Below are 57,220 nucleotides of genomic sequence, written 5' to 3'. Positions count from 1 at the left end.
CCTCGACAGTATGAATGCCGATGCATTTACCGGAAGAGCAAATGTCAATTACAAACTCCAAAATTATCAAGCCGCCATAGACGATTGTACCTCATCGCTTGGCCTAAACCCAAAAGATTATATTGCATACAATTTAAGAGGTTTGGCGTACAACAAAATCGGCGACAAGAAAAACTCTTGTAAAGATTTTACGACTGCAATCGAATTAGGAAGTCAAAGCGCTTCTAAAAACAGATCAACATTTTGTAAATAGAAATTTTAACGAAATAGAAAGGCTGCATTTCATTTTGCAGCCTTTTTTTTATTTTAACTTAAAATAATATTTTTTTTACAAAATATAAACTTTTTTTATACAAAAAGCAGTTTTTAAACTCGTAAATCGCTAATAATCTATGTTTTTAAGGTTGTTTTAAGGTTGGATTTAAGATTTTATTTTACATTTGTCGATCCAATCCGAAAAAATGATAAACAACATTAAGACCGTCTTCAGCATTAAAGATCTTGAGAACTTATCAGGAATAAAAGCCCATACTATACGAATTTGGGAGAAGAGATACAACATTCTCGAACCTATGCGTACAGACACCAATATTCGCCTTTACAACTTGCAGAACCTGCAAAAACTCTTAAACATAACCTTGCTTCACGAGTATGGTTATAAGATTTCTAAAATCGCAACCTATCCAGAAGAAAAAATTCCGCAACTGGTTCGCGAAATCATTTCTAAGAAAAACTCTCAAAATTACGCCATTACTTCTTTCAAAATGGCGATGATGAATTTTGATCAGGAATTATTCTTTAATACTTTTGACTGGCTTATTTCTGAAAAGACTTTTAAAGAAGTTTTTAAAGAACATTTCCTTCCTCTTCTAAAAGAACTTGGACTTTTATGGCAGTCCGAAACGATTACGCCTGCAAATGAACATTTCATGAGTCATTTGATCAAACAGAAAATTTTGATCTATACAGAAAGTCTTCAGATCAAAAAGCCAACCAAAACAGATCGTATTTTTGTTTTGTCGCTTCCGCTGAATGAAATTCACCAGATTGGCTTATTGTACCTTCAGTATGAAATTTTAGACAAAGGCTACAAAACCATATACTTAGGCGAAAGCATGCCAATAGAAAACCTTCAGGATTTGACCAGACATTTTGAAAACATCACATTTGTTTCCTTTATGACTATCCAGCCTGATCGTAACGTAATCAACCAATACGTAAAATCTATGGGACAGAAATTGTTGCATAAAAACAACGAAATCTGGCTTATGGGCAAAATGACCGAACATATAGACGCAAAAATTCTGTCTGACAGAATCCGTGTTTTTGATTCGATGGAAGAAACTATTAATATGATCTAGTTTTATTTTGTTTAAAGTTTTTCTATATTTGTTAAACAAATGAGAAGAACTATCACAATAATAGGCTCCGGTTTTGCTGCTCTTTCATGTGCATGTTATCTTGCACAGCAAGGACATAGCGTTACCGTGTACGAAAAAAACGAAACCATAGGAGGAAGAGCCCGACAGTTTAAAGCTTCTGGCTTTACATTTGACATGGGACCAAGTTGGTACTGGATGCCCGATGTGTTTGAGAATTTCTTCAAAGACTTCAACAAAAAGACTTCTGATTATTATGAACTTATTAAGCTAAATCCTGCTTACAGAGTTTATTTCGGAGTGAATGATTTTGTCAGCATTTATGATAATTTAGAAGAGATCAAAAAGACTTTTGAAACCATTGAAAAAGGCAGCGCTGCAAAACTGCAAAGCTTTATTTCAGAAGCAAAAAGCAATTACGACATTGCCATCAAAGATTTGGTTTACCGTCCGGGTGTTTCGCCTTTAGAACTCATTACTCCAAAAACAATTTTAAAACTAAATCAGTTTTTTGGATCTGTCAGCCGCGACATTCAAAAAAAATTCAAAAACAAAAAACTGATTCAGATTCTAGAATTTCCAGTTTTGTTTTTGGGCGCCAAGCCATCAAAAACGCCTTCGTTTTACAATTTTATGAATTACGCCGATTTCGGTCTCGGAACCTGGCATCCTAAAACCGGAATGTTTGATGTTGTTCGAGCTATAGAAAAATTAGCCCTGGAACTTGGTGTTACCATCAAAACAAATGCTCCTATAGAAAAAATAGTGATAGAAAATAAAACCGTAGTCGGAGTTATTTCGAACAACCTGTTTGTTCCTTCAGATATTGTGGTCAGCGGTGCCGATTATCAGCACAGCGAAACTTTACTAGAAAAAGAACATCAGACTTACTCTCAAGAATATTGGAAAAACCGTGTATTTGCCCCTTCTTCACTCCTATTCTTTGTAGGATTCAATAAAAAAATAGAAAACATTTCGCATCATGCCTTATTTTTTGACACCGATTTTAACCAGCATGCCGAAGCGATTTACGACAATCCGAAATGGCCTGAGGAGCCACTTTTTTACGCCAATTTCCCATCAAAAACCGATTGGACAGCCGCGCCAGACGGAATGGAATCAGGATTCTTTCTTATACCGCTCGCACCCGGAATTGAAGATTCTGAAGATCTGCGTGAACAATACTTCGACAAAATAATTACCCGTTTTGAAAAGCTCACTAATCAAAGCATTCGTGATGCGATTATCTTCAAAAAATCATTCTGCAAAAATGACTTTGTAACCGATTATAATGCATACAAAGGAAATGCCTACGGAATGGCCAATACGCTATTTCAAACGGCTTTTCTAAGGCCAAAACTAAAAAGCAGAAAAGTTCGTAACTTGTATTTTACAGGACAGCTCACTGTTCCAGGACCGGGAGTTCCACCTGCTTTAATTTCGGGAAAATTAGTGGCAGAATTAATTCAAAAATCTTTAAAAGCTTCATCATGAAATCACTTTTCGACGCCGTTTCTTTCAAATGCAGCAAGCTGATTACCCAAAGCTACAGCACCTCTTTTTCGCTTGCCGTAAAAATGCTTTCACCAAGCATTCGCGAAGGCATTTATAGCATTTATGGCTTTGTGCGCCTTGCAGACGAGATTGTAGATTCTTTTCACGATTATGAAAAAGAATACCTTTTAGACGATTTTGAAACCGAATATTATAAGGCTGTACAATTAGGAATCAGCCTTAATCCTATCCTAAACTCATTTCAGCAAACGGTCAAACAATATAACATTACAGACGATTTGATTCAGGCGTTTCTCAAAAGCATGAAACTCGACCTTATCAAATCAACTTATACGACCAAAAGCGAATACGACGATTATATTTACGGTTCTGCAGATGTGGTCGGATTGATGTGTTTAAAGGTTTTTGTAAAAGGAAATGATCAAAAATACGAGCAGCTAAAACATGAAGCAATGAAATTGGGTTCGGCTTTTCAGAAGGTTAATTTCTTGAGAGATTTAAAAGACGACAACCTCATTTTAAACCGAAATTATTTTCCGGGAATTGACCTTAAGAATTTTGACGAAAATGCCAAAACTGCCATTATCAACGAAATTGAAGACGATTTTAAAATGGCTTTCCAAGGAATTATAAAACTGCCTATTGAGGCCAAATTTGGAGTTTATACAGCTTATATATATTACAAAAAACTCCTTAAAAAATTAAAAAATACGCCTTGTCATGAAATCGGAAATTCGAGAATTCGAGTTTCCAATTATACCAAAGCGGGACTTTTGGCGCAGTCTTTTGTAACTTATAAATTAAAAATGGTTTAAAAGAAACTCAATCTTTTTGAATGAATCTTTTACGTCCAAAAACTGCTTTTTACGATTTTAAATTCTAACTTTAATAAAGTAACAATAATAAAATGTTTTCTTTTTTGATTTTTTTAGGTGTTTTTTTGTTTATGGAATGCGTTACTTGGCTTACGCATAAATACATTATGCATGGTTTTATGTGGTATTTTCACTCCGACCATCATCAGCCGAAATACGAAGATACCTTTGAGCGAAACGACATTTTTTTCGTCATATTCGCCATACCGAGTATTCTGCTTTTTTATTTTGGTGTAAAAGGCGGTTTCAATTACTTATTTTTTATCGCGTGCGGTCTTACGTTTTATGGTACCTGTTATTTCTTAATTCACGATGTCTTGATTCATCAGCGGTTTAAATGGTTCAAAAACACCAAAAACAAATACCTGATAGCACTCCGCAAAGCGCATAAAATTCACCACAAACACCTCGGAAAAGAACACGGAGAATGCTTCGGAATGTTATTTGTTCCTTTTAAATACTATAAAATGTAAAATAATTTGGGCGTTTCCCTTCGGGCCGGGTTTTCCACTCCCGCTTCCCGATGAAAAATCGGGAGAGCTCCGCTACAACCCCTAACGCTCACGTAAAACAAGAACGATCTCGTAATAATTTGAGTTATGAAATTATACAAAATAGAAACCGTACAGCACATCAATACCACTATAGAAGAATGCTGGGATTTTTTCTCGAGTCCAAAAAACCTGCAGACCATTACGCCCGAAAATATGAGTTTTATCATTCAGGATTTTGACGGAAAAAGAATGTATCCAGGTCAAATCATAACTTATACGCTGAAACCGCTTCTTGGAATCAAGATTTCTTGGGTAACCGAAATTACCCATGTAAAAGACAATTCTTATTTTATCGATTCCCAACTTTTTGGTCCCTACAAATTATGGCATCACAAACATTTTTTTGAACCAACAGAAAATGGCGTTAAAATGACCGATATTGTACATTATGCGCTTCCTTTTGGCTATTTAGGACGTCTCATGAATCGCTTAATTGTTCAAGACAAACTCAAAACCATCTTTGGCTACCGTCGCAATAAAGTCGAAGAATTATTCAATTCTAAAGTATAATCTAACAAAGATTTTCGGAGCTAAATCCTTAACCTAAATATGACAAAACAAAAAACCAATTTTTTCTGGTTCAGACGTGATTTGCGTTTAGACGACAATTTCGGATTATTCAATGCGTTGCAGTCCGATTTTCCGATTATTCCGCTCTTTATTTTTGACGAAGACATTCTCGATCATCTTCCAAAAGACGATGCAAGAGTAACTTTTATCTTTGATTCTCTTCAAAAAATAAACGACGAACTCCAAAAAAACGGTTCTTCAATCTTAATCAAAAAAGGAAAACCATTAGAAGTCTGGAAATCCCTTTTAGAAGAATACGATATACAACAAGTCTTTTTCAATAAAGATTACGAACCAGCTGCGATAAAACGTGACCTTGCGGTTTCTGAATTATTAAAACAAAACCATACCGAAATACTTTCCTTTAAAGATCATGTTATTTTTGAGGAACAAGAAGTCGTAAAACAAGACGGACTTCCGTACACTGTTTACACACCATACAAAAACAAATGGCTCGAAAAATATCATTTTCTAGGCGTTGAAGAACACGACACAAAACCGTTTTTGTCAAAATTTGCCCAAAACAAATTTACATTTCCAGAATTGTCAGAAATTGGTTTTGAAAGAAGTTCTATAAAAGTGCAACCGCACAATCTCACACAGATTGCAAATTATAAAGAAACTCGCGATTTTCCGGCACTTGACAGCACTTCTTATCTTTCACCACATCTGCGTTTTGGCACTGTCAGTATTCGTAAATTGGTAAACTGGGCCAATCGAAAAAACCAAACCTTTTTAAGCGAATTAATCTGGCGCGAATTTTTCATCCAGATTCTCTTCAGCTTTCCAAAAGTGGTCAATCATAATTTTAAGTCGAATTACGACGGAATAAATTGGCGTAACAACGAAGAGGATTTTAAACGCTGGTGTACCGGAACCACAGGTTACCCAATGGTTGACGCGGGAATGCGCCAACTCAACGAAACAGGATATATGCACAATCGCGTAAGAATGGTCACGGCGAGTTTTTTATGCAAACATTTATTAATTAGCTGGCAATGGGGAGAAGCTTATTTCGCCGAAAAATTATTGGATTTTGAACTGGCATCCAATGTTGGAAATTGGCAGTGGGCAGCAGGAACGGGTTGTGACGCAGCGCCTTATTTCAGGGTTTTTAATCCCGAAATCCAGCAGAAAAAATTTGACGAAAAAGGAGAATACATCCGCAGATGGATTCCTGAATTTGATTTTGGCTACAATGAACCGATGGTCGATCATGCCTTTGCGAGAGATCGTGCGATTTCGGTTTATAAAGCGGGAATTTTGAAATAGTTTATTTTGTTTCAGGTTTCAAGTTTCAAGTTGTCTCACTCTAAATTTTGTTTCACGCAGATTTAGCAGATCAGCAGATTAAAAAACTTTGAAAAAGCGCTATACGCAAAGCTCTACCAACCTAAAACCTGAAACCTGAAACCTCAAATAAACTCTTAATACTTCAAATAATTATCTACAACGATTTTAGCTTTCAAATCGAACATTAAATTGTACAATCCAAAGAAAGTGCGGTTCATGTAAATAAAGTGTTTTGAACCTCGATTTCCGTTCATTTTTCTAAGATTGGTATCTTCAGAAAAGCGTTTGCCTAATTGCGCGATGGCGTCAAAAAAAGTCTCATCGGCAAAATCAAAAGTTTCGTTTTGGAAAGGCTTTGTAAAAAGTGACAACAACTCATGAAACATTTCGGTGAAATACGCAACTTCGGCAGGAGTGTCGTCAGGACGAAGGATTTCCAATTCTAATAATTTCTCATTAAAACGTTTTTCGTCAGTAATCACATTTTTATTGATCAACTCAAAATAGGGCGTATAAAATTCTTCTGGAATCTGTTTCATACAGCCAAAATCCAATGCAATCAGATTGCTGTTTTCATCCACTAGAAAATTTCCCGGATGTGGATCCGCGTGTACTTTTCGAAGCACATGAATCTGATACATATAAAAATCCCAAAGCGCTTGGCCTAATTTGTCTCCGGCAACTTTGTCATCATTAACTGCGGTAAATTCAGAAAGATGAATACCCGTCATCCAATCCATTGTAATGATTTTCTCTGATGAAAACTCAGGATAATAATTCGGAAAAAGTATGTTTTCTATTTTACTACAAGCCTCAACTACTTCTCTGCTTTGTTTTAATTCAAGAAGATAATTGGTTTCTTCTATCAGTTTGTCTTCGACTTCCTTGAAATATTTATCTGAATCTTTTCCCTGCAAGTTAAACATTCGGATCGCAATCGGTTTTACCAAAGCCAAATCAGATGAAATACTATTAGCAACACCAGGATACTGAACTTTTACAGCGAGTTTTTTTCCGTCTTTCACTGCCAGATGCACCTGTCCGATACTTGCCGCGTTGACCGAATTCGGATTAAATTCGTCAAAAATCTCATACGGCGTTTTTCCGAAATTGCTTTTGAATGTTTTTAAAACCAGCGGAGCAGACAATGGCGGTACCGAAAACTGCGAAAGCGAAAATTTCTCAACATACGCCTGTGGCAGGAAGTTTTTATCCATGCTGAGCATTTGGGCGACTTTTAAAGCGCTTCCCTTTAAGCTTTTTAGTCCGTCGTAAATATCTTCGGCGTTATTCTCGTTGAGTTTATCTCGCGTTAAATCTGGATTTACAACTTTTTCTGCATAATGCTTAATATAATTTACGCCGATTTTTGCGCCAGTCTGAACTAGTTTTCCAGCTCTTTCTATTTTTGAAGTTGGGATATAATCGATTGTTTTCATTGTTTGCTGTACACTTTTTCTTTGAATAAAAATTTTCCAAAATCTATCAAATGATTGATTGGCGCTACATTCATTAATTCGAAAGAAGCATTAACCGACTTCTCTATAAAAATATCCGTTTTTTCGAATGCTGGAGAAGCATCATCAATCCAGAATTTTATTGTCATCATGAGTTGCAACCAAGCCGATTCCTGAATTGCTTTTTCTTGGAATTTCTGGAATCTTTCTTGTTCCAAACGATAATCGTCTGTCAAAATTTCGCTTACATATTCCTTAAAACTATCTCGAAGAGCGGTAAGCTGCGCTAAATTTCGAATCGGATTTCTCTCCAGTTTCAAGGCTTCTAAAACATAACTTCTGTTTGCTGTCAAAACTTCAAAAAAAGTAAAGTAAAAACTCAGCATTTTATTTTTCATATCATACTGCTGATATTCTTCATTCTTATTAAGCAAATCAACGGTATTGCCAAAAAACATTCTGAATATTTCTTTCTCTAGACCTTCTAATGTTCCAAAAAAAGCATAAAATTCGACCTCATCAAAATCATTTTCTTTTGCAAAATGATAAACCGATTTTGGTTTCTGTCCTTTTTCTAAAACATAATCCATGTACAGTGAAACGATATCTTCTTTACTGATAACCTTATTTTTAGCTTCCATTATATTAAATTTAGAATTTGCTTTAAAGGTAAGCAATGTTTAAGTACCTTTACTTATAGTTAAACAGATTGTGCTGTTAAATAAATTATAAACTCTCATGTCCAAAAACGTCTTAATAACTGGAGGAACAGGATTCATTGGTTCTCATTTGACTGATCTGCTTTTAGAAAATGGTTATTCGGTCTCTGTATTAAGCCGCTCTAACCGTCAAAGCAACACTCAAATCACTTATTATCAATGGGATTTGAAGCGAAACTACATCGACGAAGATGCTGTTCTAAATGCCGATTTTATTGTACATCTTGCAGGAGAAGGCATTGTAGAAAAAAGATGGACCAAAAAACGCAAAAAAAGCATACTCGACAGCCGTGTAAAACCAATCGAACTGATTCTCTCTGTTCTGACGAAACACAACAAAACCCTAGACAGTTTTATTTCGGCATCAGGAATCGGAATTTATGGCGCCAAAACGAGCCACAAAATCTGTGACGAGGAAACTTTACCTGCAAATGATTTTCTGGGTGTAACTTGTCAGATATGGGAAAATGCTGTTGATAAAATCGACGCACTAAACATTCGAACTGCTAAAATCAGAACCGGAATTGTTTTGGCCAAAGACCAAGGTTTTATGAAAAAGATCACTCCTACTTTTAAATCTGGTTTTGGAGCTGTTTTAGGAACTGGCAAACAATATATTCCTTGGATTTATGTTGATGATTTATGTCGTATTTATCTAAAAGCAATTGAAGATGAAAAAATCAACGGTCCTTACAATGCCTGTATTACAGATAACACTACAAACACAAGACTCTCAAGATTGCTCGCAGAATTATACGGATACAACATCTGGTTACCCAAAATACCGCCTTTTTTCCTGAAATTGCTTTTAGGCGAAATGAGCGTTGCCGTCTTAAAAGGACAAAGAGTTTCGTCTGACAAAATACAAAAAACAGGTTTTGAATTCCGATTTACCGATTTGGAAAAAACGCTTATAAACTGTGTGAAATAATCTATTTCAACGCAGCATACATCAAATTGCCATTCTGTACAATTCCCGTCAGTTCTGTGTTGGCTGTGGAAGCAATTTTTGATGCAATTGCCATTGGAATCTGAATATCAAAATCTGAAACTAAAATTGGGAAATCAGAAATAATCTGAATTCCTTCGGCAACTTTTTTTATAAATGCATTCACAACAATCTCTTTAGATTTACCACGCAGCATGAGTTTTCCTTTTATCTGATAAGGTTTTGCTATTTCTGTAATGTCTTTCAAATCAAATTTTTGAATTTTACCCTTAAAAACTGCTTTAGGATAACGATTGCTTTCCATATAATTGTCATTGAAATGCTGTTGCATCAAATCTAATTTAAAACTAAAATCTTTGATTAGGACGGTACAGATAAAAGTGCTTGTTTTAGGCTCCAAAACAATGGCAACCTGTCTGTTTACAGCTTTTATTTCTTCAAAAAAAGGAACAGAAGCTTCGAAATTTACGGTTCCGGTATTGGTAAAAAACTTGTCTTGTGCAATAACCGAAAAAGCAGTAAAAAGTAAAATTAATAAAGTAGTTGTTTTCATAATCGTCTGCATTTAAACAATTATGTCATTTTATTTTTGATATAGAAAAGAAAAAATAAAACGGCAGTATTCCGTGAAAATCAGTTCGTTGAACTTCTTACTTAAAGTTACGAATTTTCGACGAAGACAGATTCCGTTTTACCCTTAAATATTTGTGAATTTTTCTAAGTTTTATTTCCCACTAAATAATCTTTTTATTTTTAATTTCTGCCTCTTATCAAAGCTGAGAATACATTAACAAAAAACAGCAACTGAGTAAATCCAACCAAGAAAAATAAAATTGTAATTGCCAGATATATATTGTTGTTATAATCAATTCCGTCTAGAACTTCGAGAAAATCTTTTGGGCTATAATCTTTGATTAAATAATGGAACAATACAATTAAGGCAAACCCTAAAACGCTGCTTATAACGTGTAAAAAAGTCATCCAACTGATTAAGTTGAAACGAAGTTTGATCAGTACAAGATAGAGCAAAGCAAAAAGCCCGAAAATAAAAGAGAAAATCAAACAAAAATCAATTCTTGAAACTATTAGATAAGTATCTTTAATATTAATATTGATACTTTTCTGAGGATTCAAAAATCCTGCAATAAGCAAAATTATCGCGACAACTAAAAATGCAAAATAAGGTTTCCTCTTTATAAAATTCATTCCAATAAAAATTAGGCTTTTACTTCGGTGCAAATCTCAATCAAAAATCCATTGAGGTCTCTTACGTATGCCACAATCTGTCCCCAAGGTTTTTCGTGCGGTTCCGAAACCATTACCGCTCCAAAAGAGGTTGCCTTTTGTAGTGTTTCGGGAACATTTTCGGTTATTAAACCAATTTCTGTAGCAAAAGGTTTATTCTCCAGATTGCTTTCTATAAAACCATCAGGCAGATTTTGCGCCGCCAATTTTTTTGAAGCAAAAGAAAGTGTCGTTTCTCCCGTAAGTAATTCACCATAATCGTTATCTGGCGAAACAAATTTTCTCGAAAAACCAAAAGCATTTTCGTAAAAAGCAATTGATTCTTCGACATCTTCAACGTATAATATTGTATATCCGAACTTAATCATCCTCTGAAATTTTAAAATTTATAATTCTTAAAGGTAGCCATTAATCTGTAATCCTTCTTTTATATTTTAGAACTAAAATTTACATCTTTATAATTAAATTAACTGATTTCAAGAAGTACATTATATTGATTAAGGCTTGCCAGATCTTCGATTGAATTTATATTGGCAACTTTTGCATGATCTTCGATTTCTTTTTTTGCTTCAATCTGTTTAATGCATTTTCTAAAACGGCGTACTTCTTCTAGATTAGATAAAATAAGTCCTGGAACAGCAACACTTTTTCCTTCTTTGTCTTTGGCAACCATTGTAAAATAAGACGAATTGCAATGTTTGACAACTCCTGTCTGAATGTTTTCTGCCTCAACACGAATTCCGACAATCATTGAGCTTCGGCCTACATAATTTACAGACGCTTTCATCGTCACCAATTCGCCGACCTCGATTGGCTTTAGAAAATTTACCGTATCAACAGAAGCGGTAACACAATAATTGCCGCAAAATTTTGAAGCGCTGGCAAAAGCAATCTGATCGAGTAATTGTAAAATATAACCTCCATGAATTTTACCGCTGAAATTGGTATGCGAAGGAAGCATTAATTCTGAAATACTAATTTTTGATGAAGAAACGGGCTTAAAATCTGTAGTCATGTTTTTGTTTTTTGGTATTACTTACTGTTTTTTGTGTTTAAATCTCTGCACTTGGCAGTTCGTTTTCGTCAGAAATTGACGCTCTTGAAATAATGTTTTCTGGAAGCGATTTTTTTGCCTTTGCTCCCATTTTCTTTAATCGCTCGACACTTGTAATCAAGTTTCCTTTTCCATCGACAAGTTTGTTCATAGCATTTTCATATTCCGTTTTGGTATCCTTGATTTTATTCCCAATCCGGACTAAATCAGACACAAAACCTTCAAATTTATCGTATAATGCACCGGCCTGTCTTGCAATCTCAAAAGCGTTTTCTTGCTGTTTTTGGTTGGTCCACATACTGTCAATTGTGCGTAATGTTGCGAGAAGCGTACTCGGCGTGACGATTACGATATTTCGGTCAAATGCTTTGGTGTACAAGGCTGGATCTTCGTTTAAGGCAATTGCAAAAGCAGGTTCCATCGGAATAAACAACAGCACAAAATCTGGACTTTCAATTCGGTAAAGATCATGATAGTTTTTATTTCCCAATTGCTCGACATGTCTCTTTATTGAAATTACATGTTCTTTCAAAAATTCTGTTTTGAGTATTTCGGACTCTTCATTAACCCATTTTTCGTAGGCCGAAAGTGAAACTTTAGAATCGACAATCATTTTTTTTCCGTCAGGAAGATTGATTACTACATCCGGAAGAACACGATTTCCTTCTGTATTCACAAAACTTTGCTGCACTTCGTATTCGCGTCCTTTTTCTAAACCCGATTTTTCCAAAACGCGTTCCAAAACCAATTCGCCCCAGTTTCCTTGCATTTTGCTATCGCCTTTTAATGCTTTGGTCAAATTAAGGGTTTCTTTGCTCATCTGAACATTCATTTCGCTCAAGCCTATAATCTGCTGGCGAAGCGCCGCATGGTAATCGATACTTTCTTTGTGGGTCTGTTCAACTTTTTGTTCAAATCCGTGAATTTTATCTTGTAACGGCAACAGAATATTTTTCATGTTTTCGCTATTCTGTTCCGTAAATTTAGCTGACTTTTCTTCAAGTATTTTATTGGCCAGATTTTCAAATTCTTTTGTGAATTTTTCCTGAAGATCGTTGATTTCGCTTTTTTGTTCTTTATGGCGTTCCCATAAATTTTCGAAATCAACCTCTTTTTTAGAAAGCTGAATGGCAAGACTGTCTTTTTCTGTACGGATATTTTCTTTTTCGGCATTCAACAATTGCAATTGCTTCTGAAAATAGTTTTTTTCGGTTTCAAATTGCTCTTTCTGTTGCTGCATCTGGCTGTTTACTGCCTGAATTCTTTCCTCAAAAACAGCTTTATCCGACTGTGATTTGGTTTGAAACAATAATCTCCCTAAGTATATCCCCAGAAAAAGAGCAACAGCAAAACCTAATAAAAACGGTACATAATTCAACATATCTAAGTTTATTTTACGTAAAAGTACGCAATAATACGTAGCCCCTAATTTTAAAAATAAAAATTTCACGAAATACTGACCAATGCAAACTAAATCAACATTTTTTCAAAAAAAAAAAAAATAAATACAGACGCAACCATTTTGTAATTGCGCCATCTACAAAATATAAACCTATTAAAAAATAATCATGAAAAAATTAATGCTGGGCTTATTTATAGCTTTTGGACTGAGTGCCTGTTCACTTGGTAATGACGACGTTTATAAAGATTGTGGCACTTATAAAGAAGTTGTTTTCAACGGATTCCCGCTTTTGTGCAACTATTCAGTTAAAACTCTAACCGATACTCCGTCGGCAGTTGCAATTGGTACGCAAGAAACAATGGATAAAGTTTTTACGAAACACAGCAACACATGTCCAGTTGCCAGTGATCCAGCCATTGATTTTACAAAAAATGCGCTTATTGGTATTTTTTCTGGCAAGAAACCATCTAGCGGTTACGAAATCAAAATTGCATCGATTGTAGAAAACAGTTGCGAAATCATTGTAAATTATTTTGAAAAAGAACCTGCTACAGGAGAAACTACGACTCCATCGGCGACTTATCCTTCTGATTTTGTGCTTATCCCAAAAACTTCTAAACCGATTTACTTTAATAAAACAGTTGAAAGCGGTGATTATATTGTAATTGGAAGTTTTGGTGCTACTAATACATTTTTCCAACTTAATGAATACAATTACCTGAAGTTTCAAGGTGTAACTACAGATCAGTACGAATTCAGCCAATATAAAAATACAGCAACCATTAAAAGAGGCGAATTTACACTATTCCTTAAAACCGTTCCGACAGAAATTCTAAACTTAAAAGGGCAATCTAAAACGTACGGAGATCCAGATTCTCAAGATCAAGGAGGTGTTTACTTCCAACTTAGACAAGGTAAAGATATTACCAGAATTTCGATTGATAATCTAGACACTAACGATCAGTCTGCAGAGGTAAAAGCATTTAAAAAAGCTATTCAGGATAAAATTACCGCATTAAAATAAAACACAGGTATGAGAAAACTCATTGCATTTTTTATCGTATTCTGCCTTTTTACAACTGCCTATTCTACAGATTCTGCTAAGGCTGATTCGGGCTCAATTGTAAATACCTGGACTTGGGAAAAATCATTAGGAGGGGCAAAAAATCCTTATGTTTCGACCCCGAAAAGCCTAGGTTTTGCAAAAAAAATTGTTTTTACCGAAAACGGAAGAATTATCACTTATAAAAACAATATTGAGATTAGAAACAGCACTTATCAGACATCAAAAGGAATAGGCATTTTTGACCGATCAGAGCACGACCTGATTACGTTTGAAGGCAAAACATACATCATAGAAAACCTTGACAATCAAAACCTAACAATCATAACCAATAACGAAGAAGGTGCTCGCACCATCTTTAAAAGATAGTTTTGTAAGCAATTATAGACTATTTTTGCAAGACCAAATTTGAACCATTTCTTGAAAGACGATTTAGAAAAATACATTAAACTGTGCCTTAAAAATGACAGAGAGGGACAACTGAAAATATATCAGTTGTTCTCTCCTGTTTTATATGGTATCTGCTTGAAGTATATGAAAAATGAAGACGATGCAAAAGACGTTTTTCAGGAAGCTTTCGTGATTGTTTTTCAAAAAATAAACCAATATAAGTTTGAAGGAAGTTTCGAAGGATGGATGAAACGCATCTTTATCAACAAACTCATTGAAACGCTGAATAAAAAGAAAAAAGAGAGTTTTTTTCTGGATGTTTTTGATCCTGATACCGATTTTATTGAGGAAGAAGAACTAGAAGCAATCCCGATAGAACAGGAAAAACTGCTGGAATATATACGGGATCTTCCAGACCAGTACAGGACCGTTTTTAACCTCTATGTTTTTGAGAAAATGAAGCATAAAGAAATTGCAGAATTACTGAAAATCTCTGAGGGAACATCAAAATCAAATTTAAACCGTGCCAAGCATATTTTGCAGAAACGAATTTTGAGCATAAAAAATTTTAAAACAGCATGAAGAAGGAAAAAATAGAGGATATTTTTTCATCATTGGAAGACTTTTCGAGTGTTCCGCCTCCTGAATTGTGGGGACAGATTGAAGAAAAACTAGACAAACCCAAAAAGAAAAAAAGGGTTGTTCTTTGGTGGTCGGCTGCTGCGTGTCTTTTATTAGGCTTGCTGCTTCCTTCTATATTGCATTTTACAGATTTGGAAAATAAAACTCCAAACCAAAACGGTTTTGAAAATAACAATGTAGTTCTTGATGAAAATAAAAACAGTAAAGACATAGAGCGAAATATTCCGCAAAACGAAAATAAAATCATAGAAAACAACTCAGGAAACAGTACCGCAGAAGTTGGCGAAGATGGCGAAAAAATCAAGCAAAATGTGAATGGTAATGAAGACAAAGTAGAAAGCAAATATTTTAACAATTACAAAAATAATGCTGTAGCGCTTGACGAAAACACGATCAATGGCATTCATGAAAATGAAACCAGCAATACTTCTAGTCAAATTTCAAAGACAAACACATTATCAAATAATTCGAAAGAAAACAAAAATCAGAACAACCGTATTGTACATACCAATGCCATAAACGGGCAAAAGAAACAAACGAAAAGCAATTTCTATTCGGAGCCAAATTCGCAAAGAAATTCACCAAATCAATCGGCTTTTGTTTTTGCTTCTTCTGATGAAAAAACAGCTGGAAAAACAACCAAAAAACAATTCGGAAAAAGCAACACTAAAACATTCAATCAGCCTGTTTCTGAACAAAGAATTGCATTTGGAAAAAAACAGCATAGTTTTAATCCAACAGCGAATAAAACATTTTCGAATTCTATTTTCGAAGAGCAGAAAACGGTAAAAAACAGCAATAATCTTGCGTTTAACGATTCTAACAATTCGGGTAAAAATGCTGTAAATTCCGCTTCCGCGAAAGCTAAAAACGAAAACAACCCAAGTGCAAATTCGGGCATCTCTAAAGAAAATCCTAAGTTTACCAATGCTTTAACCAAACAGGATTCTGTGCAATTGGCTGAACTTCAAAATTTAGAAAAAGGAATTCAAACACCAGAAGCTGTAAAAGAAGAAAAAGAGAAAAAAGATAAATCTGTTACCAAAGGCGAACGTTGGGCAGTCGCTCTTTTTGCGGGAGTGGCCAATTCTGAAAATTATAAAAACGAAAAAACACTGGGCAACGTAAACGATTCGAAACAATCCAATTCGTACGGTGTAAGAACAAGATATAGCATTAACAAAAAATGGGCAGTTGGTACTGGACTTAAAATCAACGAACTGGGACAAAGCGTGGAAAACATTTCGTATGCAAGTGCGAGAACTGGAGCTCTTTTTGCCCCTGGAAACGAAAGTTCAAATGCTCCAGCAGCTCAATTTAGCAGCAGTGCTGATTATGTCTTAATTTCTAACTCTACAAAAGAAGCCGTAAACAGCGATAACATAAAAAGCGGTACACTCGACCAGAATCTGCGATATATCGAAATGCCTTTAGAAGTTTCGTATTCTGTTTTTAACAGAAAGAAAGCCAGCATTAATTTGAATACCGGAGGTTTTGTCGGAAAACTGATTTCTAATCATGCCATACTAGACGGGCAATCAATTGGACAGAACGTAAACGCAAACGATTATGTTTATGGGTCAACATTGAGCAGTACGATTCAGTATCAGGTTTATAAAAAAACCAATGTATTTGTTGAGCCAGCAATGAATTATTACATAAATCCGCTCAACAGCCAGTCGTTTAATCAATTTCAATGGGGATTTAATTTTGGTATGAATTTTTCATTTTAAAAAGTTTTGCTGTAATTTTCGGAAAAACTTTTTCATCAAAATGACTTTTACATCGAACTCAAAATCAATGCAGCTCCTTCCGAAATCGCTTAACGAAGCAAAAGACTTGGTTTACGATTGCTGTAATTTGGACTTTTCATCATTTGTAAAAGAAAATGAAAGCGAAGAATACAGCGCTTGCCGATTTGATCTCAATGCAAAAAAAATCTGTTTCAGAGATGCTAAAATAACCCCGACAAAAACAGGGCAGTTTGTGACGTTGTGGAAGCGTAATTCAAATGGAATTATCGAACCTTTTGACGCTTCAGACCTTATCGATTTTGTAATAGTGAATGTTCGAAAAGAGGACAATTGGGGGCAATTTATTTTTCCCAAAAAGATAGTATTAGAAAAAGGCATTTTTTCGACCCAAAACAAAGAAGGAATCAGAGGGACGAGAGTTTATCCTCCGTGGGATGAAACAACGAGCAAACAGGCTCAGAAAACTCAAAAATGGCAACTCGACTATTTCTTTTCTTTTTCTGATGAAAATGAAATCGACTTTAATCGGATTCGAGAAATATTGAATACAAATTAGTTAAAAAAGAAAGGGCAATCTATGTAGACTGCCCTTTTCTGTTGATTATCAAATCGGAATTAGTTTTTGATGATCTTATCTTTAAAAATCACTTTATTGTTTTCTGTTACAACATAAATGTAAACTCCTGCACTTAAATTATTGATTGAAAGTGATGCTGTTTTAATATCCGCTTCGCTTTTGATTCCGATTGGATTTCCTACCGAACGTCCATTCATATCATACAATTTAATTTTTAAGTCTCTGCCTTCAGTCGTTTTAATATCGAAACTTACAATATCTGAAGCCGGGTTAGGATATGCTTTTACAAAATAATTGTTTTTTGCAAAATCTGGTGTCGACAATACATCTTCTTTCAGCTCGAAACGCGCAATTACTGGTCCGTGATCAGAAGTAGTATTAGTATAATTTGTAATATCATTTCGAGGATCGTAAACAGCAATTGAGTTTTGGATATAATCATCCGTTAATTCATTTGAAATCATGATATGATCCAAAAAGCCACCAGAGCTCAAAAAGCTATATGCTCCTGCTCTACTAATATCTAATGTTAATGCATTGTAGCGATTCGTATCTGTAACCATGCTTTCGTAAGAAGAAGGCTGTCCTGGAATTACAGAAGCCTTTACATCATCATTAAAATCTCCCAAAAGAATAAAATTAGCATCTGGATAATGAGCATCTAAGCTGTCTTTTAAAACCTGAGTATCGTATTTACGCATATTGTATCGCGCCATATCCGATCCACTGTTCGCGCGTGCGTGAAGGTCGATTAAATTGATTTCTTTTTTAATGCCGCCAACATTAGCTTCTACAGTTACCATATACGGAAGACGTCCTGAAGAGAAGAAACTGCTTCCACTGTTATTTGGATAATTTTGTAAAACTGTAGTTCCCGCACGTACCTCATCATAAAGATCTTTAAACATTACACGAGTCTTTTTTACTGTAGTAGTCTGTGTATTATAAATCACCACCAGTTTTTGAGGTGGGAAATTTGGATCTGGAGCCTGGAAAGAATAAGACCAAGAAGTTGAAATGGTCTTATCGAAAGTTTTTCCATTAATGTTTAACTTCTGGATCAAAATATCAATTGAAGGATCATCAGAAACCTCTTGAACCACATAAACATCGGCATCTAATTTGTTCATTACTTTCGCAACATTTTCAATTTGCAAAGCATTATCAGTTGGACCAAATTCTACTCCGTCTGTGCCTTTTACAGCAGTACCGAAAAATTCTAAATTATAAGTTACAACATCATATGTATCTGCTTTTGGAATAGAAGAACCTGTAAAAGACCCGATTTGTTTGTTTAATGAAGTTCCAGTAACCGTTAGAGTTCCGTTTATCTTCAATGCTTTTACAGATGGCGTAAATCGAACGTATACCGTCTGATTATTGGCTGCAGCCGATGCATCAACCAAAACACTTGACTGAAATGAAGTATTATTTAAAGATATTTGGTAATCTGCCGGAGCTGTCAGCGTAATATCTCCATAACCTTCTGCCTTTAAGACAAAAGACTGGCTTGTAGAAACTGCATTTACACTCACATCTCCAAAATCTAAAACAGGATCAGCATTTACATAACCCGTTTCGTTTGTAATTGCAACGTCGTCTAATGACCATTCTGCTGCAAAATTGTTTCCTCCAGCAGTTGTTTCATAAACCCAGGCAACATAAGTATTTGGAGATTTGAAACCGCTCAAGTCGATGTATTTTGACTGTACATAAGCTCCTGTAGTCGTTGGAAATTTACCATCAATTTCTGCCCAAGTAGCAGTTTCTGGACTGCTTACTCCGTCATAATCTGTAGAAATCATTAATTTTAAACTTGGGCCTCCATAAAATTTTCGAGAGTAAAATGACAACATTGCAAAATGCGTAAAAGTATCTAAACGTAATTTTGGAGAAATCAGCCAATCTTTACTTGGACCACTTTCAGAATACCCATTTATCAAAACGGCACCACTTCCAGAATTAATATTTCTTGTATCACTTGTAAAAGCCCATTTGTTTACCGTACCAGCGATATTGTGCTGTGTCCAAAGTCCGTTTGATAAAACATTTGGATCGTTAAAACCTTCTATATAAGGATTAAATCCTTTTCCAGTCAACGATATCATTTTGTTCGCTGCACCAACAGATTCGTGTGTAAGTTGCCCTGTAAAATTTCCTGCTTGGTTTGGTGTAAAACGAACATAAACCGTTTGAGAAGCATTCGAAGCAAAATCTGAAACTGAGAAAGTCAACGTTGAACCGAATGTTACATTATCTTTTGAAATTGAAAAGTTTGAAGTTGCACTTACGGTTAAATCCTGGGCTAGATCAGCGCCCTGAATTTGATAATTTAATGACTGCGAATTGAAACTCATTTCCGTCTGCCCTAAGTCCAATGATGCTGCACTTACTCTGATTATAGGCACTGCAACAGCAGTTGTAGTCACATCAGTTTTAGTTACAGCAGTCTGAATATTACCTGAAACATCTTCAGAAACTGAAAACACAGAATATGCTGTATTTAAAGCTAAACCAGTAAAATTTTTAGTATAAGACTTTGTTTTATCTGTAATATCTAAAAATCCCGACTGTAAAGCTGCAGTTCCGTTTGCATCAAGGCCATTTTTTATCTGAGCAGCCGTTGGAGCATTGCTTCCGCCAGCTACTAGTACATAATATGTTTTTCCGATTTCGTTTAATTTATCTGAAAAATCAAAATTATTAGCCGAGATATTTTCTGCTTTTGGATATCCAGTCTCAGAAACTGGCGCATCAGAATCTTTTCCAATCTCAATATTATCGATTGCAAAAGAAGGACGAGAACCCGTACCACCAGAATACATTCTGGCAATCCATCTTATTTCTACAACGCTTTGATTATCGCATTCTGATGGAAGCGTTACCTTAATAGTCTGCGGATTTTGAGGCGTAGTAACTCCCGAACCTGTTTGCAAAACCGTACCACTCAGATAAGCAGAAGCCGTTACGGTTGTAAATGCTCCCGAAGTACCTACACGATACTGAAGTGCCATTTCCATAACACGATTATTGCTTGGTGTTCCGTCATACGGATTACGAATCACCATAGCATCATACTGCACCTCAATACTGGTTTTATTTAAACTGTTAAATGCAAATCCGATAGCTAAATCTAAAGAACCAGTATCTAGAAAACCGATTTTTCCATTGTAATTATGAATATTTCCGCTACTAGTTCCCGCGTGGCTGTTTGCGGTCAAGGTTCTAGTAGCTATAGGAGCAATTGTTGCATAAGAAGTTGTCGTAGCAGCACCTGTAATCTGCCACCCCTGAAATCCGACTGGATAAGTTGTCGAGCTTGCTCCAAGTGCATCAAAGTTTTGCGCATACGGCAAGATTTGTGGTGAAGGATTAATCTGAGAAAATAGATTTTCTGAAATCAAACACAAAAAACATAAAAGAGCCATTAAATGGCGTGAAATGTAAAGTTTTTTCATACGTCTTAGAATAGAGTTTTAGAAATCAAATTTATGTTGTTTAAAGTTAAGCTAATATTATAAAACCATGAACTTAATATTTGCTTTTTTATCAATAAAATTCAACATATACCCGAAAACAGGTATATTAATTAAATAAAAAACAATCTAATTATCATTTCTTAAGTTATTATTCAAAACCTAAAAAACTCCAAAACACCAGTAAAAACAGATGGTTTCTTACAAAAAACACTATTTCAAAAAATAATTCTAAATCTGTTTAAAAACAAAAAAACAGTAAACTTTCATTTACTGTTTCTGTTATTAACTCTATTTGGATAATAATTATACCGCCGTATAGCCCCCGTCTGCAATAATATAACTTCCGGTCGTAAAAGACGATTTATCTGAATTTAAGAAAACAACCAGTTCTGCAATCTCTTCAGCAGTCCCCAGACGATTCATTGCCGATTTGGCTGCTACGGCATCCATCATATCTTTATTCAAATTGTCTTTTAAAAGTGCTGTTTCGATATAACCAGGACCAACGGCATTACAGCGAATGTTTTTCTGAGCATACTCCACTGCAATATTTTTAGTCAAACCTACAACTCCATGTTTACTGGCTGTGTAAGCAATGCTATTAGGTGCGGCAACTTGTCCATGAATAGAAGCGATATTCACGATACTTCCACCTCCGTTTTTCTCCATTTGCTCCAACTGATAGCGGCATGCATAAAAAACGCCACTTAAATTCAATGCAATAACTTTGTCCCAAGCCTCTGGTTCGTATTCTCCTGTAGGTTTTGCAGGGCCTCCCATTCCGGCGTTGTTGCAGGCAATATCAAGTCGGCCGTATTTTGAGACCGTCACTTCAACCATATGTTTATTGTCGCTGGCACTAGATGAATCGCCTTTTACAAAAAAAGCTTCTCCACCCTTTTTCTTTATAATATTAACGGTTTCTTCACCGTGTTCAACGTTAATGTCTGAAACTACTACTTTTGCTCCTTCTCGAGCATATGCTTCTGCAACTGCGCGTCCGATTCCCGAACCGCCTCCAGATACAAAAGCAACTTTATTTTCTAAAAGTGCCATTTTCTTTGGATTTAAAATTTGTTCTACTAATTTACAAAGATATCAGCAGTCGAACCCCTTAAATTACTGGCTTTATCATAACATTAACGTTAACTGCCAATCAAATGTTATTTGATACTGAAATGACTTTGTTTATCTATTTTTTTTTGTATTGTAAACTACTCTTCTTCGTCCAATTTCATATTGCCACGGTCTTCTTCATTATCAGGATGTGTGTTCGGATAACGATTTGGAGTTATATCTGAATTCCGATCTTTGTTCTCGATCGTTTTTTTTGCTTCCCCATCTGTAGCAACACCTCGATTTGCATTTGGGTTTTCTTTCGAAATTCCACTTGGTTTGTTTTTGATGTCTTCATTCTCATTACGAGCTCTTTCTACTATTTTTTTATTGCCGTCTGCATCTGTAACAAACTCGCGTTTTAAGTTGGCGTCATCGGCCTTTCCGTCGTGCGAAATGTTTTTTCCTTTAGACTCGTCTATATTTTTCTGTGTTCCGTTGATTTTCTTTGTCCCTAAATTATTCTTTTCCATGGCTTCATTTTTTTAGTTTCTATAATAATATTACGAATTTCAGCTCTGAAAACTTAGGAGTTTAACATTGATTTTAGTTTTTGACAAAAAAATTTTCATATTTTCACATCATTGCTTATACTATTTCAATGTTTACTAAATTTCAAAACCATGAATTTCTTCACTATCAAAACCAGCTGGTCTAATGCCGAATTTATTCTCATCAAACTTTGTATGGCATCGGCCTATATTTTAATCGGAAGTTGTTTTCATGATTTTTTCGAAAATCACTACTCTGTTTTAATTGGCGTTTTTATTATTACCGCGATTTGGTTTGTTTATCAGTGGCTGAAAAAGATGAAATCACATTCAGACATCCCTTATTAAATGTCGTTTTTTATTTTATGAAAGAACTATCTTTGCAAAAAATTAAAAATGCACCGACACTTCATTCTTTTTAAACCTTACGGCTATTTGAGCCAATTTATTTATGAATTAAAAAGAAAGAAAAAACTTTTGGGCGAATTGCACGATTTTCCACAAGGAACAATGGCAATTGGAAGATTAGATGAAGATTCTGAAGGTTTGCTTCTTCTAACGACCGACGGGAATATGAGCGAACTCGTGCGAAGCAAAAAAGTCGACAAAGAATATTACGTTCAGGTTGACGGATTAATTACGCTTGAAGCAATAGAACAATTGCAAAAAGGTGTCGAAATTGGTCTTGATGGCGGCAAATACAAAACCAAACCTTGCAAAGCTTTTATCGCTAACGAAATCCCTGATTTTGGCGCTAGAGCAAAAAAAATCAGAGACGAACGTCACGGCCCGACTTCTTGGGCTTCAATAACTGTCAGAGAAGGGAAATTTCGTCAGGTCAGAAAAATGACTGCAGCAGTTGGTTTTCCAACCTTGCGTTTGGTTCGCGTACGAATAGGAAATGTATATTTGCAAAACTTAAAAGCGGGAGAAGTTCTTGAAGTTTCCGATTTTCAATTAGATAATTAGAAAATGGGACTATTAGATAATTTTTGCGAACTCATAACTTTTAACCCTTAACTCATAACTTTAAAAAGAAAATGCTAAACGTTGTTCTTGTAGAACCAGAAATACCAAACAATACCGGAAATATCGGACGCTTGTGTGTAGGCACAGAAAGTCGTTTACATCTCATACATCCGTTCGGATTTGTAATTAATGATAAAAATCTAAAACGCTCGGGTTTGGACTACTGGGTGCATCTTAATGTTAACGAATATCAGAATGCAGACGAATGGATACAGCAGATTCCGGATAAATCACGAGTATTTTTAATGAGTTCACATTCTGAAAAATCCTATTTGGAAAATGAATTTCAAGATGGCGATTGGCTCGTTTTTGGAAAAGAAAGCGTTGGTTTAAGCAAAGAATTTATGGCAAAGTTCGAAAACCATTTAACGATTCCGATGTCACCGCTTATCCGTAGCTTTAATATTGCCAATTCTGTAGCTTTTGTAGTCGGCGAAGCAAAAAGACAAATTGCATTAAAAAAATAATATGGGAAAATCTGTGACCGTTAAAGAAGCCTTACGAAGAGGCAGAATCAAATTGTTTTATCTGCCAATGACAGCTCTTTTTGGCACTATTATTTTAGCAACCGTTTTGAGCAGCTTGCAACTTATCCCTGCTTGGACGATACCGGTTTCTATTGTTGTAGGTTTTATCGCCAGCTGGCTCACTTGGAGCTATTTTGTAAATCAGTGGAAAGTATGGGCTTTTGAAAACGTTCGTAATATACATGAATTGCAACGAAAAGCAATAGACCAGCGATTGATTTGGAAAAGCGGCAGCTGGTTTGAAAAAACAGAATTCCAAAGCCCAGAACAAAAGCAAAAACTAAAGTCTCTAGAGGAAAAATTCTTAGAAGACGACATCTATAACGACGATTTGAGAGTGCCTAAAGAAACCGCTATCTTTTATTCTAAATCAAAACTGTTTTGGTCGTTTATAGCTGTTATTGCTTTTATTTGTGGTGGCATATACCTTATTACATCAAATGAATACTGGGGATATTTTTTAGCGGGCCTCGGAGTTATCCTAGGTTATTTTGAGATTACAAAAACTAAAAAGCTGAACGAACCACAAATCATAATCAGCGATAAGGGAATTAAAATAGAAAACAAACATTTTGTTCCTTGGAATGTGATACGCAACGATCATGTCTATACGAAACACGGAAGCAATTCATCTACAACTTATCTCGTTTTTAATAATGAAAATATTGTTGTGGACGAATTAGATACAAATGCCGACAAACTAGAACATTTGCTTCGAGTATATCGCGTGCGTTTTGAAAATAAAAATTCTTAGTCTAATGAGGCCTCTTATCGACACCAATAACCTAAGTCATTCTCAGGAGTTTTTAATTTATTACTCAAGAAGCAACATTGTCATGAGAGCAGCTCTTTTAATCGGAACTGCTATTGCCGTGATTTATTTTTATATCGAAAACAAACCTTGGATAGTTCTTTTGTTATTAGGCCTTTTTATATTTCAGATTCCTTACCTCATCAGATTTATAAAAAGTATTGACGATATACAGTTTAGGATTAATGCTGAAGGAATTCAGTATCAAAATAACATGCTGGTTTCTTGGGATAAAATCGAAAACGAAAGAGTCGAAACGGAATATGACAAAGAAAATGAAGGAACCGATTATTTTATCTATTTTATTAAAGATACTGGTCAGGTCATGAAATTTAGTCTCGAAGATTTAAGTACCAGCAGAGGTGAATTACAGATTGTGCTGACTGTAAACCGCAATAGATTTAACAAAGAAAGCATTGCTTAAAGAAAACTAACTTTGTTTCGAAAGGTTCTTATGAAAACGAATGCCCTAGCCCCGATAGAAGCGGCATCCTTTTGTTTTTTTCTTTAAAAAACAAAAGATACAGCGGATAGCGGGAAACAGCTTCTAATAAAAAACAAGAAATGATATTCGAATTAAAACTTCTGATTACTGACTTATTTTTTGCTTTCAGCATTTTTACAATACTGTTCTTGATTTTGTCAATTTTTATAAAAAATGATTTTTTAAGAAAACTAGATCAAGAAACCACTTATTTTATTTCGTTTATCGGGCTTGTTTATTTACTCCTTTTGTTTATTGGTAAACTGATTGAATTTAATACTGCCAACGACGGCAATAGACTTTTTGTTGAGGAAGAGCTTTTTGGAAAATACTGGTATATATTTTGGTTCGAACCTTTAATATGGGTTTTGATGACACAGTTGCTGTGGATAAAAAAAGTGAGAAAAAATGTTTTTATACGATTATTTTTCAGCGCATTATTTATTGTAACAATTGAGCATATTATTGATATTGCCGTTTTTTTTACGAATGATTACCTGCCAAGTTCATGGCGTATAAAATCATCTACTTTTATTTATCCTTCCAATTTATTTTTGGAGATTTTAGTAAAGGTTGTTCTTTTGCTCTTTTTTGTCGGAATTTATTTTCTGATAAATCGATTGATAAAAAAATCGAAAGCAGCCGTTTAGGTCACAATAAACTTTCCTTTTTCGGCATCAAAAATGATATTTTCGTCTTTGAATAGAGTAGTAAAACTCCCTTTTTCGATTAAATTACAAGGCGTATCCTGAATGACGAATTCTGGTGTCATGATAATCATTTCGTCGCTTAGTTGTATGGCCAAATCGATATCGTGGGTTGAAAACAAGATGCATTTCTGCGTTTCCTGTGTTAGTTTTTTTAATAATTTGAACAAAGAAACTTTGTGAAGTAAATCGAGATGCGTTGTTGGTTCGTCTAAAATAATAAGTGCTGTGTCTTGCGCCAGGGCTCGTGCGATTAAAACTTTCTGCAATTGTCCGTCGCTGATTTCAAAATGCTTTTTTGAGGCCAAATGTTCGATTTGTGTCAATGCTATTGCCTCGTTTACTTTTTCGATATCAGCTGGAGATAATGAATCGACCCAATTAGTGTACGGCTGGCGACCTAAAGCTACAAGTTCAAAAACGGAAAGATTGCTTGGAGGCAGTTTTTCTGTTAATACTACACTTAAATTCTGCGCCAAATCTAACGGATTATAAGACTGAATTTCTTTATCATTCAAAAAGACATTTCCAGCTAATGGAGGTTGAATTTTGGTAATCGTACGCAGCAAAGTCGATTTACCGATTCCGTTTGCTCCTATTAAAGTAATCAGTTTACCAGAATCTAGATTTAAGTTCAAATCTTTAGCAATGGTCACAACATCTTTCTTGGATTTATATCCGATATTTAAATTTGATGTATTTAAGATACTTCTAATCATTGCGGTTATTTTTTAAACACATAGAAACATAGGTTTTTTCATTTTCTTATAGTTGATTTGAAAATTTACTTGTAAATTAACACATAGTTTTGAGCTTAGATTTTTGGGAGTGATTTGTAATATTCATTTACGAATGTTTTTTGACCTTCTTTGAAAATATTAAAACAGTTAAAGTTAATTAATATACCTTTTGGTGCTTTTAAGAGTTTCATATAAGTCATTAACTGTGCTTCACAAATAGGATTTAATTCTAATATTGCTTTTAATTCTACAACTAAACAATTTTCAATAAATAAATCGCATTTTAAATTAGCATTTAACTCTTTATCCCTATAAATCAAAGGCACATTCATTTCTGTAAAAAAATTTATTTTGCGATAATTTAATTCTTCTTTTAAACATTCATGATAAACACTTTCCAGTAATCCTCTTCCAATAGTTTTGTGTACTTGTATGCACGCGCCTATGACATGGAAACTTAATTCGTCTAAATATTTCTGAGTAATCATCATCTTAATTTTTAAAGCGCAAAGCCTATGTTTATTTCTGTCAAGTGAAACGCCTTTAATCGGCTTATAAAACTATGTTTCTATGTGTTTAAAAAACTAAGATATTAAAATTTTGTAATCTTTTACTTAAAAAACCCTCTTCCTTACTAAAAGCCAAATTACCACAGGAGCACCAATGATAGACGTTATGGCATTTATTGGCAGTGTAACCTCAAATCCTGGCATTTGCGAAACAATATCGCAAAACAGCATGATGATGGCGCCAAAAAACAAAGTACTCCAAAACAAAACCGAATGGTTGCTGGTCTGAAAAGTGAGTTTTGCAATATGCGGTACCGCAAGGCCAATAAAAGCAATCGGGCCTGCAAATGCCGTGATGCTTCCTGCCAAAATACTGGTTGCAAATATGATGATCAAACGTGCTTTTTTAAAATTCAACCCCATGCTTTTGGCGTAGTTTTCACCTAAAAGCAATGCGTTTAGCGGTTTTATGCTTCCGATACTTAAGAGAAGGCCCAATGCAACACAAATTGCCAAAATCAAAATTGTTGACCACGAGAGATTTCCTAAATTTCCCATAGACCAAAAAGTAAATTTTTGAAGCTGTTCTGCCGTACTAAAATAAGTTAAAACCGATACAATAGCCGTTGTAAAACTTCCAAACATAAGACCGACAATCAAAATCGCCATGGTATCTCTGAGCCTCTGCGAAACAATCAAAACCAAAAACAAAACCAAAGAACTGCCAAAGGTAGAAGCAAGTACAATTCCGTAAGACGAAAGCGCAATAACACTTAAAAACGACGGCAAAAATCCTGCTCCCAAAATTACAAAAGCCACACCAAGACTGGCTCCAGAACTCAATCCCAAAACATAAGGTCCTGCCAGCGGATTCCTGAAAAGCGTCTGCATCAAAAGCCCGCTTATAGACAATCCTGTACCTGCTAAAACCGCAGTAATTGCTTTTGGAAGCCTGTAATTGATGATAATATATTCCCAACTCGATTTACTAGCATGTCCTCCACAAAGACTTGTAAAAACTTCTTTTAACGGAATGGTAACCGACCCCAGACTAATGCTCGCAAAAAACATAAAAACAAGTCCAAGCCCAAGCAAGCTGAATAAAATTGTATTTCTTTTTTGATCTGTCAATTTAGTTCAGTTTAGTCGCAAAAGTAAATTCATAGCTCGACAACAAATCAGGATGAAAGATTTTAATATAGTCTTTCAGCACTAAATCTGGTCGGCTTGGCGACAATTCGTAATAAATGGTTCCGCCTGTCGCTCCAAGCTTGTATTCAAAAGAGTACACACTTTTATTTTTAAAAGCATCAAATTCGCCATAATGCGGATTGCTTTTCCCAAATTCATCTAAAGTTTTTGCAGAGCCTGTTGCAATCCAAACATTTGCTGTTTTTGCTTTATCCAAAACTTTTTCAAACGAAAGACCTTCGCTTCCGGTTCCTTCCAAATCTGCCCACAAATAATTTGATTTTGCATCTTTCATAAACTGCGCCACCCAGCTGCTTCCTTTCGCTACATACCATACATCCTCATACATAGAACCATACAAAACTTTTGTAGTCGCTGGCTTATCTGCCACCAGTTTTTTTGCCTGATTATAGCTTTCTACAATTTTATCAAAAAGTTCTTTTGCTTTGGCTTCTTTTCCAAACAAAGAACCATAAAGCTTGACCCACTCTGCTTTTCCGAGCGGAGATTGCTCCATCCAATCGCCTTGAATCAAAACATTCAAACCGCTTTTTTTCAAATTATCTAGCATCGGATTGTTATTGTCTATTCCGAAAGTCACAATCAAATCTGGCGACAAATCGATAAGCTGCTCGATATTCAGTTTTTCATTTTGTCCAACGTTTTTTACAGAACCTTTGTCAATTAAAATCCTTGTTTTTTCAGAAGAAATATAATCTGTGTGCGGAAAACCTACCAGTTTGTTCTCCACTTCAAGCATTTCCAAAAAAGGAATATTGGTTGTAGAAGTGACCACAACGGTTTCTAACGGAACTTTTATCGTGGTATATTTTTGCAGACTGTCGGGAACAACAGCGTCATTTTCTTTTAAAATGTAAGTAAATTTTTTATCTGCATTCGGCCACGGATTAATCACATTTACAACAGAATAACCTTCATATTTTACGATTGAAAGTCCAGAGGCATATTCGATGCTGTTTTTTGCATCAATGGCGATTTCGCTGGTTTTTTCTTCATTTTTTTTGCATCCAAAAACAATAAAAAGCGAAAAAACAACGGGCAATTTAGATAAAAAATTTTTCATACTTTGCATTTTGTATTGCAACAAAGGTAAAGCAATTTCTATTTTTTTTGTTTACCTTTATTCTTACAAATTTAAACAAATAATATTTTCATTTAATGAATGGAGTCAAAACAAAAATATGTTCCAGTTGTGAAGCTTATTTTAAATGTGGTGACATTTCTACCGAAAACAAATGCTGGTACAATGATTTCCCTCCTATATTTAGTCTCTCTGAAGGCAGTGACTGTCTTTGTCCCAATTGCTTTAAAGAAGCATGCGAAGATAAAATCGATGCTTATCTCGAAACTATGACTGCTCAAAAAGCCATTAACAATAAAGCGCAATTTTTACCCAAAACAAACCTTTTGATAGAAGGAATTGACTATTATCTCGAAAATGGGAATTATGTTTTTAAAGCTTGGTTTCATTTAAAAAGAGGAAAATGCTGCAACAACAATTGCCGTCATTGTCCTTATAGGGGATAGTTAGGAATGATGTGTTATGTGTTATGCGTTGATATAATCTTTTTTTACATAGTTTCGCTACAACAGAAGTTTTTAATAAATTCCAGAATTTACCTTGCACTTAACCCTTAACTTCAAATAAAAAAAATGATTTACCTTATAACCGGCGGCGAGCGTTCTGGGAAAAGCAATTACGCACAAAATCTGGCTTTACAGCTTTCTACCAATCCTTTTTATGTTGCAACAGCAAGAAAATGGGATGCCGATTTCCAAAACAGAATAGACCGCCATCAGCAAGAACGAGACGAACGCTGGATAAATATCGAAAAAGAAAAAAACCTCAGCGAAATTGATTTTTCTGGAAAAACGGCCTTAATTGATTGTGTAACCCTTTGGCTGACCAACTTTTTTATAGACAACAAAAATGACGTTGACTTAAGTTTGCAACAAGCAAAAAAGGAATTTGAAGCTATTGCAAAACAAAAAAACACAAATCTCATTATTGTGACCAACGAAATCGGAATGGGTGTTCACGCAGAAACACCTATCGGACGAAAATTTGTAGAACTTCAAGGCTGGATGAATCAGTTTTTAGCAACCAATGCCGATGAAGTGATTCTTATGGTTTCTGGAATTCCGGTTAAGATCAAAGGTTAAATTCCAGAATTAAAATCCCAAATTCCAAAGCTATACTTTATCTTTACTAATAACATTCATAATTCAAATTAAATTGGAATTTGAAATTTGGACTCGAGCGATAGCGAACAAGCGAAGCAATTTAGAAATTGGAATTTATGACTAATCTAGACGATATATTAAAATCAAGACGCGATACCAGACATTTTACAGATGAAAAAGTTCCAGACGAAGTGATTGAGAAAGCACTTCAGGCGGGACATTGGGCGCCTTCTGTAGGCTTAACAGATGCCACAAAATATTTTCTGATAAAATCTCCAGAAATTAAAACGGCTATAAAAGAACTATTTTCAGAATATAATAAAAAAGCGGCCGACGCAACAGACAATCTAGAACAAAAGGAGTTATACAATTCGTTAAAGCTTGAAGCAATTGAAGAAGCTCCAATCGGACTCATTATCGCTTATGATCGTTCGGTTTTAAATCAGTTTACAATTGGAACAATCGGAAGTAATGAAGCGGTAAAATTCAGTTCGGTTTGTGCGGCACAGAACATTTGGCTCTCGCTGACCGACCAAGGTTATGGTATGGGTTGGGTTTCTATTTTGAATTACCATCAGTTTAAAAAAATCCTAGATTTACCCGAAAACATAGAACCTCTTGGTTATTTCTGCATCGGAAAACCGGCTACCAATTACAACAATCAACCCATGTTGCAACAATTGAATTGGAAACTAAAATCAGAGAAAGCAGATTGTAGAGAAATAAAATCAGTTCATTTAAAAAACACTTCTACCCCCCTTTCTACATTCACCACGGAAAATAAAAAAAATAACAATTTTGAAATTCTTCTAAAAGAAAAAATTGATTCTAAAACAAAACCAGTTGGTTCTTTGGGAATTTTAGAAACATTGGCTTTCCAGATGGCTTCCGTTTTTGAGAGTTTAGAACCTAAGATTATAAATCCGAACATCGTAGTTTTTGCAGCTGACCACGGAATTGCAAATCATGGCGTCAGCGCTTATCCGCAGGATGTTACTAGACAAATGGTTACTAATTTTCTGAATGGCGGTGCGGCAATAAATGTATTCTGCAAGCAGCATAACATCAATTTATCGATTGTAGACGCTGGTGTGAATTATGATTTCCCAACAAATACAGAATTGATCGATGCTAAGATCAGCAACGGAACCCAATCGTTTCTTCATGCACCTGCCATGAGCGAAAGCGAATTAGAATTGTGTTTTGAAAAAGGAAAAGCGATTGTAAATGATATTGCCAAAACAGGATCTAATTGTATTGGTTTTGGCGAAATGGGAATTGGAAACACTTCTACAGCTTCTGTATTAATGAGCCTTTTGACTGGTTTTTCGATTGAAGACTGTATTGGAAAAGGCACTGGAATTGAGGAAGAAAAATTGATTCAAAAACAAAATATCCTTAAAAAATCGCTCGAAAACTATTCCGGTCAAGCCGAATTGTACCAGCAATTGTCCTATTTTGGAGGTTTTGAAATTATCCAGATGGCAGGCGGTATTTTGAGTGCTTTCGAAAATAAAATGCTGATTCTGATTGATGGTTTTATTTGTACAACCGCCCTTTTGATTGCTTTTAAAATCAATCCGAAAATTAAGCAAAATGCTGTTTTCTGTCATTGTTCAGCTGAAAAGGCACATCAAAAATTATTAGATTATTTGGATGCCAAACCAATTTTGAATTTAGATTTGCGCTTGGGTGAAGGAACAGGATGTGCTATTGCTTTCCCAATTCTAAAATCGGCTGAAGCATTTTTGAATGAAATGGCAAGTTTTGAGAGCGTAGGAATAAGTAGGAAATAACTTTCTTTTAGTCGTTAATAGTTTTAAATTTGAATTCTTTTAAAACTATTCATAATATGCCATTTACTAAGATTTATGTTCATTGCGTTTGGAGTACCAAAAACAGATTTCCATTTTTAAATTCAGTTGGTTTACGTGAAGAAGTTTGGAATCATATAAAAGAAAATGCCTTAAAAAAGGATATTTATCTAGATTTTATTAGTGGATACTCAGACCATTGTCATTGCCTAATTTCTCTAGGAAACAATCAGACCATTCAAAAAACAATACAATTATTAAAAGGAGAATCCTCGTATTGGATTAATAAAAACCGGTTAACAGATAATAAATTTGAATGGCAAGACGAATATTTTGCAGTTTCTGTTTCACAATCAATTGTAGATAAAGTTCGAGATTATATCAAAAATCAGGAAGAACATCATAAAAAGAAAACATTTCAAGAAGAATATGATGAATTTATGATCAAGTTTGGCTTTAGACATACTTAAAAAAGTTTGGCTAAAGCCTTCATCTTTATCTTTAAACAAACCAACATCTAAAGATGTTGGCAACTCAAATTATATAATTATCTATTTGTTTTAAAAAAAATCTTTGAATGCATCCAGATTTATCTTGAGGATGTAAATTTGAAATCTAAAAATAGTTGTAGTCCAATCATTAAATTTCAAACAACACATCAATTACCGACATCTTTAAAATATTAAAACATCAACCTTGTAAAGAGGTTCTAGTGAAACAACTTAAGAAGTTAGGCTGAAGCCTTCATCTTTCTCTATAAAATAAACCAACATCTAAAGATGTTGGCAACTCAAATTATAAAGTTGTCTATTTTTTACAATTTTTCTTCTTTGAATTGCCTCCAGATTCATCTGGAGGATATAAATTTGTTTGCATGAAAAGGCTTTAGCCAAACAACCATAAACTAAATGAAAAAAGAACTCCATATTTTCTTTACTTGTTTAATGTTTTATACTCGGATTCCGTGCCTGAAAAACATCACACATAATCCCGATTATTTGAACAAAGCCACACGCTATTTCCCCTTTATCGGTTGGATTGTTGGCAGTATTTCTTTTTTCGCATTTTATATTTCATCATTATTTCTTTCAACCGAAACAGCTGTAATTCTGGCAATTATTGCATCTGTTCTAACTACAGGTGCTTTTCACGAAGACGGTTTTGCCGATGTCTGTGACGGCTTTGGCGGTGGCTGGACAAAGGAAAAAATCCTTATGATTATGAAAGACAGTGCAATTGGAGCCTATGGAGCTATTGGTCTTGTGCTTCTTTTTTTATTGAAATTCAAACTACTTGGCGAATCGGTTTTAGTTTTCGAAAGAAATGATTTGCTTCAGTTATTTCTATTGTTTGTCACAGCGCATTCTTTAAGTCGTTTGGCGGCAATCAGTATTATTTTCACACATGAATATTCTAGACAAGATGCATCGAGCAAAAGCAAACCTATTGCTAAACAATTTACTTGGAAAGAAGTTTTTGGAGCTTTTTTCTTTGGCTTGCTCCCATTATTGTTTTTTGGTTATTTCAACATTTTACTGCTTTGGCTAATCGTTCCGATTTTTATCACCCGATATTTTCTGGCTCGTTATTTCCAAAAATGGATTGACGGTTACACTGGTGACTGCCTGGGCGCAACACAGCAAGTATGTGAAGCGGTTTTTTATTTATCCTTTTTAGTTTTATGGAAATTTATCTAGTTCGTCATACCGAAACTGTGTGTGAAAAAGGAATTTGCTACGGACAAACCGATGTTAATCTGGCCGAGCCTTTTGATGCTGTTTTTGAAAAAATTCTTTCGAAACTGCCTTCAGAAGCGATATTGTTTTCAAGTCCGTTAAAACGTTGTGTAATTTTAGCAAAGCACATTCAGAAAAACATAAAAATCGTCTCCTACGAAGAAGACGAAAGATTAAAGGAAATGAATTTTGGTGATTGGGAAATGAGAAAATGGGACGATATTCCGCCCGAACAACTCAATCCCTGGATGGAAGATTTTGTGACAATACCCGTTTCTAATGGAGAATCTTTTACTGTTTTACATCAAAGAGTGATTCATTTTTTATCCGATAAACTCTCAGAATCCGAAATACCCGTTATAATAGTCGCTCATGCTGGAGTGATTAGAAGTATTTTGTGTCATCATACATCGACTGCCTTAAAAGACGCTTTTAATAGCAAGGTAGATTTTGGGGAAGTTATCAGAATAAAATTATAAATTCTCGTTTAGAATCAATATTTAATTGCATTTGAAGCCTAAATTTGAATAATCAATATTTTTAACTTTATCTTTGCAGCAAATTAAGGTTGTGTTTTAGTAAACACATTAAAAGGGAATCAAGTAAAAACTTGAGCTGTACCCGCAACTGTAAGCTTAATTCTGAAAAAGAATGCTTGTTGTAACTGCAAAACCACTGCTCGCTCCAAGTGAATGGGAAGGTAAACAACAAGACGCAAGCCAGGAGACCTGCCTTTGTAACAAAAATATCGAGCTCTCGGGAAAAAGAGTTTAGAAATTATGATTTTTAAAATACGTTTTACTTTTTTTCTTTTATTGCTGTGCCAATTTATATCGGCGCAAAGCGATTCTATTACCAAATTGAAAGAAGTCATAATTTCAGACAGTAATCTTAAAAAGTTTTCTTCTTCCCAGTCAATTCAAACCATAAGCGATTCTATTATCAATACCAATCAGCCGTCGCTGACTTCTCTTTTAAATTATAATACTGTAATTTATTTTAAAGAAAATGGTCTCGGAATGACTTCTGGTCCTTCTTTTAGAGGAACAACAAGCGCTCAGACCGCTGTTATTTGGAACGGAATCAATATCAATTCACAATTTTTAGGTCAGTCCGATTTTAATACAATCGGTACAAGAGATTTTAATTCGATTACGGTAAAAGCTGGAGGAGGCAGTATTTTGTACGGAAGTGGCGCAATAGGTGGTAGCATTCACCTTAATAATGACTTGAACTTTAAGAAAGGTTTTTCTAATCATTTGTTTTTAAGCGCGGGCAGTTTCAATACTTACAGCACCAATTATCGTGCATCGATTTCTTCAGATAAATTGAGTCTTCAAATCAGCATTTCTAGAAACAGTTCTGACAATGATTTTAAATATCCTGGAAATTCGAATCTAAGAAACATTAATGGTGAATACTATAACACAAGTATGAATACCGCTTTTGGTTATAAAATTAATTCTAAAAATACTTTAAAACTTTACAGCCAATTTTATGATTCTGAGCGTCATTTTTCATTGACGACTCCTACTGCTTCCAAAACAAAATACGACGATTTTAATACGCGAAACCTTTTAGAATGGGAAAGCAGACTGGGGCGATTTACTTCAAAATTAAGAGTGGCGCATATTGGCGAATCTTACAAATATTATCCAAGCATTACTTCCGATTTTTTCACATTCGGAAAAGTAGAAACCGCTATCGTCAAATATGATTTGGCTTTTGATGTAAATGACAAAATCAAACTTAATTCTATTGTAGATTACAGCAGCAACAAAGGTCACGGTTCGAGCATCAATGATGTTAGAAGAGAAATTGGTTCGGGAAGTTTGTTATTAAGCCATTTGGTAAGTGAAAAATGGGATTACTCTGTGAGTATTCGTCAGGAAATAACAGACAATTACGGAAATCCGTTTCTCTTTTCTTTTGGAACACGATACTTGTTGACTGATTTTTATCGAATAAAACTAAATGCTTCTAAAAATTACCGAATGCCGACTTATAACGACTTGTTTTGGGAAGGAAGCGGTAATCCAAATTTGAAGCCTGAAACTTCTTATCAGGGTGAAATTGGAAATGAGTTTTTCCTCAAAAATTTTTCTGTATCATTAACCGGCTATTACAACGACATTCAGGACTTATTGCGCTGGGTTCCTTCAGAAAGCAACAGCAATATATGGAGACCAGAAAATACCGACCATGTAAAAACGTATGGTGCTGAAGTTCTTTTAGAATGGAAAACAAAAATAAGCAATCACAATTTTACCGTAAACGGAACTTATGCTTATACGGTCTCAAAAAGCAAACAATTAATTGGCGGTGAATCGGTTTACAAACAGCTTATCTATGTGCCGTATCACAAACTGACAGGATCGGCATCGTACAATTGGACAAAACTTTCCTCTTACTTTCAATACCTATACAATGGTGAAGTTTACAGCACGCCGTTTAATAGCAAAGCTGGAATTGTAAAAGCCTACAGTGTTGCCAATATCGGCGCTGATTATGACTTTGGAAGAAAAAACAGTTTTAAGCTTGGTGCTCAAGTTTCTAATTTATTCAACAAAGATTATCAGCCGGTTATCAGTCGACAAATGCCCGGAAGAAATTATACTATATACATTAATCTAAATTTTTAAATACCATGAAAAGATTTAATAAGCTTTTTTTAACTGTCATTTTTGCTTCGGCTTTTTTTGCGTCTTGTAGCAGTGATGACGACAATACTCCAGAGCCACGTGGCAGTTATGATGGAGGAATATTTGTTGTAAATGAAGGAAACAATGGTACTCCAAACGGAACTATTGCTTACATCTCAGACGATCTTAAAGTTGAAAATGATGTTTTTAAATTGGTTAATACTGAAAAAGCAACTGGAGATACGCCACAAAGTATTGGCTTTAATGGAGATTTAGCTTATATCGTTACAAATGGTTCTAATAAAATTGAACTTGTTAACCGTTACACTTTTAAAAGTATTGCAACAATTACTACAGGTTTAAAAAACCCGAGATTTATTGCCTTTGCTAACGGAAAAGGATATGTTACCAACTGGGGAGATCCTGGTAGCTCAACTGATGATTATGTGGCCGTACTTGATCTTTCTTCAAATACTATAACTTCTACAATTCCTGTTGTGGAAGGTCCTGAAAAAATCATCGAAAATGACGGTAAATTGTACGTCGCGCATAAAGGTGGTTGGAATCAAGGTAATTCTTTAACTGTAATTAATACATCAACAAATACTGTAGCGACAAATTTTGTGGTTGGAGACGTACCAAGCTCATTAGTTAAAAACAACGGAACTTTATACATTTTATGTGATGGAAAACCATTTTATGCTGATGTAGAAACTGCTGGTAAAATTGTTAAACTAAGCTTAAGCAGCAATACCATTTCTTCTACAATTAATTTTCCTGAAAAAACACACCCTGGTTTCTTAGACATTGAAAACAACAAAATGTATTACACAGTAGGAAAAGAGATTTACTCTGCTGACCTAACTGCTTCTAGCTTACCGGCAACTTCACTATTTACAGCATCAAAAGTTACTAACTTATATGGTTTTGCTGTAAAAAATAATCAAATCTATCTTGCAGATGCTGTAAACTATTCAGACGCAGGAAATATTTATATTCATTCTTTATCAGGAGTATTATCAACTACGCTTACTGTGGGAATCACTCCAAATGGTTTTTACTTTAATAATTAATTATACCAATTTAGAATTCGTTTTTGTTTTTGAAAAAAAAGGCTTTCATTTCTGAAAGCCTTTTTTCTTTATTTTAAGTTTAAGAATTCTTTTGGAGTAGTAGTCAGATACATTCCATGACGAAATCCGTTTAAGATTTTTGAGTCTGTAAGGTATGGTGAGATGGGTTCATCTGAAACATCAGGCACTCTTTTAGCTGGAGAACCTGTAATTTTAGAAATTGCAAGGCTTAACAATGGTTCTTTTGGGTCACCTAAAACGCCATAAGTACTCACCGTTTCCAACTGTTTGTAAGTTGGCTCCAAACCATTCTGATAATCACCAAAACCTTGAGCATTTGCTATTTTAAAAACCAATGGTTGCATTGCATATTTATGATTTCTATTGATTCCCTCTTTAGTAATATAAGTATCTGAGTCATAAACTGTAAACGAACCAACATTCTTACCAGTCGTAGTTTCTCCAATCTGAACTACATTCATATATGGCTTTAGACCGTTTATGATTAATTCACTAGCCGAAGCTGTACTTGCTGTAGTAATTATATATATTGTTCCAAAATTTAGGCTGTTTACTGCTTTTCCGTCAATATCGGCAACAAATCTCTCGTTTAAAGATTCCGGATTAAAAAGCGACATAAGTTTAGCATTATATTGTCTTTTCGAGAATACCTGATTTGGAAAATTTGATGTAATCATGGTAGCCAATCGTGTAGAAGTTCGAACAGAACCTCCTCCATTATAACGCAAATCTAAAATAAAGTCAGTTGCTCCTTTTGCTTTAAGTTCGCCAAAAGCATTATTTAGTCTTTCATCGTAATCAGCATAAAATCCGTTATACATCAAATAACCGATTTTATGAGTTCCGGATTCAATAATCTTATTGATAAAAATCGGATTTTCTTCTAAAATAGTTTTTGTCAGCGAAACCGACTTTCCGTTTAACACATAATTATTACCGCTCTTATCTGCCATATTCAAAGTATAACTATCCTGATTAATCAACAACTGCTGATAATTAGCAACAGTCAGTTTGGTTCCGTTTACGCTTGTAAACAAATCACCACGTTTTATGGCTTTGGTCGAAGCATCAGAATTCGGAATAATATAACGTACATAACCTACAACATCATCCGAACTAGAAGAAATACGGCCTAATCTAAAATCAACACCATTATTTTTGGAGATTCCACCCAATTCTTGTTCCAATACCGTATAGTCAGAAACAATCCAACTGAAACGGTCAACCGCTCCCGTAGGAAATTTGCTTTCTGGTCTGTACAACAAGTCTTCAAACAAATCTTCGGGTTTAGCATAACCTCTTAAAAAGCTATTCAGATCATTTTGAGATGTAAAACGGTTGTCAGCCAAATTGGGAACATCTTGTTGCCATAAATAAACTTCGTTTAATCCTTTCCAAATAAAATCATTAATTTGTACGTCTGCTGGTGCAGCATTATCATTTTTGTCTTCGCAAGACTGCAAAGAAAAAACAAGTATAAAAAGAAACAGAAAGCTCTTTAATGGTGTTTTCATAATATATTGGTTATAATATCATATAAACGTAAAAGTACTATCTTTAGTTTTATCTTTAATCTCCTTGCAGTTTTTTTAATAGAAAAAAAAAATTTTTTTTTCCTTGTAACAAAAATAATAGTACCTCGTCTTGACTATATAAGCTAACGAATAACCATCGTATTAATGAACCAAAATGTATTTATAGAATTAATAAATCCGTTTAAAGACAAAGTTTTTCGTCTGGCAAAACGATTGCTCACCAGTACCGAAGAGGCAGAAGATGCAACGCAGGAAGTAATGGTAAAATTATGGAACAAGAAAGAAAATCTTGAAGATTACAACAGCGTTGAAGCACTTGCCATGACGATGACCAAAAATTATTGTCTGGATCAGTTAAAATCGAAACGAGCTGGAAATCTAAAAATCGTTCATAATAATTTTACAGACAACCAACCAAGATTAGACAAAAAACTGGAAGATGCCGATAGTTTAGAATGGGTAGAAAAAATAATAAATCAGCTGCCGGAACAAATGCAATTGCTGATACAGCTTCGGGATGTAGAACAATATGAATTTGATGAAATAGCAAAAATTGTCAACATGAACGAAACCGCAATACGAGTGGCGCTTTCGAGAGCTAGAAAAAAAATTAGAGAATCAATGATTAATACACACCTTTATGGAACTAAATAATATAGAAAATCTATTAGAAAAATACTTTCAGGGAGAAACAAGCACTGCCGAAGAAAAAATTTTAAAAGAATACTTTTCTTCACCAGATGTTGCGCAGCATTTAGAGCAGTACAAACCTTTGTTTGCTTATTTCTCTCAAGCAGGAGAACCGAAGTTTACAAGTGAAATCACATTGGCAAATTCGCACAATCAAAAGCGAAAAACAGCGTGGTTGTCAATTGCTGCTGCAGCTGTCCTCTTTCTCGGAATTGGAACCTTTTTTTATGTGAGCGAAGATAATACCTCAACTGCAGTGGCTTCGCAAAAAGAACTGGGAACTTATGATGATCCTGAAGAAGCTCTCAAGGCAACTCAGAAAGCTTTGGCATTATTATCAAACAATGTTAATGTAGGTATTGAAAGTGTACAGTACATTAACGAATACGAAAAATCAAAAAATAAAATTTTTAAACAGTAAAAATCAATCAAAAATGAAATCAATAGTCTTAGAAAACAGAAAAAATAATGCAAACAGTATGAACAAAACATTCTTATTAACCTTAATTTTTGTCTTCATCACACAATTCTTTTATGCACAAAATGCTTTTGACAAATTTGACGGTCAGGATGAAGTGACTTCTGTAATTGTAAACAAAAAAATGTTCGATTTAATGAGCAAAGTTAAAGTTGATGCTTCTGATAAAGAAACACAACAGTACATCAATCTCATCAAGAAATTGGATTACTTAAAAGTGTTTACTACCAAGAATCCTAAAATCGAAGCAGACATGAAAGCTACCGCAGAGAAATACATTAAAACTGCAGGTTTAGAAGAATTAATGCGTATTAACGACAGTGGTAAAAATGTCAAAATAATGGTAAAATCTGGAGCAACCGATACCCAGATCAAAGAATTGCTGATGTATGTTGAAGGTGCAAAAAATGATGATACTGTTTTATTGTCTCTAACGGGTAATTTTGACCTTAATGAAATTTCTGTACTAACAGACAAAATGCAATTACCAGGCGGTTCTGACCTTAAAAAAGCCTCTAAAGGCAAAAAATAAATGAAAGCCACTCTTTTCACCTCAGCACTATTCTTCTTACTGACAATGGTAAGCTGTAATTCTGAACCTTCTCTTCAAAAGTATTTTGTGGAGAATTCGGAGAAAAAAGATTTTATAGCACTGGATATTTCTCCAGATATTCTAAACGTCGAAAAAACGAAACTATCTGCAGAGCAAAGCGAGGCGTTGAATTCTTTTGATAAAATGAATATTTTGGCTTTTAAAGCCGATCAAAATAATCAGGCTCAATTTGAAACAGAACGAGCAAAGGTAAAAGCTATATTAAAAGATCCAAAATACCAGGAATTGATGAAGTTTGGATCAGGTAAAGACGGAGCCTCTGTAAGTTATATCGGCAGCGATGACAACATAAAGGAATTTGTCATTTTTGCCAACAAAAAAGAAAACGGATTTGCAGTAGTACGCGTTTTAGGGAACAATATGAATCCAAACAACATCATGACTTTGATGTCGGTATTACAGCAGTCAAAAATAGACATGGAACAGCTCAAGCCTTTACAACAGCTGATAAAACAATAAATCTTACTTTATTCAAAGGAGTCTTGCACAGTAAGACTCCTTTTTTATTTATATTTGGTTAGCATCCTAAAAAAAACCTTAACCAAATGAAAAACAAAACCTTACTCCTTATCTTTCTGGTTTTCTCTATATCTTTTTACTGCCAGAGCCAAAAAAAACTAAGCCGTCCAGAAAAAGATTTTGAAACATTCTGGACAACTTTTAGAGATAATTATGCTTTTTTTGAATTAAAAAAGGTCAATTGGGACGAAAGCTATAAAAAATTCCGTCCAATGATAACTGAAAAAACGACCGAAAAACAATTGCTGCAAACATTTGAAGAAATGGTTGCTCCTCTAAAAGACGGACATATCACAATTCTAAAAGGTGAAGAAGTAATTTACAAATTCAAAAAGCAATCGCCTTTTGCAGATGAATTTAAAGGAATCCAAAAACAATTGTGGGAAACAAGTTTGTTGACTTTAGAGAACAACGGGTTTGTTAAAATGAAAGGAAGCGGCCCTTTATTTAAAGACATTTACTTGTACAATTCTTCAAGAAATAATGATTTTGGATTTATTCGGATTTCGAGATGTTTTGGAAATCCAGAAAGTCTTTTTGATGATAAAAAAGAAAAAGAAGACATCAAGCTAATGCTTACTGTTTTTGACAGCATTTTAAAATCATTCGCCGATACCAAAGGAATTATTATCGATTTGAGGTCTAATGGTGGCGGTCATGCCGGCGAATTACTTGCTAGACGATTTGCTTCAGAGAAAAGAATAACACATTATAAATCGATTAAGGAAAAAGGCGGTTACGAGAATTTCTCAGAAATGAAACCAATTTACATTGAACCCAATAAAGGAGTACAATATTTAAAACCAATCGTAATTCTGACCAATGACAGAACAGCAAGTTCAGCCGAAGATTTTACCATTTCATTATACCAACAACCAAATGTCACCACAATTGGCACCAATACTTCGGGAATGATGTCTGATATGTTTGGAACTGATTTGTCAAACAAAGTCTATTTTACCCTTTCAAATCAGCGTTATTATTCTACAAGTAGTGAATTACTGGAAGATATTGGTGTTCCCGTAAAAATTGAAATTAAAAACACCAAAAATGATATCGAAAACAAATCCGACCCTCTAATTTTAAAAGCAATAGAAGTTTTAAAACAGTAATATTTTGTGATGTGGCTTAGTGTTCATTTAAAAGATTAAACTTACTATTTATAATGTAATTACTTATATTTACAATCGAAAAAATAAACTTAACATGATACAAAAAACTTCGACCGCATATATTGTGGCGTCTTGGGTGGCATTAGCCGCAGGAACAGTGGGATTTATAGTAGGACTTGCAAGAGCAGAAATGCAATTAAATGAAAAGGGATATTATTTTACAGTCCTGATGTTTGGCCTTTTTGGTGTGGTTTCCTTACAAAAAAGCGTTAGAGACAAACTTGAAAACCTTCCTGTAACAAATATCTATTATGGAATTTGCTGGTTCGGAACAATTTTATCCGTCGCTCTATTAGTTATTGGATTAATAAATGCAACAATTTTACCAAGCGAAAAAGGCTTCTATGCATTTGCTTTTTTATTAGCGCTATTTGGTGCAATATCTGTTCAAAAAAACACTAGAGATAATATGGCATTCAACAAAAATGAATAACCTAAAAATAGAAAAAGTTCCAAATTGGAGCTTTTTTTTTTATGTCTATAATTAATCATAATTTTCTCAAAAATCAAAAATTATATTAACAAATATTCATTTACATTTGCCCCATAACCAAAAAACAAATCCCTAAATGAAAACAACAAAAATTTTATTTCTTTTCTTAATTTTAATTCTAAACAGTTGCTCAAGCGATGATAACAACGCCGATACACCAGATGACAATCCTGTGTCAAAATTTGCAATGACTGCAAAAATTGACGGAACCTTATGGGAAATGAAAAATCCATTTTCATCTGATTATGCAACCAAGCCATTATTTAATTACTACCCAGAAACACATTATATTCAGCTTCAAGGAAGAAAAACTTTAATTGATGAAATTAGGATTTTCATTAAAAGAACTGACCTTAAAGTTGGAACATATGCAATTACAGCTGCTACATACGACGCTTCTAAAACTCAAATAGAAATGTCTTACAACAGCAAAGGAACCAATATCCAATATCCGATTGAAGGCAGTTTAGTGATAACAGCTGTCGATACCAATGCAAAAACAGTAAAAGGAACATTCTGGTTTAATTGTGTCGAAGATTACTCAAAACCTGTCAGCACATCCAATCCTGTTACTACAAAAGTAACCGATGGAGCTTTCAGTTACAGATATGATGTTGCTTATTAAATAAACACGCAACTTTAAAACAATAAAGCTCCAATTTTCATTGGAGCTTTTCTTTTATAATAGAATCTGAGATTATTTACTCAAATACATTTTTCTTCTAGGATATAATTCGTAGAATTAATCTTCTTTTAAGTCATCAATAAACATCCTAAAAATTGATGTTTGTAATAGGTATTTTTTACCTTTCTGAGAATGATTATAAACATCTTTACATTATTTCAGGTTGTAATGGAGCAGGAAAAACAACTGCTTCTTTTACCATTTTACCTAAAATTTTAGATTGTAAAGAATTTGTAAATGCCGATGAAATTGCAAAAGGACTATCCCCTTTTCAACCTGAAAAAGTATCCTTTGAGGCTGGAAGAATAATGCTTAATCGGATTAATGAGCTTTTAGATACCAAAAAAACTTTTGCTTTTGAAACTACATTATCAACTAAAAGTTATAAATCAAAAATTATTGAGGCTAAAAAAGAAAAATACAATGTTACTCTTTTGTTTTTCTAGGTTAGAAACAGTTGATTTAGCAATCGAAAGAGTCAGAACAAGAGTAATGGAAGGTGGGCACAATATCGATACAGAAGTTATAAAACGCAAGTACCCAAACGGAATTAAAAACCTTTTCGAAATTTATCTTGAAATTGTAGACGAAGTACTTATTTTTGACAATTCATTTGGAATACCAGAATTAATAGCTGAAAAGTCTTTTGAAACGGAAATAAAAATCTTAGACGAAACTAAATTCAATAATTTAAAAAAATATTGGAATGAAAGAATATAAAAGATCTGTAAATCAACAAAAAATTGTTGATGGAATGAATAAAGTTTACGAAAAGTTAATCGAATTCAAAAAGAAATCAAATAGTGAATTAGTTATCATTAAAGATAATAAAATAGTCAAAATCAAACCTTAAAAAAAAGCTCCAATTTTCATTGGAGCTTTTCTTTTATAATAGAATCCGAGATTATTTACTCAAATACATTTTTCTTCTAGAATACAATTCGTAAAATTGATCGTCTTTTAAGTCATCAATAAACAAGATGCTTTCTCCTGTTGATTTCATTTCTGGCCCTAACGCTTTGTTTACGTTCGGGAATTTGCTGAAAGAGAAAACAGGCTGTTTGATTGCAAAACCATTTAATTGCGGATTGAAATCAAAGTCGGTTACTTTATTGTGTCCCAACATTACTTTTGTAGCGTAGTTTACATAAGGCTCTCCGTAAGCTTTTGCAATAAACGGAACCGTTCTTGAAGCTCTTGGGTTTGCCTCGATGATGTAAACTGTATCGTCTTTAATCGCAAACTGAATATTGATTAATCCAACCGTTTTTAAAGCTCTCGCAATTTTATGCGTGTGATCTTTAATTTGCTGCATTACAAATTCTCCTAAGTTAAAAGGAGGCAATGTTGCATTACTATCTCCAGAGTGAACCCCACAAGGCTCAATGTGCTCCATAATTCCGATGATGTAAACATTTCCATCAGCATCACAAATTGCATCAGCTTCAGCTTCGATTGCTCCAGCTAAATAGTGATCCAGAAGTAATTTGTTTCCTGGAATTGCTTTCAACAAATCAATAACGTGCTCTTCAAGCTCTTTTTTATTGATTACAATTTTCATTCCCTGACCTCCTAATACATAAGAAGGACGAATTAAAAGCGGGAAATCTAAAGTATCCGCTAATTTTGAAGCTTCATCAGCCGTTTCAGCGATTCCGAATCTTGGGAAAGGAATATGCAATTCCGTCAACAAGTCAGAGAAACGTCCTCTATCTTCTGCTAAATCAAGTGCATCAAAACTAGTTCCGATGATTTTCACACCATATTTAGATAATTTGTCTGCTAATTTAAGTGCTGTCTGACCTCCCAACTGAACGATTACACCTTCTGGCTTTTCGTGTTGGATAATATCATAAATATGTTCCCAGAATACTGGTTCGAAGTATAATTTATCAGCTGTATCAAAGTCAGTAGAAACCGTTTCAGGATTACAGTTGATCATAATCGTTTCGTAACCGCATTCTTTAGCTGCCAAAACTCCGTGCACACAAGAGTAATCAAACTCGATTCCTTGCCCAATTCTGTTTGGCCCAGAACCTAAAACGATCACTTTCTTTTTCTCTGTTACGATACTTTCGTTGTCAACAAAACGCTCTCCGTTTTCTTTCTCGATTTCAGCTTCAAAAGTTGAGTAGTAATATGGAGTCAGCGCTTTAAATTCAGCCGCACAAGTATCTACTAATTTAAACACACGGTTTATTTTTTGCTCCATACGTAAAGTGTGAACTTCACTTTCCAAGCAATTCATCATGTGCGCTAATTGTCTGTCTGCAAAACCTTTTTGTTTCGCTTCAAGCAACAATTCTTTAGGAAGATTAGAAACTTTGTAGTTTGAAATTTCTTTCTCTAAAGTATAAAGTTCTTCGTATTGTTTTAAGAACCACATATCGATTCTTGTAATTTCGTGAATTGTGCTCAACGGAATTCCCATTGCAATTGCATCATAAATTACGAAAACACGATCCCAGCTTGCATGAGTCAATTTATCGATAATTAACTCGTAATCTTTGTATCCTTTTCCGTCAGCTCCTAAACCATTTCTCTTAATTTCTAGAGATTGAGTTGCTTTGTGAAGCGCCTCCTGGAAAGAACGTCCGATTCCCATAACCTCCCCTACAGATTTCATCTGAAGTCCTAAAGTTCTGTCTGAACCTTCAAATTTATCGAAGTTCCAACGTGGTATTTTTACGATTACGTAATCTAAAGTTGGTTCAAAAAGAGCCGAAGTAGATTTTGTAATTTGGTTTTGCAACTCATCTAAGTTGTATCCTAAAGCTAGTTTAGAAGCAATTTTTGCAATTGGATATCCAGTTGCTTTTGATGCCAAAGCAGAAGAACGAGATACACGAGGATTAATCTCGATTGCTACGATATCTTCTTTTTCGTCTGGCGAAACTGCGAATTGCACGTTACATCCTCCAGCAAAATTTCCGATACTTCTCATCATTAAGATAGCGTAGTCACGTAATTTTTGGAAAGTTGTATCAGATAATGTCATCGCTGGTGCCACAGTAATCGAATCTCCAGTATGGATTCCCATTGGATCCATATTTTCGATAGAACAGATAATTACAACGTTGTCATTTTTATCTCTTAAAAGTTCTAACTCGTATTCTTTCCATCCCATTAAAGCTTTGTCAATCAAAACTTCGTGAATAGGAGAAGCTTCAAGTCCGCGAGTTAAAAGCTCATCAAAATCTTCTTTTTTGTAAACCACAGCTGCTCCAGTTCCTCCAAGCGTAAACGAAGGACGAATTACAAGTGGGAAACCAAATTCCTGTGCGATTTCTTTTCCTTCTAAGTAAGAAGTCGCTGTTTTTGCAGGTGCAGTCGGTACATTAATTCTTTCTAAAAGCTGTTTAAACTGCTCTCTGTCTTCAGTAATATTAATTGCATTTACATCAACACCGATTAATCTTACTCCGAAATCCTGCCAGATTCCTTTTTCCTCAGCCTCCAAACACAAGTTTAAGGCTGTTTGTCCTCCCATTGTTGGCAAAACAGCATCAATTTGTGGATGTTCCTTAAGAATTTCAATAATCGATTTTGTAGTTAAAGGTTTCAAATAAATATGATCGGCCATAGATGGGTCGGTCATAATCGTCGCCGGATTTGAGTTAATTAAGATAACTTCAATTCCTTCTTCACGAATAGAACGTGCAGATTGTGAACCTGCATAGTCGAATTCGCAAGCTTGACCAATAACAATAGGTCCCGAACCTATTATTAAAACGGATTTAATTGATGTGTCTTTAGGCATTTTTTATGTATTGTGTAGTTATAAAAGTTTATCAAAAAACATTCATAGTGCGCTATAAACTAGAATGTTGAGAAATTTTTTACCGACAAGGTATAAAAAAAGGCGATACTAAGAAAGTAATCGCCTTATGTATGTTTATAAAAACATTATTTTTTGTGTCTAGGCTCGCTAGAAACAGTTAATTTATGTCTTCCTTTTGCTCTTCTACGCGCTAGAACTTTTCTTCCATTCGCAGAAGCCATTCTGTCCATAAATCCGTGCTTATTTCTTCTTTTTCTTTTCGATGGTTGAAATGTTCTTTTGCTCATTGCTTTGTATCTTTAAAAATGGTATCTATTAACTCTTTCTTTTGGTTTTGGATATCGTTGTTCAAAAACCGAGTGCAAATATACAAAGACTTTTTTTTCTGGCAAGCAGTTTTATAAAAATATTTTTAATTCCTTTTACTATCTTTGCAACCACAAATATACATCTATTATGTTTAACAAAATTATCAAACTTATTTTGGCCGGACTTCTTGTAGTTGCTGGCATTTGGCAATTTACAGAAAGTAATATCGGAAATGGCATATTCCTTTTTTTACTTACTGCAGTTCCAATTTTTCTTTATTTTAAAAACGAATTTATCCTTTTAGCCTTCTTCAAATTAAGAAAACAAGATTTTGAAGGTGCAAAAAAATGGTTAGCATACATCAAAAATCCTGAAACTGCTCTGGTAAGAAAACAACAAGGATACTTTAACTATTTACACGGTATTATGTTGTCTCAAACCAACATTAACCAAGCAGAGAAACATTTCAAAAAAGCAATCGAACTTGGATTATCTATGGATATGGATTTAGCTGTAGCTAAATTAAACCTTGCAGGAGTTGCTATGTCTCGCCGTAGAAAATTGGAAGCTACTAATTTATTGAATGAAGCAAAAAAATTAGACAAGCAAGGCATGCTGAAAGATCAGATTTCTATGATGAAAGAACAAATGAAGAAAATCTAAATTTTCTTTAAACTCCAAATATTAAAATCCCAAATTCCAAAAGGAGTTTGGGATTTTTTTATCTCAAAAGCACACCGTTTTGCGCTAAAATCCTCAACGAATGGGAATTTGGAGTTTTTAAAATTGGAATTTAATCAAGTATAATCGAAGGCAGATTCTCGTTCAGCCATTTGTATTTATTGAGAATCATAATGTGTGTACCTCCTTTTACGACGATACAGCTGTTGATATATTTTATAGGAAAAACGTGGTCGTTATCTCCATGAATATGAATTACTTTTTCATCAACCTGACTTCTATCCCATTTAATAACGGTTTCTACTGCCCATTGCAAATAATAAATATCGCGAACAGAAAGAAATTTTTCGTACAACTGAATGCGTTTGTTGATTTTTTCACCAAAAGAAAACTTGGCTAGTTTTTCTACATTCAATAAAATCTGCATCGGAATTAATTTGTAGGCTTTCGTTCTTTTTCCAATTTTCATTCGTCTTGGAAACTCAGCATTGCTTCTAACACTTGATATAATGATTACTTTTCGGGCTTGAATATGTCTTGAAATTTCCTGAACCAAAATTCCGCCAAACGAAACCCCAATTAAAACAGGATTTTCATGTTTTATATTTTTACTGATTCGAATTGCATAATCAGATAGAGATTCTTTCGGATTAGGAATTTCCCACTCTAAAAAGCAAACCTCAAAAATAGTTTCATCTAATTGAATTCTTTCAAAAATAGACGGACTTGCTGCCAGACCCGGCATAAAATAAACTGGAATTTTACTCATAGCACCAAATAAAGATTACAATTGTTATTTTAAAATAAAATTACTTTTTTTTAATGCAATCTTAATCAAAATTCAGACCGTATTTATGTAATCGATTCCAAAAAAAACAAACTTCATGCATACGTTCTCAAAAAAATTATTTAATATTGAAAATCAAATGATTACCTTTGTATTCGAAATAAATTATGAGGTCAAAATCTTATAAAGAAATTTCTTTCATAATCATTTCATGTCCCAAATTCACTATTTTAATATAACCTAACAACACAACTATTATGGAAACTATTGAAAAAACTATGGAAATCAAAGACAACACGTTTGCGCGCCAATTTGAAACCACAGTACCCGAAGGAATGCTGACAGTTGAATATTCATTTCAGGAAAAAAAGATTTTCTTAACCAAAATCAACACTCCCGACTCGTTCCAAAACGAAGAGAAAATCAATACTTTACTTAAAAATGTTTTAGATTTAAGTTCTGAAAAAAATTACAGAGTAGTCCCTATTCATCCAAAAATTGTTTTGTTTTTCAAAAAGAATCCTAAATACAAAGAATTGCTTCCTCCTGGAATCAGAATTTAAAAATCACCGATAATTCGGAGCCATAAACCTCCAATTATCATGTAAATAAGGAGCATAACCAAACCAGTTATAAGTCCTTTTATCCACCAACTTTTAAGGTCTACGTAGCCGCTCCCAAAAAAAACGGGAGCTGGTCCGTGGCCATAATGTGTCAATGTTCCGTAGATTGAACCAATAAAACCAAGCATAAAAGCCAGCAAAAGCCCTGGAATGCCAAGCGAAATTCCTACACCAAGCAAAGCCGCATACATCGCCGCCACATGTGCTGTTGCACTTGCAAAGAGATAATGGCTGAAAAAATAAACCAAAACAATAATTGGAAAAGCCATCTGCCAGGTTAAACCTCCTATTTCTGCTTTTACTAAATCGCTGAACCAAGCAATAAAACCAAGTTCATTAAGCGAACTTGCCATCATGACCAAAACAGAAAACCAGACAATGGTATCCCAAGCTCCTTTTTCGGCTTTGACATCATCCCAAGTCAAAACTGAGGTCAGCAGCAAAACCACCAAACCAATAAATGCAGTTGTGGTGGCATCTATAGAAAACAAATCTCCTGTCATCCATAAAAAAAGCAATATAAAAAACGTTAGGAGCATCATCCACTCATTTCTTGTAATTGCTCCCATTTCTTTGAGTTTCTGTGCAGCAATTTGTGGCGCATCACCTGTTTTTTTCAATTCAGGAGGATAAATTTTATACAATAAAAACGGAATCAGAAAAAAAGCACACAATCCGGGAACTATCGCCGCGGCGGCCCACGACATCCAAGTAATTTTTATCCCTAAGTTTAATGCAAACTTCTGACACATTGGGTTACTTGCCGTTCCGGTTAAAAACATTGATGAGGCAATCAAATTCATATTATAACTATTCAGCGTTAAATATGCCCCCAGCTTTCTATGTGTTTCAGGTTGATCGGGCATTGAACCGAAACTCATCGACATTGATTTCATAATCGGATAAATAATACCGCCACCTCTAGCTGTGTTACTCGGAACCGCAGGCGCCAAGACCAAATCTGCCAGTCCCAAACCATACGCCAGCCCCAACGAACTTTTTCCGAATATCCTGATGAATAAAAAAGCAATCCTATTTCCTAAACCCGTTTTAATGAAGCCTCTTGCGATGAAAAATGAAATTCCGATCAACCAGATTACTTTGTCCCCAAAACCTTTTAATGCCAAAGTAATCGATTTACCCGGATCTCCGGGCGCCAGAACTTGAGACAACGCTGTTAATGCAATTGCAATCATACACATGGTTCCCATCGGAGCTGCTTTTAAAATAATCCCTAAAATTGTAGCCGCAAAAATGGCAAACAAATGCCAAGCTTCTACTTTAACACCATCTGGAGCAGGAATAAACCAAATCGCAATACCAACACCAAGCGTAATAAGAGTTTGAGTAATTTTCACTTCTTTCATAAAAATTAAATTTTAAGTTGATTAAAGTCTAAGCTGAAGCTGAATAAGAAACAATTCATCGTTATAAGATGACGAATTTGGAACATTTTGATCAAAACGGTCAATTTCAAATCCCATTTCAATGCGTCCGGTATAAGCTTTTCCGAACTCTAAGCTAATCATAGGCGTATAAGTCTGCCTCACATTTGAATTGACTTTGTAACTTGGGTCAAAAGTTTCGTAACGGCACGACAATTCTAAAGCTGTCAATTTTTTATAATTTACCACATATCTTAAATTCGGAAGAAAATAAACGCCCCGCATTTGATAATCGGAGACATCTCCTATTCTCTGATCTGCAGGAAGCGAGAAATACAGATTATGATTGGTTCCTTGTTTGTATTCGATTTGAAGATCAAAAGAAAATTTATCTGTCAATTTAAAATCGCTTGTAATATCTGCTCCGACAGCAAAAACATCTTCCTTAAAAACTTTTCCGAAACCGCCGTTAAGCCCTAAATTTATTTTGTGCTCTTTAGACAAGCCAAAGACCCAGCGGGTTGAATATTGTTTTCCGTTATCCTTATCCATTTCCGCATTTTTGCCGTTTCCGTTTAATACTGAAATGGCATAACTTACAGGAATTTTTCGTACGTCGAAGGATCCGGTAGCAGAAGCTCCAATTTGAAAGCTCGTCCATCCGTTTTTACCAAATTCATAATATTGATTGGAAAAGTCAAAAGATTTAATAATGTCGACCGGAACAAGTTCTTCAATACCAAAAGCTGGACGAAACTGACCTCCAGTAAGCGCTATGTATTTATTGAAAGTATATTTTCCGTAGGCATTTTCAAGAACTTTGCCTTTGGTATCCGATTTAAAATCGGCTAGATTAACCAAAATAACTATTTCTGTAGCTTCGCTGAGTTTGGTATTAAGCCCAACCCGCATTCTTTTTATATCAAAAGAGCTCTGCGTTACGTCGCCTGTAGCATGATGAACTCCCAAAACATCGACATTATCCCCAAAACTTTCGAGATAACGAGCCTGCAAAAGCCCTTTTATCTGATATTGAGGATATTTTACTGCAGGTTCTGCATCATCACCGCCTTGATTTACATCGCCTTGCGCCTTCACAAAAAAGGGCATTATTAGAAAAATAAAAACAATTCTTATTAGTGGTTTGCTTACAAATTCCATAAATAAAAAATTAAATTTTTACTACTGATGCAAATCAGCCTAAGTTTTTAGAGAAACATAACTCATTAATACACAAGCTAAAATAACAAAAATAATGATGCAATGTAAAAAATAACGCACAAAAAAAGCGCAGGAACATACTGCGCTTCATAAACTATATTACTATTTCTTACTTTTCGATTTCTCTCATAGAATCCATTTTCTTGTGAGCAAGGAAACCTGCAACATCTTCAAAATGCTCTTTTACACGTTTATTTCCAAACTCAAACACTTTAGTTGCTAATCCGTCAAGGAAATCACGATCGTGTGAAACAAGAATCAAAGTTCCGTCAAAATCTCTCAAAGCATCTTTAATGATATCTTTAGTTTTCATATCCAAGTGATTCGAAGGCTCATCCAGAATCAATAAATTTACCGGCTCCAACAATAATTTGATCATTGCCAAACGTGTTTTTTCTCCTCCAGAAAGCACTTTTACCTTTTTGGTAATATCATCTCCCTGAAACATGAAGGCGCCTAAAATATTTTTAATCTGCGTTCTGATGTCTCCAACCGCAATACCGTCTATTGTCTCAAATATGGTTGCATTTTCGTCTAATAAAGCAGCTTGATTTTGAGCAAAATACCCAATTTGAGCATTGTGTCCGATTTCAACACTTCCTGAATCAACGCCGATTTCTTTCATGATCGCTTTGATCATAGTCGATTTTCCTTCTCCATTTTTTCCGACAAAAGCCACTTTCTGTCCTCTCTCGATTACAATGTTTGCATCTTTAAAAACCACATGATCCCCATAAGATTTAGACATTTCTTTTACAATAACAGGATATTGACCAGAACGTGCCGCTGGCGGGAATTTCAGACGTAAAGCAGAAGTATCTACTTCATCTACCTGAACAATTTCTAGTTTCTCCAACATTTTTACACGAGACTGAACCGCATCTGTTTTAGAGAAAGTTCCTTTAAAACGATCAATAAAAGCACGATTCTCGGCAATCATTTTCTGCTGTTCATCATAAGCTTTCTGCTGATGAATACGACGATCTTTTCTTAATTCTAGGTAATGAGAATATTTAGCTTTATAATCATAAATTCTTCCCATTGTAACTTCGATAGTACGATTGGTGATATTATCTACAAACGCTCTGTCGTGCGAGATTACCACAACCGCTTTTGCCTGATTTAGAAGAAAATCTTCCAACCATTGAATACTTTCGATATCCATGTGGTTGGTTGGCTCATCAAGCAGAATTAAATCTGGTTTTTGCAAAAGGATTTTGGCCAATTCGATACGCATTCTCCATCCACCTGAAAACTCAGAAGTCTGACGTGTAAAATCTTCACGCTCAAAACCAAGACCAACCAAGATTTTCTCAACTTCTGCTTCATAATTCACCTCTTCAATAGCATAAAATTTCTCGCTTAAGTCCGAAACTCTTTCAATCAATTTCATGTATTCGTTACTTTCATAATCAGTACGAACGGTCAATTGTTCGTTGATTTCATCAATTTCAGCTTTCATTTTAAAAACCTCACTAAAAGCTTTTGATGCTTCTTCCATTACAGTCGCTCCGTCTTGAGTCAGCAAATGCTGAGGCAGATATGCAATAACCGCTTCTTTTGGAGCTGAAATATTTCCTGTTGAAGGTTTATTAGCTCCTGCAATAATTTTTAAAAGTGTCGATTTTCCTGCACCATTCTTACCCATAAGGGCAATTTTATCATTCTCGTTTATCGCGAAAGAAACATCGCTGAAAAGTGTAGTTCCTCCAAACTGAACCGAAATATCGTTAACTGTAATCATTTAGATTTTAGATTTTTAAAATGCATTGTTTTTTGAAGCTGCAAAGATAGTCTAATTAGATAATTAGTCAATTAGAAAATGTGACAATTTGATAATTAGATAATTTGCCAATTAGATGATTCTTTAATTATATAATTAAAGAAAAATTAGCCCGTAAAAAACAAACCCGACAGGTTTTATAAACCTATCGGGTTGCATAAATTATCGCATAGGAAAAATTGGCACATTGCCTAATTGACACATTTTCTAATTTTCAAATTGACAAATTATCTAATTAATCTTTTCTCCATTTTTTCGTTTCTTCAAAAACGTGTTCTAAGATTGCTTGTTCTGTTTCATCAAATTCTATATTTCTCCTTGACAAAACCAAACGCGCAGTTTCAAAAGCTTTTTTGGTTACGTAAGTGGTAAAACCTGCTGCGCCGCCCCAAGAAAAACTTGGAACAAAATTACGCGGAAAACCAGAACCGAAAATATTCGAGCTCACTCCTACAACTGTTCCGGTATTAAACATGGTATTAATACCGCATTTGCTATGATCCCCCATCATTAAGCCGCAAAATTGAAGCCCGGTTTTAGCAAATCCTTCTGTTTCGTAGCTCCATAACTTAACTTCTTCGTAATTATTTTTCAGATTCGAATTATTAGAATCAGCGCCGATATTGCACCATTCACCTAAAACAGAATCACCTAAAAACCCTTCGTGGCCTTTATTCGAATTAGCAAAAAGAACTGAGTTCTTAACCTCCCCTCCTATCCTAGAGCCAGGTCCGACAGTTGTTGCTCCATACACCTTTGCCGACATTTTCACCATTGCATTTTCGCATAAAGCGAATGGCCCTCGAATTACGGTTCCTTCCATAATTTCGGCATTCTTACCGATATATATTGGTCCTGTCGAAGCGTTTAAAGTTACAAACTCTAATTTTGCTCCTTCTTCTATAAAAATATTTTCTGGCGCTATTACGTTTACGCTTTTCGGAATTGGCTGCGATTTTCTGTCTGCTGTCAAATAATCAAAATCGGCACGTATAGCAGCATCATTTTTAGAAAAAATATCCCAAGTATGTTCGATTGTAAGGCATTCTCCTTCATAAGAAAGAATTTCATAAGAATCAAAATCGACTTCTTCCTGATTTTCACCAGCAAAAAAAGCAATTACATCTTCTCCTTTAAAAATAGCCTGGTTTTCCTTTAATTCAGAAATCATCTCTACAAGTGTATCATTTGGCAGATACGCCGCGTTGATCATCACATTTTCTTCCATTTCTACCATCGGATATTTTTCAGACAGATATTCTTCGGTTATAGTTGTGATGGTAGACCCCAGCCGCATTTCCCATTTTTGGCGAATAGTCTTAATTCCGACTAAAATATCTGCCACCGGCCTTGTAAAAGTAAATGGCAATAAAGCATTCCGAACGGGACCGTCGAAAAGAATGTAGTTCATAAATAATTGAGTGTTTGTTAAAATTTGATTTGGTTACCTGAGTTCAAAGTTACAAATATTTTATTTGCAGCTTTTACATGATTACAATAATGACTAATAATCGTACATTTTATTAACAAACAAAAATCGGAGCTAATTGCTGTTTTTTTCTACATGCGGTTTAAAGTATTTAACTAATTCCAAAGAATAAATCACACTTGTAATCTTCCATTTGCCCTCTTTTTTAATAAGGTTTAAATATTTAGAGCCCCAGTTTGTCATTTTATGATCTGCCCAAAAACTGTAGTTCATCGTAACAGAAGCCACCGTTCCGTCTTCGATAATCTTAATCGAATCAAATTTGTCTTCGGTTTCTTTATACCGAAACAAACCTCTTAAAAACTTTTTGTATGAACCAGAAAAGTAATTATTATTTGAAGCTTTCTCTCCTTTTGCCTCTACTTCTTTTGCCTGAGTTCTATCTTTATAAGCAGCGCACCAAGTTACATCATCATCATTAAACAAACTGTAAAATGAAATTGAATCCCGTTCTATTACACTTTTAGAATACAAATTAATAATATTCTGTATCTCTGCCTTATTATCTTTTTTTTGCTGTCCGTAAAACTGTACAGCAAAAAATAGCAAAACCAATATCATTTTCACTTTTCCCATTTCCATTTAGGCTTTTGAAATTTTATTATTAATGATTTTGTACTCTATCGTTAGGCCTTCATAACCATAAGCATCGGCCTTCATTTCTTCGATTGCTGTGTAACTTACTGGATGAAGATTCCCCAATATAGAAGCAAGTGAAAGATGAAGCCTTTCTATAAACTTTGCTTTATCATCTTTAAGATTGGTTGAGTCTGAAATTTTAATAGTAAGAAAGAAACTGTTCTGATTTAATTCTGCCAAAGATTGCGAATTCACAAACCAGAGATAATTGGGTATAAAAGAGACGGTTACCACTGTGATTTCAGATTTTTTATTCAAAACTTCTTTAGTAAGAATACTAATAGTTTTTACTAATTCTTGTGCTAAAGCGGGATTTTCTTCACC

General features: G+C 34.6%; 61 protein-coding genes, 1 pseudogene and 1 riboswitch (2 of these 63 running past the window's edge). Of the genes and pseudogenes, 38 read left to right on the top strand and 24 right to left on the bottom strand.

From position 1 onward, the window contains the following. The 7 genes from ACFFLS_RS03535 to ACFFLS_RS03505 form a co-directional block, all read left to right on the top strand. Nucleotides 1–253, top strand: partial view of a tetratricopeptide repeat protein gene (locus ACFFLS_RS03535; RefSeq protein ID WP_379683187.1) — the 3' portion only. 248 nt of this gene lie to the left of the window's left edge; the window shows 253 of its 501 coding nt (coding positions 249–501); its start codon lies beyond the left edge, outside the window; it ends in the stop codon at nt 251–253. 208 nt (nt 254–461) lie between these two features. After that, nucleotides 462–1,361: a MerR family transcriptional regulator gene (locus ACFFLS_RS03530; RefSeq protein ID WP_379683188.1), complete on the top strand. Its 900-nt coding sequence runs from the start codon at nt 462–464 to the stop codon at nt 1,359–1,361. A 39-nt stretch (nt 1,362–1,400) separates the two neighbouring features. After that, nucleotides 1,401–2,873: a bifunctional phytoene desaturase/3,4-desaturase gene (gene crtID, locus ACFFLS_RS03525; protein WP_379683189.1), complete on the top strand. Its 1,473-nt coding sequence runs from the start codon at nt 1,401–1,403 to the stop codon at nt 2,871–2,873. Then, nucleotides 2,870–3,709, top strand: coding sequence for a phytoene/squalene synthase family protein (locus ACFFLS_RS03520; protein ID WP_379683190.1), 840 nt, complete (start codon nt 2,870–2,872; stop codon nt 3,707–3,709). Before crtID ends, ACFFLS_RS03520 begins: the two co-directional genes overlap by 4 nt. Nucleotides 3,710–3,801: 92 nt before the next feature. Further along, the gene (locus tag ACFFLS_RS03515) at nt 3,802–4,242 is read left to right on the top strand and encodes a sterol desaturase family protein (RefSeq protein ID WP_379683191.1); all 441 of its coding nucleotides are present in this window, start codon (nt 3,802–3,804) and stop codon (nt 4,240–4,242) included. A 126-nt stretch (nt 4,243–4,368) separates the two neighbouring features. Next, nucleotides 4,369–4,833, top strand: coding sequence for an SRPBCC family protein (locus ACFFLS_RS03510; RefSeq protein ID WP_379683192.1), 465 nt, complete (start codon nt 4,369–4,371; stop codon nt 4,831–4,833). 39 nt (nt 4,834–4,872) lie between these two features. Next, nucleotides 4,873–6,165, top strand: a complete 1,293-nt coding sequence (locus ACFFLS_RS03505; protein ID WP_379683193.1) for a cryptochrome/photolyase family protein — start codon at nt 4,873–4,875, stop codon at nt 6,163–6,165. 155 nt (nt 6,166–6,320) lie between these two features. Here the strand turns inward: ACFFLS_RS03505 and ACFFLS_RS03500 are convergent, their stop codons facing one another. After that, nucleotides 6,321–7,625, bottom strand: coding sequence for an ABC1 kinase family protein (locus ACFFLS_RS03500; RefSeq protein WP_379683194.1), 1,305 nt, complete (start codon nt 7,623–7,625; stop codon nt 6,321–6,323). Then, a complete protein-coding gene (locus tag ACFFLS_RS03495; RefSeq protein ID WP_379683195.1) occupies nt 7,622–8,284 on the bottom strand; it encodes a TetR family transcriptional regulator C-terminal domain-containing protein in 663 nt (220 codons plus the stop codon). Before ACFFLS_RS03495 ends, ACFFLS_RS03500 begins: the two co-directional genes overlap by 4 nt. 97 nt (nt 8,285–8,381) lie before the next feature. Here ACFFLS_RS03495 and ACFFLS_RS03490 point away from each other — a divergent pair, with 97 nt between their 5' ends. Further along, nucleotides 8,382–9,293 carry a TIGR01777 family oxidoreductase gene (locus ACFFLS_RS03490; protein ID WP_379689169.1) on the top strand — a complete coding sequence of 304 codons (912 nt, stop codon included), beginning with the start codon at nt 8,382–8,384 and terminating at the stop codon, nt 9,291–9,293. Nucleotide 9,294: 1 nt separating this feature from the next. Here the strand turns inward: ACFFLS_RS03490 and ACFFLS_RS03485 are convergent, their stop codons facing one another. The 5 genes from ACFFLS_RS03485 to ACFFLS_RS03465 form a co-directional block, all read right to left on the bottom strand. Beyond that, the gene (locus ACFFLS_RS03485) at nt 9,295–9,864 is read right to left on the bottom strand and encodes a YceI family protein (protein WP_379689167.1); all 570 of its coding nucleotides are present in this window, start codon (nt 9,862–9,864) and stop codon (nt 9,295–9,297) included. A 200-nt stretch (nt 9,865–10,064) separates the two neighbouring features. Continuing rightward, nucleotides 10,065–10,517, bottom strand: a complete 453-nt coding sequence (locus ACFFLS_RS03480) for a hypothetical protein (RefSeq protein ID WP_379683197.1) — start codon at nt 10,515–10,517, stop codon at nt 10,065–10,067. Nucleotides 10,518–10,528: 11 nt separating this feature from the next. Then, nucleotides 10,529–10,924, bottom strand: a complete 396-nt coding sequence (locus tag ACFFLS_RS03475; RefSeq protein WP_379683198.1) for a VOC family protein — start codon at nt 10,922–10,924, stop codon at nt 10,529–10,531. A gap of 98 nt (nt 10,925–11,022) precedes the next feature. After that, the gene (locus ACFFLS_RS03470; RefSeq protein WP_379683199.1) at nt 11,023–11,571 is read right to left on the bottom strand and encodes an acyl-CoA thioesterase; all 549 of its coding nucleotides are present in this window, start codon (nt 11,569–11,571) and stop codon (nt 11,023–11,025) included. A gap of 37 nt (nt 11,572–11,608) precedes the next feature. After that, nucleotides 11,609–12,991, bottom strand: a complete 1,383-nt coding sequence (locus ACFFLS_RS03465) for a DNA recombination protein RmuC (protein WP_379683200.1) — start codon at nt 12,989–12,991, stop codon at nt 11,609–11,611. Between the two features lie 187 nt (nt 12,992–13,178). Here ACFFLS_RS03465 and ACFFLS_RS03460 point away from each other — a divergent pair, with 187 nt between their 5' ends. The 5 genes from ACFFLS_RS03460 to ACFFLS_RS03440 are packed head-to-tail and all read left to right on the top strand — an operon-like array spanning nt 13,179 to nt 17,417. Beyond that, nucleotides 13,179–14,036, top strand: a complete 858-nt coding sequence (locus ACFFLS_RS03460; protein ID WP_379683201.1) for a protease complex subunit PrcB family protein — start codon at nt 13,179–13,181, stop codon at nt 14,034–14,036. Nucleotides 14,037–14,045: 9 nt separating this feature from the next. Then, the gene (locus tag ACFFLS_RS03455) at nt 14,046–14,444 is read left to right on the top strand and encodes a hypothetical protein (RefSeq protein WP_379683202.1); all 399 of its coding nucleotides are present in this window, start codon (nt 14,046–14,048) and stop codon (nt 14,442–14,444) included. A 51-nt stretch (nt 14,445–14,495) separates the two neighbouring features. Further along, the gene (locus ACFFLS_RS03450; protein WP_135222552.1) at nt 14,496–15,047 is read left to right on the top strand and encodes an RNA polymerase sigma factor; all 552 of its coding nucleotides are present in this window, start codon (nt 14,496–14,498) and stop codon (nt 15,045–15,047) included. Continuing rightward, on the top strand, nt 15,044–16,840 hold the full coding sequence (locus ACFFLS_RS03445) for a hypothetical protein (RefSeq protein WP_379683203.1): 1,797 nt from the start codon (nt 15,044–15,046) through the stop codon (nt 16,838–16,840). Before ACFFLS_RS03450 ends, ACFFLS_RS03445 begins: the two co-directional genes overlap by 4 nt. A 40-nt stretch (nt 16,841–16,880) precedes the next feature. Continuing rightward, nucleotides 16,881–17,417, top strand: a complete 537-nt coding sequence (locus tag ACFFLS_RS03440) for a MepB family protein (RefSeq protein ID WP_379689164.1) — start codon at nt 16,881–16,883, stop codon at nt 17,415–17,417. Between the two features lie 59 nt (nt 17,418–17,476). Here the strand turns inward: ACFFLS_RS03440 and ACFFLS_RS03435 are convergent, their stop codons facing one another. The 3 genes from ACFFLS_RS03435 to ACFFLS_RS03425 form a co-directional block, all read right to left on the bottom strand. Then, nucleotides 17,477–20,896: a choice-of-anchor J domain-containing protein gene (locus ACFFLS_RS03435; protein WP_379683205.1), complete on the bottom strand. Its 3,420-nt coding sequence runs from the start codon at nt 20,894–20,896 to the stop codon at nt 17,477–17,479. Between the two features lie 324 nt (nt 20,897–21,220). Beyond that, nucleotides 21,221–21,973: an SDR family NAD(P)-dependent oxidoreductase gene (locus ACFFLS_RS03430; RefSeq protein ID WP_379683206.1), complete on the bottom strand. Its 753-nt coding sequence runs from the start codon at nt 21,971–21,973 to the stop codon at nt 21,221–21,223. Between the two features lie 158 nt (nt 21,974–22,131). Further along, nucleotides 22,132–22,506, bottom strand: a complete 375-nt coding sequence (locus ACFFLS_RS03425) for a hypothetical protein (RefSeq protein ID WP_379683207.1) — start codon at nt 22,504–22,506, stop codon at nt 22,132–22,134. A 150-nt stretch (nt 22,507–22,656) separates the two neighbouring features. Here ACFFLS_RS03425 and ACFFLS_RS03420 point away from each other — a divergent pair, with 150 nt between their 5' ends. The 6 genes from ACFFLS_RS03420 to ACFFLS_RS03395 all read left to right on the top strand — a co-directional run bounded on the left by ACFFLS_RS03420 (nt 22,657) and on the right by ACFFLS_RS03395 (nt 26,025). Continuing rightward, nucleotides 22,657–22,872 (top strand): hypothetical protein, encoded by a 216-nt coding sequence (locus ACFFLS_RS03420; protein WP_379683208.1) that lies wholly within the window; start codon nt 22,657–22,659, stop codon nt 22,870–22,872. 48 nt (nt 22,873–22,920) lie between these two features. Next, a complete protein-coding gene (locus tag ACFFLS_RS03415; protein ID WP_379683209.1) occupies nt 22,921–23,493 on the top strand; it encodes a pseudouridine synthase in 573 nt (190 codons plus the stop codon). A gap of 71 nt (nt 23,494–23,564) precedes the next feature. Then, on the top strand, nt 23,565–24,020 hold the full coding sequence (locus ACFFLS_RS03410) for a tRNA (cytidine(34)-2'-O)-methyltransferase (protein WP_379683210.1): 456 nt from the start codon (nt 23,565–23,567) through the stop codon (nt 24,018–24,020). Between the two features lies 1 nt (nt 24,021). Further along, nucleotides 24,022–24,834, top strand: coding sequence for a hypothetical protein (locus tag ACFFLS_RS03405; RefSeq protein ID WP_379683211.1), 813 nt, complete (start codon nt 24,022–24,024; stop codon nt 24,832–24,834). A gap of 4 nt (nt 24,835–24,838) precedes the next feature. Further along, a complete protein-coding gene (locus ACFFLS_RS03400) occupies nt 24,839–25,315 on the top strand; it encodes a hypothetical protein (protein WP_379683212.1) in 477 nt (158 codons plus the stop codon). Between the two features lie 140 nt (nt 25,316–25,455). Beyond that, the gene (locus tag ACFFLS_RS03395) at nt 25,456–26,025 is read left to right on the top strand and encodes a hypothetical protein (RefSeq protein WP_379683213.1); all 570 of its coding nucleotides are present in this window, start codon (nt 25,456–25,458) and stop codon (nt 26,023–26,025) included. Here the strand turns inward: ACFFLS_RS03395 and ACFFLS_RS03390 are convergent. The 4 genes from ACFFLS_RS03390 to ACFFLS_RS03375 form a co-directional block, all read right to left on the bottom strand. Next, on the bottom strand, nt 26,022–26,798 hold the full coding sequence (locus tag ACFFLS_RS03390) for an ABC transporter ATP-binding protein (protein WP_379683394.1): 777 nt from the start codon (nt 26,796–26,798) through the stop codon (nt 26,022–26,024). The two genes, ACFFLS_RS03395 and ACFFLS_RS03390, sit on opposite strands and share 4 nt — an antisense overlap. 98 nt (nt 26,799–26,896) lie before the next feature. Beyond that, on the bottom strand, nt 26,897–27,313 hold the full coding sequence (locus ACFFLS_RS03385; protein WP_379683214.1) for a GxxExxY protein: 417 nt from the start codon (nt 27,311–27,313) through the stop codon (nt 26,897–26,899). 123 nt (nt 27,314–27,436) lie between these two features. Beyond that, nucleotides 27,437–28,462 carry a FecCD family ABC transporter permease gene (locus ACFFLS_RS03380; protein ID WP_379683215.1) on the bottom strand — a complete coding sequence of 342 codons (1,026 nt, stop codon included), beginning with the start codon at nt 28,460–28,462 and terminating at the stop codon, nt 27,437–27,439. A gap of 1 nt (nt 28,463) precedes the next feature. Next, entirely contained in the window at nt 28,464–29,606 is a 1,143-nt protein-coding gene (locus ACFFLS_RS03375; protein ID WP_379683216.1) for an ABC transporter substrate-binding protein, read from the bottom strand. Nucleotides 29,607–29,701: 95 nt separating this feature from the next. On the opposite strand from ACFFLS_RS03375, the gene ACFFLS_RS03370 reads away from it, so the two are divergent. The 8 genes from ACFFLS_RS03370 (at nt 29,702) to ACFFLS_RS03335 (ending at nt 37,992) form a co-directional block, all read left to right on the top strand. Further along, nucleotides 29,702–30,070: a C1orf53 family protein gene (locus ACFFLS_RS03370; RefSeq protein WP_379683217.1), complete on the top strand. Its 369-nt coding sequence runs from the start codon at nt 29,702–29,704 to the stop codon at nt 30,068–30,070. Between the two features lie 126 nt (nt 30,071–30,196). Then, a complete protein-coding gene (gene cobU / locus ACFFLS_RS03365; protein WP_379683218.1) occupies nt 30,197–30,706 on the top strand; it encodes a bifunctional adenosylcobinamide kinase/adenosylcobinamide-phosphate guanylyltransferase in 510 nt (169 codons plus the stop codon). Nucleotides 30,707–30,843: 137 nt separating this feature from the next. After that, complete coding sequence (gene cobT, locus ACFFLS_RS03360) at nt 30,844–32,523, top strand: nicotinate-nucleotide--dimethylbenzimidazole phosphoribosyltransferase (RefSeq protein WP_379683219.1); 1,680 nt, start codon at nt 30,844–30,846, stop codon at nt 32,521–32,523. A 56-nt stretch (nt 32,524–32,579) separates the two neighbouring features. Beyond that, nucleotides 32,580–33,011, top strand: a complete 432-nt coding sequence (gene tnpA, locus ACFFLS_RS03355; protein WP_379683220.1) for an IS200/IS605 family transposase — start codon at nt 32,580–32,582, stop codon at nt 33,009–33,011. 438 nt (nt 33,012–33,449) lie between these two features. Then, on the top strand, nt 33,450–34,238 hold the full coding sequence (locus ACFFLS_RS03350; RefSeq protein WP_379683221.1) for an adenosylcobinamide-GDP ribazoletransferase: 789 nt from the start codon (nt 33,450–33,452) through the stop codon (nt 34,236–34,238). Beyond that, complete coding sequence (cobC, locus tag ACFFLS_RS03345) at nt 34,223–34,756, top strand: alpha-ribazole phosphatase (RefSeq protein WP_379683222.1); 534 nt, start codon at nt 34,223–34,225, stop codon at nt 34,754–34,756. The genes ACFFLS_RS03350 and cobC overlap by 16 nt, the downstream gene beginning before the upstream one ends. 69 nt (nt 34,757–34,825) lie before the next feature. Beyond that, a riboswitch (cobalamin riboswitch) is annotated at nt 34,826–35,027 on the top strand. 29 nt (nt 35,028–35,056) lie between these two features. Further along, nucleotides 35,057–36,919 (top strand): TonB-dependent receptor plug domain-containing protein, encoded by a 1,863-nt coding sequence (locus ACFFLS_RS03340; RefSeq protein ID WP_379683223.1) that lies wholly within the window; start codon nt 35,057–35,059, stop codon nt 36,917–36,919. Between the two features lie 5 nt (nt 36,920–36,924). Beyond that, a complete protein-coding gene (locus ACFFLS_RS03335) occupies nt 36,925–37,992 on the top strand; it encodes a YncE family protein (protein ID WP_379683224.1) in 1,068 nt (355 codons plus the stop codon). Nucleotides 37,993–38,060: 68 nt separating this feature from the next. Here the strand turns inward: ACFFLS_RS03335 and ACFFLS_RS03330 are convergent, their stop codons facing one another. Beyond that, nucleotides 38,061–39,527 carry a GFO_1087 family putative carboxy terminal peptidase gene (locus ACFFLS_RS03330; RefSeq protein WP_379683225.1) on the bottom strand — a complete coding sequence of 489 codons (1,467 nt, stop codon included), beginning with the start codon at nt 39,525–39,527 and terminating at the stop codon, nt 38,061–38,063. 165 nt (nt 39,528–39,692) lie between these two features. Between ACFFLS_RS03330 and ACFFLS_RS03325 the strand changes: the two genes are divergently transcribed. The 9 genes and pseudogenes from ACFFLS_RS03325 to ACFFLS_RS03285 all read left to right on the top strand — a co-directional run bounded on the left by ACFFLS_RS03325 (nt 39,693) and on the right by ACFFLS_RS03285 (nt 45,051). Beyond that, nucleotides 39,693–40,202 carry a GFO_1088 family ECF-type sigma factor gene (locus ACFFLS_RS03325; RefSeq protein ID WP_379683226.1) on the top strand — a complete coding sequence of 170 codons (510 nt, stop codon included), beginning with the start codon at nt 39,693–39,695 and terminating at the stop codon, nt 40,200–40,202. Then, nucleotides 40,189–40,659, top strand: coding sequence for a PG0215 family putative anti-sigma factor (locus ACFFLS_RS03320; protein WP_379683227.1), 471 nt, complete (start codon nt 40,189–40,191; stop codon nt 40,657–40,659). The genes ACFFLS_RS03325 and ACFFLS_RS03320 overlap by 14 nt, the downstream gene beginning before the upstream one ends. A 58-nt stretch (nt 40,660–40,717) precedes the next feature. Further along, on the top strand, nt 40,718–41,248 hold the full coding sequence (locus tag ACFFLS_RS03315) for a GFO_1090 family protein (RefSeq protein WP_379683395.1): 531 nt from the start codon (nt 40,718–40,720) through the stop codon (nt 41,246–41,248). Next, nucleotides 41,249–41,788: a GFO_1091 family lipoprotein gene (locus ACFFLS_RS03310; RefSeq protein ID WP_379683228.1), complete on the top strand. Its 540-nt coding sequence runs from the start codon at nt 41,249–41,251 to the stop codon at nt 41,786–41,788. An 86-nt stretch (nt 41,789–41,874) separates the two neighbouring features. Further along, the gene (locus ACFFLS_RS03305) at nt 41,875–42,960 is read left to right on the top strand and encodes a S41 family peptidase (protein ID WP_379683229.1); all 1,086 of its coding nucleotides are present in this window, start codon (nt 41,875–41,877) and stop codon (nt 42,958–42,960) included. Nucleotides 42,961–43,054: 94 nt separating this feature from the next. Continuing rightward, nucleotides 43,055–43,453: an inner membrane protein YiaA gene (gene yiaA / locus ACFFLS_RS03300; RefSeq protein WP_379683230.1), complete on the top strand. Its 399-nt coding sequence runs from the start codon at nt 43,055–43,057 to the stop codon at nt 43,451–43,453. A gap of 136 nt (nt 43,454–43,589) precedes the next feature. After that, nucleotides 43,590–44,138, top strand: a complete 549-nt coding sequence (locus tag ACFFLS_RS03295; protein ID WP_379683231.1) for a Riean_0653 family protein — start codon at nt 43,590–43,592, stop codon at nt 44,136–44,138. Nucleotides 44,139–44,296: 158 nt separating this feature from the next. After that, nucleotides 44,297–44,918: pseudogene (locus ACFFLS_RS03290) on the top strand (ATPase). Then, complete coding sequence (locus tag ACFFLS_RS03285) at nt 44,905–45,051, top strand: hypothetical protein (protein ID WP_202393950.1); 147 nt, start codon at nt 44,905–44,907, stop codon at nt 45,049–45,051. The pseudogene ACFFLS_RS03290 and the gene ACFFLS_RS03285 overlap by 14 nt, the downstream one beginning before the upstream one ends. A 51-nt stretch (nt 45,052–45,102) precedes the next feature. Here the strand turns inward: ACFFLS_RS03285 and carB are convergent, their stop codons facing one another. Both carB and rpmH read right to left on the bottom strand, forming a co-directional pair. After that, nucleotides 45,103–47,958 (bottom strand): carbamoyl-phosphate synthase large subunit, encoded by a 2,856-nt coding sequence (carB, locus tag ACFFLS_RS03280; protein WP_379689161.1) that lies wholly within the window; start codon nt 47,956–47,958, stop codon nt 45,103–45,105. A gap of 146 nt (nt 47,959–48,104) precedes the next feature. Then, a complete protein-coding gene (rpmH, locus tag ACFFLS_RS03275; RefSeq protein WP_008464848.1) occupies nt 48,105–48,266 on the bottom strand; it encodes a 50S ribosomal protein L34 in 162 nt (53 codons plus the stop codon). 169 nt (nt 48,267–48,435) lie between these two features. Here rpmH and ACFFLS_RS03270 point away from each other — a divergent pair, with 169 nt between their 5' ends. After that, entirely contained in the window at nt 48,436–48,951 is a 516-nt protein-coding gene (locus ACFFLS_RS03270) for a DUF2892 domain-containing protein (RefSeq protein WP_379683232.1), read from the top strand. 130 nt (nt 48,952–49,081) lie between these two features. On the opposite strand, the gene ACFFLS_RS03265 is transcribed toward ACFFLS_RS03270, so the two are convergent. After that, nucleotides 49,082–49,738 (bottom strand): alpha/beta hydrolase, encoded by a 657-nt coding sequence (locus ACFFLS_RS03265; RefSeq protein WP_379683233.1) that lies wholly within the window; start codon nt 49,736–49,738, stop codon nt 49,082–49,084. Nucleotides 49,739–50,013: 275 nt separating this feature from the next. On the opposite strand from ACFFLS_RS03265, the gene ACFFLS_RS03260 reads away from it, so the two are divergent. Further along, complete coding sequence (locus tag ACFFLS_RS03260) at nt 50,014–50,319, top strand: GNAT family N-acetyltransferase (RefSeq protein ID WP_379683234.1); 306 nt, start codon at nt 50,014–50,016, stop codon at nt 50,317–50,319. On the opposite strand, the gene ACFFLS_RS03255 is transcribed toward ACFFLS_RS03260, so the two are convergent. The 6 genes from ACFFLS_RS03255 to ACFFLS_RS03230 all read right to left on the bottom strand — a co-directional run. After that, on the bottom strand, nt 50,316–51,746 hold the full coding sequence (locus tag ACFFLS_RS03255) for an anion permease (protein WP_379683235.1): 1,431 nt from the start codon (nt 51,744–51,746) through the stop codon (nt 50,316–50,318). The genes ACFFLS_RS03260 and ACFFLS_RS03255 overlap by 4 nt on opposite strands. A 21-nt stretch (nt 51,747–51,767) precedes the next feature. Further along, complete coding sequence (locus ACFFLS_RS03250; RefSeq protein ID WP_379683236.1) at nt 51,768–52,925, bottom strand: porin; 1,158 nt, start codon at nt 52,923–52,925, stop codon at nt 51,768–51,770. A gap of 169 nt (nt 52,926–53,094) precedes the next feature. After that, nucleotides 53,095–54,729 carry an ABC-F family ATP-binding cassette domain-containing protein gene (locus ACFFLS_RS03245; RefSeq protein ID WP_379683237.1) on the bottom strand — a complete coding sequence of 545 codons (1,635 nt, stop codon included), beginning with the start codon at nt 54,727–54,729 and terminating at the stop codon, nt 53,095–53,097. 274 nt (nt 54,730–55,003) lie between these two features. Beyond that, complete coding sequence (locus ACFFLS_RS03240; protein ID WP_379683238.1) at nt 55,004–56,179, bottom strand: GlmU family protein; 1,176 nt, start codon at nt 56,177–56,179, stop codon at nt 55,004–55,006. A gap of 132 nt (nt 56,180–56,311) precedes the next feature. Next, nucleotides 56,312–56,833, bottom strand: a complete 522-nt coding sequence (locus tag ACFFLS_RS03235) for a Cif family virulence factor (RefSeq protein ID WP_379683239.1) — start codon at nt 56,831–56,833, stop codon at nt 56,312–56,314. A gap of 6 nt (nt 56,834–56,839) precedes the next feature. Beyond that, nucleotides 56,840–57,220, bottom strand: the 3' portion of a protein-coding gene (locus ACFFLS_RS03230) for a tautomerase family protein (protein ID WP_379683240.1). Its footprint extends 27 nt past the window's final position; only the last 381 of its 408 coding nucleotides appear in the window; its start codon lies beyond the right edge, outside the window; it ends in the stop codon at nt 56,840–56,842.

This window comes from Flavobacterium procerum (assembly GCF_042431625.1).
Taxonomy (GTDB): domain Bacteria; phylum Bacteroidota; class Bacteroidia; order Flavobacteriales; family Flavobacteriaceae; genus Flavobacterium; species Flavobacterium procerum.
Note: the sequence above shows the minus strand (reverse complement) of the source record. Positions and strands in the feature narration are given on the sequence as shown.

Bases quoted from the DNA above. Each gene is read 5' to 3' on its own strand.
- ACFFLS_RS03410 (WP_379683210.1), top strand. From the start codon at position 23,565: ATGCTAAACGTTGTTCTTGTAGAACCAGAAATACCAAACAATACCGGA.
- ACFFLS_RS03350 (WP_379683221.1), top strand. From the start codon at position 33,450: ATGAAAAAAGAACTCCATATTTTCTTTACTTGTTTAATGTTTTATACT.
- ACFFLS_RS03405 (WP_379683211.1), top strand. From the start codon at position 24,022: ATGGGAAAATCTGTGACCGTTAAAGAAGCCTTACGAAGAGGCAGAATC.
- ACFFLS_RS03400 (WP_379683212.1), top strand. From the start codon at position 24,839: ATGAGGCCTCTTATCGACACCAATAACCTAAGTCATTCTCAGGAGTTT.
- tnpA (WP_379683220.1), top strand. From the start codon at position 32,580: ATGCCATTTACTAAGATTTATGTTCATTGCGTTTGGAGTACCAAAAAC.
- ACFFLS_RS03435 (WP_379683205.1), bottom strand. From the start codon at position 20,896: ATGAAAAAACTTTACATTTCACGCCATTTAATGGCTCTTTTATGTTTT.
- carB (WP_379689161.1), bottom strand. From the start codon at position 47,958: ATGCCTAAAGACACATCAATTAAATCCGTTTTAATAATAGGTTCGGGA.
- ACFFLS_RS03255 (WP_379683235.1), bottom strand. From the start codon at position 51,746: ATGAAAGAAGTGAAAATTACTCAAACTCTTATTACGCTTGGTGTTGGT.
- ACFFLS_RS03480 (WP_379683197.1), bottom strand. From the start codon at position 10,517: ATGAATTTTATAAAGAGGAAACCTTATTTTGCATTTTTAGTTGTCGCG.
- cobU (WP_379683218.1), top strand. From the start codon at position 30,197: ATGATTTACCTTATAACCGGCGGCGAGCGTTCTGGGAAAAGCAATTAC.
- ACFFLS_RS03325 (WP_379683226.1), top strand. From the start codon at position 39,693: ATGAACCAAAATGTATTTATAGAATTAATAAATCCGTTTAAAGACAAA.
- ACFFLS_RS03530 (WP_379683188.1), top strand. From the start codon at position 462: ATGATAAACAACATTAAGACCGTCTTCAGCATTAAAGATCTTGAGAAC.
- ACFFLS_RS03510 (WP_379683192.1), top strand. From the start codon at position 4,369: ATGAAATTATACAAAATAGAAACCGTACAGCACATCAATACCACTATA.
- ACFFLS_RS03490 (WP_379689169.1), top strand. From the start codon at position 8,382: ATGTCCAAAAACGTCTTAATAACTGGAGGAACAGGATTCATTGGTTCT.
- ACFFLS_RS03425 (WP_379683207.1), bottom strand. From the start codon at position 22,506: ATGGAAAAGAATAATTTAGGGACAAAGAAAATCAACGGAACACAGAAA.
- cobT (WP_379683219.1), top strand. From the start codon at position 30,844: ATGACTAATCTAGACGATATATTAAAATCAAGACGCGATACCAGACAT.
- ACFFLS_RS03420 (WP_379683208.1), top strand. From the start codon at position 22,657: ATGAATTTCTTCACTATCAAAACCAGCTGGTCTAATGCCGAATTTATT.
- ACFFLS_RS03505 (WP_379683193.1), top strand. From the start codon at position 4,873: ATGACAAAACAAAAAACCAATTTTTTCTGGTTCAGACGTGATTTGCGT.
- ACFFLS_RS03250 (WP_379683236.1), bottom strand. From the start codon at position 52,925: ATGGAATTTGTAAGCAAACCACTAATAAGAATTGTTTTTATTTTTCTA.
- ACFFLS_RS03265 (WP_379683233.1), bottom strand. From the start codon at position 49,738: ATGAGTAAAATTCCAGTTTATTTTATGCCGGGTCTGGCAGCAAGTCCG.
- ACFFLS_RS03440 (WP_379689164.1), top strand. From the start codon at position 16,881: ATGACTTTTACATCGAACTCAAAATCAATGCAGCTCCTTCCGAAATCG.
- ACFFLS_RS03460 (WP_379683201.1), top strand. From the start codon at position 13,179: ATGAAAAAATTAATGCTGGGCTTATTTATAGCTTTTGGACTGAGTGCC.
- ACFFLS_RS03260 (WP_379683234.1), top strand. From the start codon at position 50,014: ATGGAAACTATTGAAAAAACTATGGAAATCAAAGACAACACGTTTGCG.
- cobC (WP_379683222.1), top strand. From the start codon at position 34,223: ATGGAAATTTATCTAGTTCGTCATACCGAAACTGTGTGTGAAAAAGGA.
- ACFFLS_RS03315 (WP_379683395.1), top strand. From the start codon at position 40,718: ATGAACAAAACATTCTTATTAACCTTAATTTTTGTCTTCATCACACAA.
- ACFFLS_RS03515 (WP_379683191.1), top strand. From the start codon at position 3,802: ATGTTTTCTTTTTTGATTTTTTTAGGTGTTTTTTTGTTTATGGAATGC.
- ACFFLS_RS03415 (WP_379683209.1), top strand. From the start codon at position 22,921: ATGCACCGACACTTCATTCTTTTTAAACCTTACGGCTATTTGAGCCAA.
- ACFFLS_RS03335 (WP_379683224.1), top strand. From the start codon at position 36,925: ATGAAAAGATTTAATAAGCTTTTTTTAACTGTCATTTTTGCTTCGGCT.
- ACFFLS_RS03245 (WP_379683237.1), bottom strand. From the start codon at position 54,729: ATGATTACAGTTAACGATATTTCGGTTCAGTTTGGAGGAACTACACTT.
- ACFFLS_RS03465 (WP_379683200.1), bottom strand. From the start codon at position 12,991: ATGTTGAATTATGTACCGTTTTTATTAGGTTTTGCTGTTGCTCTTTTT.
- ACFFLS_RS03340 (WP_379683223.1), top strand. From the start codon at position 35,057: ATGATTTTTAAAATACGTTTTACTTTTTTTCTTTTATTGCTGTGCCAA.
- rpmH (WP_008464848.1), bottom strand. From the start codon at position 48,266: ATGAGCAAAAGAACATTTCAACCATCGAAAAGAAAAAGAAGAAATAAG.
- ACFFLS_RS03485 (WP_379689167.1), bottom strand. From the start codon at position 9,864: ATGAAAACAACTACTTTATTAATTTTACTTTTTACTGCTTTTTCGGTT.
- ACFFLS_RS03500 (WP_379683194.1), bottom strand. From the start codon at position 7,625: ATGAAAACAATCGATTATATCCCAACTTCAAAAATAGAAAGAGCTGGA.
- ACFFLS_RS03240 (WP_379683238.1), bottom strand. From the start codon at position 56,179: ATGAACTACATTCTTTTCGACGGTCCCGTTCGGAATGCTTTATTGCCA.
- ACFFLS_RS03370 (WP_379683217.1), top strand. From the start codon at position 29,702: ATGAATGGAGTCAAAACAAAAATATGTTCCAGTTGTGAAGCTTATTTT.
- ACFFLS_RS03235 (WP_379683239.1), bottom strand. From the start codon at position 56,833: ATGGGAAAAGTGAAAATGATATTGGTTTTGCTATTTTTTGCTGTACAG.
- ACFFLS_RS03270 (WP_379683232.1), top strand. From the start codon at position 48,436: ATGTTTAACAAAATTATCAAACTTATTTTGGCCGGACTTCTTGTAGTT.
- ACFFLS_RS03395 (WP_379683213.1), top strand. From the start codon at position 25,456: ATGATATTCGAATTAAAACTTCTGATTACTGACTTATTTTTTGCTTTC.
- ACFFLS_RS03305 (WP_379683229.1), top strand. From the start codon at position 41,875: ATGAAAAACAAAACCTTACTCCTTATCTTTCTGGTTTTCTCTATATCT.
- ACFFLS_RS03495 (WP_379683195.1), bottom strand. From the start codon at position 8,284: ATGGAAGCTAAAAATAAGGTTATCAGTAAAGAAGATATCGTTTCACTG.
- ACFFLS_RS03385 (WP_379683214.1), bottom strand. From the start codon at position 27,313: ATGATGATTACTCAGAAATATTTAGACGAATTAAGTTTCCATGTCATA.
- ACFFLS_RS03475 (WP_379683198.1), bottom strand. From the start codon at position 10,924: ATGATTAAGTTCGGATATACAATATTATACGTTGAAGATGTCGAAGAA.
- ACFFLS_RS03320 (WP_379683227.1), top strand. From the start codon at position 40,189: ATGGAACTAAATAATATAGAAAATCTATTAGAAAAATACTTTCAGGGA.
- crtID (WP_379683189.1), top strand. From the start codon at position 1,401: ATGAGAAGAACTATCACAATAATAGGCTCCGGTTTTGCTGCTCTTTCA.
- ACFFLS_RS03455 (WP_379683202.1), top strand. From the start codon at position 14,046: ATGAGAAAACTCATTGCATTTTTTATCGTATTCTGCCTTTTTACAACT.
- ACFFLS_RS03445 (WP_379683203.1), top strand. From the start codon at position 15,044: ATGAAGAAGGAAAAAATAGAGGATATTTTTTCATCATTGGAAGACTTT.
- ACFFLS_RS03310 (WP_379683228.1), top strand. From the start codon at position 41,249: ATGAAAGCCACTCTTTTCACCTCAGCACTATTCTTCTTACTGACAATG.
- ACFFLS_RS03295 (WP_379683231.1), top strand. From the start codon at position 43,590: ATGAAAACAACAAAAATTTTATTTCTTTTCTTAATTTTAATTCTAAAC.
- ACFFLS_RS03470 (WP_379683199.1), bottom strand. From the start codon at position 11,571: ATGACTACAGATTTTAAGCCCGTTTCTTCATCAAAAATTAGTATTTCA.
- ACFFLS_RS03285 (WP_202393950.1), top strand. From the start codon at position 44,905: ATGAAAGAATATAAAAGATCTGTAAATCAACAAAAAATTGTTGATGGA.
- yiaA (WP_379683230.1), top strand. From the start codon at position 43,055: ATGATACAAAAAACTTCGACCGCATATATTGTGGCGTCTTGGGTGGCA.
- ACFFLS_RS03520 (WP_379683190.1), top strand. From the start codon at position 2,870: ATGAAATCACTTTTCGACGCCGTTTCTTTCAAATGCAGCAAGCTGATT.
- ACFFLS_RS03375 (WP_379683216.1), bottom strand. From the start codon at position 29,606: ATGAAAAATTTTTTATCTAAATTGCCCGTTGTTTTTTCGCTTTTTATT.
- ACFFLS_RS03330 (WP_379683225.1), bottom strand. From the start codon at position 39,527: ATGAAAACACCATTAAAGAGCTTTCTGTTTCTTTTTATACTTGTTTTT.
- ACFFLS_RS03430 (WP_379683206.1), bottom strand. From the start codon at position 21,973: ATGGCACTTTTAGAAAATAAAGTTGCTTTTGTATCTGGAGGCGGTTCG.